General features: G+C 72.3%; 59 protein-coding genes, 1 pseudogene and 1 riboswitch (2 of these 61 cut by a window edge). Of the genes and pseudogenes, 42 read left to right on the top strand and 18 right to left on the bottom strand.

Translation table 11 applies throughout. The annotated features are described in order from the left end of the window. The 5 genes from hemB to ASD11_RS18200 all read left to right on the top strand — a co-directional run. A protein-coding gene (gene hemB / locus ASD11_RS13205) for a porphobilinogen synthase (protein WP_082554355.1) crosses the window boundary here: on the top strand, positions 1–255 show its end. 717 nt of this gene lie to the left of the window's left edge; 255 of the gene's 972 nt are visible here — the last part of the coding sequence; its start codon lies off the left edge, out of view; its stop codon occupies positions 253–255. A 132-nt stretch (positions 256–387) separates the two neighbouring features. Then, positions 388–975: a PadR family transcriptional regulator gene (locus tag ASD11_RS13200; protein ID WP_056287830.1), complete on the top strand. Its 588-nt coding sequence runs from the start codon at positions 388–390 to the stop codon at positions 973–975. After that, positions 972–1,721, top strand: a complete 750-nt coding sequence (locus ASD11_RS13195; RefSeq protein ID WP_056287827.1) for an ABC transporter ATP-binding protein — start codon at positions 972–974, stop codon at positions 1,719–1,721. Before ASD11_RS13200 ends, ASD11_RS13195 begins: the two co-directional genes overlap by 4 nt. Continuing rightward, positions 1,718–4,309, top strand: a complete 2,592-nt coding sequence (locus ASD11_RS13190; protein ID WP_056287825.1) for an FtsX-like permease family protein — start codon at positions 1,718–1,720, stop codon at positions 4,307–4,309. Before ASD11_RS13195 ends, ASD11_RS13190 begins: the two co-directional genes overlap by 4 nt. Next, positions 4,306–4,464 carry a hypothetical protein gene (locus ASD11_RS18200; protein ID WP_156464719.1) on the top strand — a complete coding sequence of 53 codons (159 nt, stop codon included), beginning with the start codon at positions 4,306–4,308 and terminating at the stop codon, positions 4,462–4,464. Before ASD11_RS13190 ends, ASD11_RS18200 begins: the two co-directional genes overlap by 4 nt. Positions 4,465–5,203: 739 nt before the next feature. Here the strand turns inward: ASD11_RS18200 and ASD11_RS18695 are convergent. Continuing rightward, positions 5,204–5,827 (bottom strand): annotated as a pseudogene (locus tag ASD11_RS18695) (lytic transglycosylase domain-containing protein); the annotation flags it as partial. Between the two features lie 188 nt (positions 5,828–6,015). Between ASD11_RS18695 and hemL the strand changes: the two are divergent. Genes hemL through ASD11_RS13140 form a run of 7 tightly spaced genes read left to right on the top strand, consistent with a single transcriptional unit; the run spans position 6,016 to position 13,561 of the window. Continuing rightward, a complete protein-coding gene (gene hemL / locus ASD11_RS13170; protein ID WP_056287817.1) occupies positions 6,016–7,341 on the top strand; it encodes a glutamate-1-semialdehyde 2,1-aminomutase in 1,326 nt (441 codons plus the stop codon). Then, a complete protein-coding gene (locus ASD11_RS13165; protein WP_056287815.1) occupies positions 7,338–7,988 on the top strand; it encodes a histidine phosphatase family protein in 651 nt (216 codons plus the stop codon). Before hemL ends, ASD11_RS13165 begins: the two co-directional genes overlap by 4 nt. A gap of 2 nt (positions 7,989–7,990) precedes the next feature. Beyond that, the gene (locus ASD11_RS13160; RefSeq protein ID WP_162246488.1) at positions 7,991–8,554 is read left to right on the top strand and encodes a TlpA family protein disulfide reductase; all 564 of its coding nucleotides are present in this window, start codon (positions 7,991–7,993) and stop codon (positions 8,552–8,554) included. Beyond that, positions 8,551–9,297: a cytochrome c biogenesis CcdA family protein gene (locus tag ASD11_RS13155; RefSeq protein ID WP_056287811.1), complete on the top strand. Its 747-nt coding sequence runs from the start codon at positions 8,551–8,553 to the stop codon at positions 9,295–9,297. The genes ASD11_RS13160 and ASD11_RS13155 overlap by 4 nt, the downstream gene beginning before the upstream one ends. Then, positions 9,294–10,868, top strand: a complete 1,575-nt coding sequence (gene resB, locus ASD11_RS13150; RefSeq protein WP_056287810.1) for a cytochrome c biogenesis protein ResB — start codon at positions 9,294–9,296, stop codon at positions 10,866–10,868. The genes ASD11_RS13155 and resB overlap by 4 nt, the downstream gene beginning before the upstream one ends. Continuing rightward, positions 10,865–11,821 carry a c-type cytochrome biogenesis protein CcsB gene (gene ccsB / locus ASD11_RS13145; protein WP_056287808.1) on the top strand — a complete coding sequence of 319 codons (957 nt, stop codon included), beginning with the start codon at positions 10,865–10,867 and terminating at the stop codon, positions 11,819–11,821. The genes resB and ccsB overlap by 4 nt, the downstream gene beginning before the upstream one ends. A 9-nt stretch (positions 11,822–11,830) precedes the next feature. Further along, positions 11,831–13,561 carry an NAD(P)/FAD-dependent oxidoreductase gene (locus ASD11_RS13140; RefSeq protein WP_056287805.1) on the top strand — a complete coding sequence of 577 codons (1,731 nt, stop codon included), beginning with the start codon at positions 11,831–11,833 and terminating at the stop codon, positions 13,559–13,561. Between the two features lies 1 nt (position 13,562). On the opposite strand, the gene ASD11_RS13135 is transcribed toward ASD11_RS13140, so the two are convergent. The 7 genes from ASD11_RS13135 to ASD11_RS13105 form a co-directional block, all read right to left on the bottom strand. Then, on the bottom strand, positions 13,563–14,495 hold the full coding sequence (locus ASD11_RS13135) for a glucosyl-3-phosphoglycerate synthase (protein ID WP_082554354.1): 933 nt from the start codon (positions 14,493–14,495) through the stop codon (positions 13,563–13,565). Then, positions 14,482–15,351, bottom strand: a complete 870-nt coding sequence (gene folP / locus ASD11_RS13130; RefSeq protein ID WP_056287801.1) for a dihydropteroate synthase — start codon at positions 15,349–15,351, stop codon at positions 14,482–14,484. The genes ASD11_RS13135 and folP overlap by 14 nt, the downstream gene beginning before the upstream one ends. Positions 15,352–15,373: 22 nt before the next feature. Further along, the gene (locus ASD11_RS13125) at positions 15,374–16,282 is read right to left on the bottom strand and encodes a MerR family transcriptional regulator (RefSeq protein ID WP_156464717.1); all 909 of its coding nucleotides are present in this window, start codon (positions 16,280–16,282) and stop codon (positions 15,374–15,376) included. A gap of 67 nt (positions 16,283–16,349) precedes the next feature. Then, positions 16,350–16,472: a type B 50S ribosomal protein L36 gene (ykgO, locus tag ASD11_RS13120; RefSeq protein WP_056287797.1), complete on the bottom strand. Its 123-nt coding sequence runs from the start codon at positions 16,470–16,472 to the stop codon at positions 16,350–16,352. Then, positions 16,469–16,690 (bottom strand): 50S ribosomal protein L32, encoded by a 222-nt coding sequence (rpmF, locus tag ASD11_RS13115; RefSeq protein WP_056287796.1) that lies wholly within the window; start codon positions 16,688–16,690, stop codon positions 16,469–16,471. Before rpmF ends, ykgO begins: the two co-directional genes overlap by 4 nt. Positions 16,691–16,716: 26 nt before the next feature. Next, on the bottom strand, positions 16,717–17,811 hold the full coding sequence (locus ASD11_RS13110; RefSeq protein ID WP_056287794.1) for a GTP-binding protein: 1,095 nt from the start codon (positions 17,809–17,811) through the stop codon (positions 16,717–16,719). Next, positions 17,811–18,068 (bottom strand): type B 50S ribosomal protein L31, encoded by a 258-nt coding sequence (locus ASD11_RS13105; RefSeq protein ID WP_056287791.1) that lies wholly within the window; start codon positions 18,066–18,068, stop codon positions 17,811–17,813. Before ASD11_RS13105 ends, ASD11_RS13110 begins: the two co-directional genes overlap by 1 nt. 99 nt (positions 18,069–18,167) lie before the next feature. Between ASD11_RS13105 and rpmB the strand changes: the two genes are divergently transcribed. Genes rpmB through rpsN form a run of 3 tightly spaced genes read left to right on the top strand, consistent with a single transcriptional unit; the run spans position 18,168 to position 18,873 of the window. After that, complete coding sequence (gene rpmB, locus ASD11_RS13100; protein ID WP_056287789.1) at positions 18,168–18,404, top strand: 50S ribosomal protein L28; 237 nt, start codon at positions 18,168–18,170, stop codon at positions 18,402–18,404. Then, positions 18,404–18,574 (top strand): 50S ribosomal protein L33, encoded by a 171-nt coding sequence (gene rpmG / locus ASD11_RS13095; protein WP_056287786.1) that lies wholly within the window; start codon positions 18,404–18,406, stop codon positions 18,572–18,574. The genes rpmB and rpmG overlap by 1 nt, the downstream gene beginning before the upstream one ends. Continuing rightward, entirely contained in the window at positions 18,574–18,873 is a 300-nt protein-coding gene (rpsN, locus tag ASD11_RS13090) for a 30S ribosomal protein S14 (RefSeq protein WP_056287784.1), read from the top strand. The genes rpmG and rpsN overlap by 1 nt, the downstream gene beginning before the upstream one ends. Here rpsN and ASD11_RS13085 read toward each other — a convergent pair. Genes ASD11_RS13085 through ASD11_RS13075 form a run of 3 tightly spaced genes read right to left on the bottom strand, consistent with a single transcriptional unit; the run spans position 18,854 to position 21,867 of the window. Continuing rightward, positions 18,854–20,020, bottom strand: coding sequence for an AI-2E family transporter (locus ASD11_RS13085; RefSeq protein ID WP_056287783.1), 1,167 nt, complete (start codon positions 20,018–20,020; stop codon positions 18,854–18,856). The genes rpsN and ASD11_RS13085 overlap by 20 nt on opposite strands. Positions 20,021–20,044: 24 nt before the next feature. Continuing rightward, positions 20,045–20,719: a uracil-DNA glycosylase gene (locus ASD11_RS13080; protein ID WP_056287781.1), complete on the bottom strand. Its 675-nt coding sequence runs from the start codon at positions 20,717–20,719 to the stop codon at positions 20,045–20,047. Further along, positions 20,716–21,867, bottom strand: a complete 1,152-nt coding sequence (locus ASD11_RS13075; protein WP_056287779.1) for an MFS transporter — start codon at positions 21,865–21,867, stop codon at positions 20,716–20,718. Before ASD11_RS13075 ends, ASD11_RS13080 begins: the two co-directional genes overlap by 4 nt. A gap of 47 nt (positions 21,868–21,914) precedes the next feature. Between ASD11_RS13075 and ASD11_RS13070 the strand changes: the two genes are divergently transcribed. Both ASD11_RS13070 and ASD11_RS13065 read left to right on the top strand, forming a co-directional pair. Beyond that, a complete protein-coding gene (locus tag ASD11_RS13070; protein ID WP_056287777.1) occupies positions 21,915–23,108 on the top strand; it encodes an MFS transporter in 1,194 nt (397 codons plus the stop codon). A 113-nt stretch (positions 23,109–23,221) separates the two neighbouring features. Then, entirely contained in the window at positions 23,222–23,812 is a 591-nt protein-coding gene (locus ASD11_RS13065; RefSeq protein ID WP_235503320.1) for a GNAT family N-acetyltransferase, read from the top strand. Between the two features lie 61 nt (positions 23,813–23,873). Here the strand turns inward: ASD11_RS13065 and ASD11_RS13060 are convergent, their stop codons facing one another. From ASD11_RS13060 to ASD11_RS13045, 4 genes are read right to left on the bottom strand one after another with little or no spacing between them, the layout of a single operon-like run. After that, positions 23,874–25,304: a pyridoxal phosphate-dependent decarboxylase family protein gene (locus tag ASD11_RS13060; protein WP_056287773.1), complete on the bottom strand. Its 1,431-nt coding sequence runs from the start codon at positions 25,302–25,304 to the stop codon at positions 23,874–23,876. Then, positions 25,294–26,637, bottom strand: coding sequence for an MFS transporter (locus ASD11_RS13055; protein WP_056287772.1), 1,344 nt, complete (start codon positions 26,635–26,637; stop codon positions 25,294–25,296). Before ASD11_RS13055 ends, ASD11_RS13060 begins: the two co-directional genes overlap by 11 nt. A gap of 42 nt (positions 26,638–26,679) precedes the next feature. Continuing rightward, positions 26,680–28,128 carry an alpha,alpha-trehalose-phosphate synthase (UDP-forming) gene (locus ASD11_RS13050; protein ID WP_056287770.1) on the bottom strand — a complete coding sequence of 483 codons (1,449 nt, stop codon included), beginning with the start codon at positions 28,126–28,128 and terminating at the stop codon, positions 26,680–26,682. A 9-nt stretch (positions 28,129–28,137) separates the two neighbouring features. Next, the gene (locus tag ASD11_RS13045; protein ID WP_056287768.1) at positions 28,138–29,115 is read right to left on the bottom strand and encodes a Gfo/Idh/MocA family protein; all 978 of its coding nucleotides are present in this window, start codon (positions 29,113–29,115) and stop codon (positions 28,138–28,140) included. Positions 29,116–29,170: 55 nt separating this feature from the next. Here ASD11_RS13045 and ASD11_RS13040 point away from each other — a divergent pair, with 55 nt between their 5' ends. Genes ASD11_RS13040 through ASD11_RS13025 form a run of 4 tightly spaced genes read left to right on the top strand, consistent with a single transcriptional unit; the run spans position 29,171 to position 31,272 of the window. Then, entirely contained in the window at positions 29,171–29,467 is a 297-nt protein-coding gene (locus ASD11_RS13040) for a DUF3263 domain-containing protein (RefSeq protein WP_056287766.1), read from the top strand. 11 nt (positions 29,468–29,478) lie between these two features. Then, complete coding sequence (locus ASD11_RS13035; protein ID WP_056287764.1) at positions 29,479–30,039, top strand: LytR C-terminal domain-containing protein; 561 nt, start codon at positions 29,479–29,481, stop codon at positions 30,037–30,039. Next, on the top strand, positions 30,036–30,830 hold the full coding sequence (otsB, locus tag ASD11_RS13030) for a trehalose-phosphatase (RefSeq protein WP_056287762.1): 795 nt from the start codon (positions 30,036–30,038) through the stop codon (positions 30,828–30,830). Before ASD11_RS13035 ends, otsB begins: the two co-directional genes overlap by 4 nt. A gap of 4 nt (positions 30,831–30,834) precedes the next feature. Next, positions 30,835–31,272: a hypothetical protein gene (locus tag ASD11_RS13025; RefSeq protein ID WP_082554353.1), complete on the top strand. Its 438-nt coding sequence runs from the start codon at positions 30,835–30,837 to the stop codon at positions 31,270–31,272. Here the strand turns inward: ASD11_RS13025 and ASD11_RS13020 are convergent. Continuing rightward, entirely contained in the window at positions 31,269–32,711 is a 1,443-nt protein-coding gene (locus ASD11_RS13020) for a DHA2 family efflux MFS transporter permease subunit (protein ID WP_056287760.1), read from the bottom strand. The two genes, ASD11_RS13025 and ASD11_RS13020, sit on opposite strands and share 4 nt — an antisense overlap. Positions 32,712–32,799: 88 nt before the next feature. Between ASD11_RS13020 and ASD11_RS13015 the strand changes: the two genes are divergently transcribed. The 13 genes from ASD11_RS13015 (at position 32,800) to ASD11_RS12955 (ending at position 43,999) form a co-directional block, all read left to right on the top strand. Next, positions 32,800–33,396, top strand: a complete 597-nt coding sequence (locus tag ASD11_RS13015; RefSeq protein WP_056287757.1) for a TetR/AcrR family transcriptional regulator — start codon at positions 32,800–32,802, stop codon at positions 33,394–33,396. Positions 33,397–33,510: 114 nt separating this feature from the next. After that, positions 33,511–33,643, top strand: a riboswitch (SAM riboswitch). 9 nt (positions 33,644–33,652) lie between these two features. Then, positions 33,653–34,915 (top strand): threonine synthase, encoded by a 1,263-nt coding sequence (gene thrC, locus ASD11_RS13010; RefSeq protein ID WP_056287755.1) that lies wholly within the window; start codon positions 33,653–33,655, stop codon positions 34,913–34,915. A 35-nt stretch (positions 34,916–34,950) separates the two neighbouring features. After that, the gene (locus tag ASD11_RS13005) at positions 34,951–35,226 is read left to right on the top strand and encodes a ubiquitin-like small modifier protein 1 (protein ID WP_056287754.1); all 276 of its coding nucleotides are present in this window, start codon (positions 34,951–34,953) and stop codon (positions 35,224–35,226) included. Positions 35,227–35,388: 162 nt separating this feature from the next. Further along, positions 35,389–35,589, top strand: a complete 201-nt coding sequence (locus tag ASD11_RS13000; protein ID WP_056287752.1) for a cold-shock protein — start codon at positions 35,389–35,391, stop codon at positions 35,587–35,589. Positions 35,590–35,714: 125 nt separating this feature from the next. Next, the gene (locus ASD11_RS12995) at positions 35,715–37,580 is read left to right on the top strand and encodes a hypothetical protein (protein WP_082554351.1); all 1,866 of its coding nucleotides are present in this window, start codon (positions 35,715–35,717) and stop codon (positions 37,578–37,580) included. Continuing rightward, positions 37,577–37,771, top strand: a complete 195-nt coding sequence (locus ASD11_RS12990; protein WP_056287750.1) for a hypothetical protein — start codon at positions 37,577–37,579, stop codon at positions 37,769–37,771. Before ASD11_RS12995 ends, ASD11_RS12990 begins: the two co-directional genes overlap by 4 nt. Then, on the top strand, positions 37,768–38,190 hold the full coding sequence (locus ASD11_RS12985; RefSeq protein ID WP_056287748.1) for a hypothetical protein: 423 nt from the start codon (positions 37,768–37,770) through the stop codon (positions 38,188–38,190). The genes ASD11_RS12990 and ASD11_RS12985 overlap by 4 nt, the downstream gene beginning before the upstream one ends. Before the next feature lie 2 nt (positions 38,191–38,192). Then, positions 38,193–39,449 (top strand): hypothetical protein, encoded by a 1,257-nt coding sequence (locus ASD11_RS12980; protein ID WP_056287746.1) that lies wholly within the window; start codon positions 38,193–38,195, stop codon positions 39,447–39,449. A gap of 6 nt (positions 39,450–39,455) precedes the next feature. Then, on the top strand, positions 39,456–39,707 hold the full coding sequence (locus ASD11_RS12975) for a hypothetical protein (protein WP_056287744.1): 252 nt from the start codon (positions 39,456–39,458) through the stop codon (positions 39,705–39,707). Between the two features lie 35 nt (positions 39,708–39,742). After that, a complete protein-coding gene (locus tag ASD11_RS12970) occupies positions 39,743–40,309 on the top strand; it encodes a dihydrofolate reductase family protein (protein WP_056287742.1) in 567 nt (188 codons plus the stop codon). Between the two features lie 192 nt (positions 40,310–40,501). Continuing rightward, entirely contained in the window at positions 40,502–42,133 is a 1,632-nt protein-coding gene (groL, locus tag ASD11_RS12965; protein ID WP_056287740.1) for a chaperonin GroEL, read from the top strand. A gap of 235 nt (positions 42,134–42,368) precedes the next feature. Then, positions 42,369–43,067 carry an acyltransferase gene (locus ASD11_RS12960; protein WP_056287738.1) on the top strand — a complete coding sequence of 233 codons (699 nt, stop codon included), beginning with the start codon at positions 42,369–42,371 and terminating at the stop codon, positions 43,065–43,067. Positions 43,068–43,108: 41 nt separating this feature from the next. Then, the gene (locus ASD11_RS12955) at positions 43,109–43,999 is read left to right on the top strand and encodes an aldose epimerase family protein (RefSeq protein WP_056287736.1); all 891 of its coding nucleotides are present in this window, start codon (positions 43,109–43,111) and stop codon (positions 43,997–43,999) included. Here ASD11_RS12955 and xylB read toward each other — a convergent pair. Together xylB and xylA are read right to left on the bottom strand one after the other, a co-directional pair. Then, a complete protein-coding gene (gene xylB, locus ASD11_RS12950; RefSeq protein WP_056287734.1) occupies positions 43,951–45,360 on the bottom strand; it encodes a xylulokinase in 1,410 nt (469 codons plus the stop codon). The two genes, ASD11_RS12955 and xylB, sit on opposite strands and share 49 nt — an antisense overlap. Before the next feature lie 2 nt (positions 45,361–45,362). Then, positions 45,363–46,544, bottom strand: a complete 1,182-nt coding sequence (gene xylA, locus ASD11_RS12945) for a xylose isomerase (protein ID WP_056287732.1) — start codon at positions 46,542–46,544, stop codon at positions 45,363–45,365. A gap of 63 nt (positions 46,545–46,607) precedes the next feature. Between xylA and ASD11_RS12940 the strand changes: the two genes are divergently transcribed. The 8 genes from ASD11_RS12940 to ASD11_RS12905 all read left to right on the top strand — a co-directional run. After that, positions 46,608–47,837: an ROK family transcriptional regulator gene (locus tag ASD11_RS12940; RefSeq protein ID WP_082554350.1), complete on the top strand. Its 1,230-nt coding sequence runs from the start codon at positions 46,608–46,610 to the stop codon at positions 47,835–47,837. A gap of 51 nt (positions 47,838–47,888) precedes the next feature. Beyond that, positions 47,889–48,815 (top strand): ATP-binding cassette domain-containing protein, encoded by a 927-nt coding sequence (locus tag ASD11_RS12935; RefSeq protein ID WP_056287730.1) that lies wholly within the window; start codon positions 47,889–47,891, stop codon positions 48,813–48,815. After that, positions 48,812–49,630, top strand: coding sequence for an ABC transporter permease (locus ASD11_RS12930; RefSeq protein WP_056287727.1), 819 nt, complete (start codon positions 48,812–48,814; stop codon positions 49,628–49,630). The genes ASD11_RS12935 and ASD11_RS12930 overlap by 4 nt, the downstream gene beginning before the upstream one ends. Positions 49,631–49,697: 67 nt before the next feature. Continuing rightward, positions 49,698–50,996, top strand: coding sequence for a GAF domain-containing protein (locus ASD11_RS12925; protein WP_056288898.1), 1,299 nt, complete (start codon positions 49,698–49,700; stop codon positions 50,994–50,996). Between the two features lie 110 nt (positions 50,997–51,106). Beyond that, complete coding sequence (gene exaC / locus ASD11_RS12920; RefSeq protein WP_056287726.1) at positions 51,107–52,630, top strand: acetaldehyde dehydrogenase ExaC; 1,524 nt, start codon at positions 51,107–51,109, stop codon at positions 52,628–52,630. 12 nt (positions 52,631–52,642) lie between these two features. Further along, on the top strand, positions 52,643–53,062 hold the full coding sequence (locus ASD11_RS12915; protein WP_056287724.1) for a DUF779 domain-containing protein: 420 nt from the start codon (positions 52,643–52,645) through the stop codon (positions 53,060–53,062). Positions 53,063–53,173: 111 nt separating this feature from the next. Beyond that, the gene (locus tag ASD11_RS12910; protein ID WP_056287721.1) at positions 53,174–55,507 is read left to right on the top strand and encodes a fibrinogen-like YCDxxxxGGGW domain-containing protein; all 2,334 of its coding nucleotides are present in this window, start codon (positions 53,174–53,176) and stop codon (positions 55,505–55,507) included. Further along, positions 55,504–55,822: the 5' portion of a CDP-alcohol phosphatidyltransferase family protein gene (locus ASD11_RS12905; protein WP_056287719.1), read on the top strand. The gene runs 404 nt beyond the window's last position; 319 of the gene's 723 nt are visible here — the first part of the coding sequence; the start codon lies at positions 55,504–55,506; its stop codon lies beyond the right edge, outside the window. The genes ASD11_RS12910 and ASD11_RS12905 overlap by 4 nt, the downstream gene beginning before the upstream one ends.

The raw sequence follows: 55,822 nt of genomic DNA, 5'->3' as shown, positions 1-55,822 counted from the left end.
GCCGAGGGCGCCGACATCGTCATGGTCAAGCCGGCCATGGGCTACCTCGACCTCATCGCGCTCGTGCGCGAGCACGTCACCATCCCCGTCGCCGCGTACAACGTGTCGGGGGAGTACTCGATGGTCGAGGCCGCCGCCGCTCAGGGCTGGATCGATCGTGAGCGCGCGATCGACGAGACCGTCACCTCGATCCGCCGCGCCGGCGCCGACATCGTGCTCACCTACTGGGCCGCCGAGGTCGCCCGCCGCGCCTGACGCGTCGGGACCGTCTGCTCGCCGGGCGGTGGATCTGCCACCGTATGAGCGCTCATACGGTGGAGGATCCACCGCTCGGGCGGGTGGGTCGAGGCTTGCCAGGCGGGTGCATACCAGGTATACATACTCAGTATGTCCATCAAGCACAGCCTCCTGGCGCTGCTCGCGCCGGGTCCGCGGCACGGGTACCAGCTGCGCGCCGAGTTCGAGGCGCGTACCGGCGGCACCTGGCCGCTCAACATCGGCCAGGTCTACTCGACCCTCCAGCGCCTCCAGCGCGACGGCCTCGTCGAGGCGGCTGACGACGAGCCCGCCGACGCCGGCTCGGAGAGCCGCATCGCCTACCGACTCACCGCCACCGGACGTACCGAGGTCGACGACTGGTTCCGCACCCCCGTCGACGCCGGTTCGGACCCGCGCGACGAGCTGGCCATCAAGCTCGCCCTGGGCGTGGGCCTCGACGAGGTGGACCTGGGCCTGCTCATCCACGCCCAGCGCAGCGCCGGCCTGCGCCGGCTCCAGGAGTACACCCGCCTCAAGCGCGACGCCGACGAGACCGACCTCGCCTGGGAGCTCGTGCTGGACCGCCTCATCTTCAACGCCGAGGCCCAGCTGCGCTGGCTCGACCACGTCGAGGGCCGGATCGGCCGCTCGCGGGCCCAGCGTCCCTCGGCCGCCGCCGACTCCACCCTTCCCCAGACCCAGGAGGTCGTCCGATGACCACTCCCACCGCCTCCCCCCACGAGGTCCTGCTCGAGCTGCGTGGCGTCTCGCGTGTCCACGGCCATGGACCCGCCCGGGTCACGGCCCTCGACGCCGTCGACCTCACGCTCCGCCCGGGCGAGCTCGTCGCCATCATGGGTCCGTCCGGCTCCGGCAAGTCCACCCTCCTGACCCTGGCAGGCGGCCTCGACACCCCGACGTCGGGCGACGTCCTCGTCGAGGGTCAGAGTCTCGTGGGCTCCTCGGCCACCGCGCTCGCCAAGATCCGCCGACGCAGCGTCGGCTACGTCTTCCAGGACCTCAACCTCATCCCCACGCTCACGGCAGCCGAGAACGTGGCGCTGCCGCTCGAGCTCGACGGTGCCTCACGTCGCGCCGCCCTGCGGAACGCCCGCAAGTCCATCGAGGACCTCGGCCTCACCGACCTCGGCGACCGCTTCCCCGACGAGATGTCCGGCGGCCAGCAGCAGCGCATCGCCATCGCCCGTGCCCTCGTGGGCCCGCGCCGCGTCCTCCTGGCCGACGAGCCCACGGGCGCTCTCGACTCCCAGACCGGAGAGGCCGTGCTGCGGCTCCTGCGCAAGCGCATCGACCACGGCGCCGGTGGCCTCCTCGTCACCCACGACGCGCGGCACGCCGCCTGGGCCGACCGCATCGTCCACCTCCGCGACGGCCGTGTGCTCGACGAGTCGCAGCCGTTGCCTCCGGCGGACTCGCTGCTCGGCACCGGTGCCCACCGGTGAACGGCTGGAAGGCGTCCTGGCGCATCGCCCTGCGTCACGGCCGGCGCGACATCGCGAAGGCGCGGGGGCGCAGCGCGCTCGTCGTCCTCATGATCGGCACCCCCGTGCTCCTGACCTCGTTGCTCATCGTGCTGGTCGCCTCGGGCGACCTCAGCCAGGCCGAGCGGCTCGACTCGCAGATCGGTCGGGCCCAGGCGTCCCTCGCCCGGGTCGACGGGGTCAAGGTCGTGCAGGAGCCCGACGGGGTCGGCTTCACCAGCTCCGGTCGATCGCTGCCCGAGGACGTGGCCCGGGCCCGGGCGGAGAAGATCCTCGGGACGAGGCTCGGTCCGAAGGTCGTGGAGGACTACGGCACGCTGCGGATCGGCGAGCGAGGCCTCAGCACCGAGCTGCGCGGCATCGACACGACGTCGGAACTCACCCGAGGGATGTACGCCGTGGAGCAGGGCCGGGCGCCCCGGAGCCCCCAGGAGATCCTGGTGAACCCGGTCCTCGCCGACGACGGAGCGACGATCGGCACCCGCGTGGTGCTCGACGACCGGCCGTTCACCGTCGTGGGGATCGGCCGCCCGAGCGCGGCCGAGCACGGTGGTCGCGACGGCGCGGCGGTCGTGCTGCCGCAGGACCTCGACGTCGAGTCGTCCACCACGCTCGTCGGCGGGCGCGCCGTCACGTGGCCCGTCGTGAGGAAGCTCAACGCGCTCGGGTACGTCGTCACCTCGCGTCACGTCTACGAGAACGGGGTGACGGACGCCCAGCAGCGCGAGGTGGACCAGGCCCTGGGTGACCAGGGCAGCGGCGACTCGGCCGACCGCGCCGTCCTCGTCATCGCGGCCAGCTCGGTCATGATCGAGGTCGTCCTGCTGGCCTGTCCCGCGTTCGCCGTGGGTGTCCGACGACAGCGCAGGGAGCTCGCCCTCCTGGCGGCGAGCGGCGCGTCCCCGCGTCAGCTGCGCCGTCTCGTCCTGGGCCAGGCGGCCGTGCTGGGCGTGGTCGCGAGCGTCGTGGCCGCCGTGGCCGGGGTGGCGCTCGCAGCGTTGGTCGTCCGGTTCGGGCCGGGCCTGCTGACCCCCCTGGCCTTCGGGCCGTTCGACGTGCGCTGGGCCGCGATCGGGCTCGTCGTCGTGCTGGGCACGGTCTCGGCGGTGGCCGCCGCGTACGTGCCTGCGGTCCAGGCCTCGCGGCAGGACGTGGCGACGGTGCTCGCAGGACGCCGGGGCCAGGTCCGCACCCGTCCGGGCTGGCCGATCCTCGGTGCCCTCGTGGCTGCGGCCGGTGTCGGCCTGTGCTTCACCCGCGGGACGCGGGTGGGTGGCGAGATCGTCGTGGCGGGCTCGACGCTCGCGATCGTCATCGGCTTCGTGCTCATGACCCCGGCGCTCGTGGGGCTCGTCGGACGCATCGGGACGCGCCTGCCGCTCCCGCTGCGCCTCGCCGCGCGCGACACCGCGCGGCAGCGGAGCCGCAGCGCCCCGGCGGTCGCCGCCATCATGGCCTCGGTCGCCGGCATCACGGCCGTCGCGATCGGCTCGTCGAGCGACTTCCAGCAGTCCCGCGAGGAGTACCAGTACGCCGTCGCACCCGGGCGCGCTGTGCTGTCGGCCGACGTCCAGGACTTCGACCGCGCCCTGGCGTTCGTCGAGAGCCGCACGGGGGAGACCTGGGTCCCGATGGCCCGCGCGCAGGACGACGAGTCCAGCGCGAGCGTCACCGGCCGAGGGCCGGCGGGGCGTGACACCTCGATCGGCGACCTCCACGTGGCCGACGCGGCGACGCTGCGCGCCTGGGGGATCAGGCTCTCCGACGAGGACGCGAGGCTGCTCGCGTCGGGCGGGGCGCTGTCCTCGAGCGACGGCCCGGTCTCCCGGGCCGGCGAGGCGACGCTCTCGGTGTCCGACGCGGACGGCGAGAACGTGCGCGAGACCGTGCTGCGGGCCCGGCCCGCCGACCTGCGGTACTCGTCGATGAAGGGTCCGCAGGCGCCCATGCTGCACGGCGCGGTCATCGCCCCGTCCACGGCGTCGAGGCTCGACGTGCCCGTCTCGACCTCGGAGGCCATCTCGCCGTCGGGCGCGCCGGTGCTGGGCGACGACGAGGAGTCCGAGCTCTCCGAGCAGGTCGCCGGCCTCTCCCCGTACGGCGGCGTGGCGGTGGAGCGCGGCTTCCAGGAGTCGTGGACCGTCATCCTGCTCGTCCTCTTCGCCGTCGGCGGCCTCGCGGTGCTGCTCGGGACGCTCACGGCGACGGCGCTCGCGCTCAATGACGCCCGGCCGGACTTCGCGACGCTCGCGGCCGTGGGGGCCTCGCCCCGGACGCGGCGGTGGGCGGCTGGGTCGCAGGCCCTCGTGCTGGCGCTGCTCGGGACGGTGCTCGGGGTCGTCGTCGGGTTCGCGCCGGGTCTGGCGGTCACGTGGCCGCTCACGGCGCAGTCCTACGTCTCCGGGGTCTCGTCCGTGAGCGGCCCGACGATCGACGTCCCGTGGACGATGCTGCTCGGCCTCGTGCTGGTGGTACCGCTGGGCGCCGCCGCGGTGGCCACGGTCTTCACGCGCTCGCGGCTGTCGATGGTGCGGCGGGTGGCGCAGTGACGGCCGCGGTGGGTCGGCGTGAGCGCCACCTGGAGCGCCGCCGGCACGCCCGCGCCGTGGCCCAGCTGCTGCTCGAGCGCCGGCTGACGGTCGCGCTGGCAGGACGAACGACGAGGGATCCGGGTCGCTCCGGCGACCGCACCCCCTCGTCCTAGCCCCGTCGGGGACGAAGGACGAGGGACAGGGGTCGTCCCGGCGACCGCACCCCCTCGTCGTTCGTCCAGCCGACGGCACCACACGACGAAGGGCCGGGATCATCGATCCCGGCCCTTCGTGTGTGGTTCAGCTCAGTGCGTGAGGTCGTACACGCACTTCTGGAACTTGTCCTGCGGGATGCCCAGCGGAAAGGTGATGAGGCAGCGGAGGTTGGCCTCGGTGGCCGACAGCAGGTCGGTGACGGGCTTGGTGACCGTGCCGAGCGGCGTCTGGTCGAGGCCGCTCTGCAGGCCGCCGCCCACGGTCTTGGGAGGCGTGCTGCCGCCCGTGGAGCCGTCGCCGCCCGTGGAGCCACCGGATCCGTCGCTGCCGCCCGTGGAGCCGCCCGTTCCGCCGGTGCCACCGGTGCCGGGACCGGAGCCGCCGGTGCCGGAGCCCCCGGAGCCGTCCGAGGAGCCGCCGCCACCCTTGTTGGGCTTGGCTGCCGCCTTCTCGTCCTTGGCCTTCTTGGTGCGCTCCTTGACGGTGAGCGTCTGGTCGAGCGAGCCGTTGGTGAGGACCGACGGGGCGCCGATGCCGTTGGGCGACTGCGTGAAGTCGCCGTCGGCGTAGGCCTTGGAGATCTTCAGCACGGTGTCGACGTAGGAGTCGGAGTGGTTGTAGCGCTTGACCGCCCTGGCCGCACCGGCGTCGCCGGAGAGGTCGCCGTCGCCGGAGCACAGGTAGACACCCGCGGANGGTGGCCGCGTCGTCGATGTCCTGGGGGTTCTTCTTGCCGTCGCCGTCGGCGTCGACGCCGACCGCCTTCCAGGTGCCGGGGATGAACTGCATGGGGCCGACAGCGCGGTCGAAGACCTGGTCCTTGTCGAGACCGCCGTTGTCGGTGTCGTTGATCTTGGCGGTGTTGTTCTTGCCGTTGAGCGGCAGGCCGAAGATGCCGGGGGTGGCGACGCCGTCGCCGTCGAGCGAGTTGCCGCCCGTGCGCCCGTGGTTGGACTCGACCCGCCCGATGGCCGCGACGAGGTTCCACGGAAGCTTGCAGGCCTCGTCGGCCTGGCCCAGCAGCGTCTCTGCGCGGCGGTAGGCGTACAGCGCGGCGGAGGGGATGCCGTTGGTGGAGAGCGTGGAGATGGCGCCGGCGGTGCCGGCCTTGTCGTCGATGCCGGCCGGCGCCTGCTGGATGCTGGCGGGGGCGTCGAAGGCGGTGGTGGGGACCTGCGGGACGCTCTGGTCGGAGGCCGCGCGGTCGTCAGCGGTGGCGAGTCCGGAGTTGCTCAGTGCGGCGCCCCAGGCGACCACGAGCACCGTCATGGGCGCGAGGGCGCCGGCCTTCTGCCAACGGCTCAACGTGCGTGCTGCCATGAGTCAGTCGCCCTCCTCCGTGGAGAGTCCCTCTCACCACGGTCCTGCGCATGTTACCGCGCTGTTGCGGGTCCTGCTCCTGTGGCCCACGTCACTACAACGATAGCTGTCACGCGAAGTTACGCTTCTCGGTCGTGCGCGCTCAACCCGGCGGGCGGCCGGCGAGGGCGTACGGCGACAATGGACGGATGACTGAGACGCCCGCGTCCGACGCCTGGTTCGACCGTGCCAAGGCGGTCTCGCCCGGCGGCGTGAACTCGCCGGTGCGAGCGTTCCGCGCTGTCGGCGGCACGCCGCGCTTCATGGCCTCGGGCCAGGGCGCCTGGATCACCGACGCCGACGGCAACCGGTTCCTCGACCTCGTCGGGTCCTGGGGCCCCATGCTGCTGGGCCACGCCCACCCGGAGGTGCTCGACGCCGTCCGCTCCGCCGTGGGCCACGGCACGTCGTTCGGCACGCCGAGCGGGCCCGAGGTCGAGCTCGCCGAGGAGATCGTCGCCCGTACCCCGGTGGAGCTCGTGCGGCTCGTCTCCTCCGGCACCGAGGCCACCATGTCGGCCATCCGGCTGGCTCGCGGGTTCACCGGCCGCGACCGTGTGGTCAAGTTCGCGGGCTGCTACCACGGCCACGTCGACGCCCTGCTGGCCGAGGCCGGCTCCGGCGTCGTGACCCTCGGCATCCCCGGCACGCCCGGCGTCCCGGCCCACGTCACCGCCGACACCATCGTGCTCCCCTACAACGACCGGGAGGCCGTGCGGGCCGCCTTCACCGAGTGGGGCGCGGAGATCGCGTGCATCATCACCGAGGCCGCCGCCGGCAACATGGGCGTCGTCCCGCCCGAGCCCGGCTTCAACGCGTTCCTCGCCGAGATCAGCGCCGAGCACGGCGCCCTGTTCATCAGCGACGAGGTCATGACCGGCTTCCGCCTCACGCGCTCGGGCCACTGGGGCCTCGACGGCGCTCACGAGGGCTGGAGTCCCGACCTCCTCACGTTCGGCAAGGTCATGGGCGGCGGCTTCCCGGCAGCCGCGTTCGGCGGTCGGGCCGACGTCATGTCCCGGCTCGCTCCGAGCGGCCCGGTCTACCAGGCGGGCACGCTGAGCGGGAACCCAGTCGCCACGACGGCCGGTCTCACCACGCTTCGCCTGGCCGACGACGCGGCCTACGAGCGGATCAACGGGTGGTCGGCCCAGGCCCGCACCCTCGTGTCCGAGGCCCTCGCCGCCGAGGGCGTGCCGCACGTCGTCCAGAACGCCGGAAGCATGTTCAGCGTCTTCTGGGGCCTCACCGAGGCACCGCGCGACTTCGCCGCCGTCCAGCAGCAGGAGGCCTGGCGCTACCGGGCCTTCTTCCACGCCATGCTCGACGCCGGCGTGTACCTCCCGCCGAGCGCCTTCGAGTCCTGGTTCGTCTCGGCGGCTCACGACGACCGGGCACTCGCTACGATGGCGGAGGCGTTGCCCGCCGCGGCCCGGGCCGCGGCCTCCGCACGAGAAGAGGACAGCAGCTCATGAGTGAACGGACCATCGTCCACCTGATGCGCCACGGCGAGGTGCACAACCCCGACGGCGTCCTCTACGGACGCCTCCCGGAGTTCATGCTCTCCCGCCTCGGCGAGGAGATGGCCGTGGCTGCGGCCGAGTTCCTCTCCAAGAACGAGATCGTCCACCTCGTGGCGTCACCGCTGGAGCGCGCGCAGCAGACCGTGGCGCCCCTCGCGAAGATCCTCGAGGCGCCCGTCACCACCGACGACCGCGTCATCGAGGCCGACAACCTCTTCGAGGGCAAGACCGTCGGCGTGGGTGCGGGGGCGTTCAGCAACCCCAAGAACTGGTGGATGCTGCGCAACCCGTTCCGTCCGTCGTGGGGCGAGCCCTACAAGGACATCGCGGCCCGCATGCAGGCCGCCGTGGCCGACGCCCGCGAGGCCGCCCGCGGCCACGAGGCCGTCATCGTCTCCCACCAGCTGCCCGTGTGGATCGCGCGCCAGGCCTATGAGAAGGAGAGCTTCGTGCACGACCCGCGCAAGCGGCAGTGCACGCTCGCGAGCATCACGAGCCTCACCTTCGACGGCGACGAGTACGTGGGCTTCACGTACGCGGAGCCCGCCGGCCACCTGCTGCCCGAGAACCTCGACGGCAAGTTCGTCGGCGGCGCGTGAGCGTGCGCAGCAGGACCGCGGTCGCGGCAGTCGTCGCCCTCGTCGCCCTGGCGGGGTGCAGCGGGGTCGGCACCCGTGGATCCACGGGCGGCTACGTGAGCGCCGACGGCACCGTCACCACGGTCGACCCGCAGGACCGGGAGAAGGGCCCTCTGCTGGAGGGCAAGGACCTCGACGGCAACGACGTCACGTCGGCCGACTACGCCGGCAAGGTCGTGGTCGTCAACGCCTGGGGCTCGTGGTGCCCGCCGTGCCGCAAGGAGGCGCCCGTCCTCAAGCAGGTCTCCGACGAGCAGACCGACGTCCAGTTCGTGGGGCTGCTGCAGCGCGACAAGCCGGCGTCGGCCAAGGCCTTCAACGAGTCCAAGGGCATCACCTACCCCACGATCGTCGACAACGGCGGCAAGCTCGTGGCCCGCTTCGGCACGTCGCTCCCCGTGGGCGCCATCCCCACCACGTGGGTCATCGACGCGCAGGGCATGGTCGCCGCGCGCATCGCCACCGACACCCTCACCGTGAAGACGCTCGAGGGCCTCATCGACTACGCGGGCAAGACCACCTCGTGATCCTGTCCGCACCGGAGACGGTCGTCTCCGGCTCGTTGCTGCTCGCCGCCCCCATCGCGGTGCTGGCCGGGCTGCTGTCGTTCTTCTCCCCGTGCGTCGTCCCGCTCCTGCCGGGCTATCTCTCCTACGTCACCGGCGTGGGCGTGCAGGACCTCGAGGCCACCCGTCGCGGCCGGCTCGTGCTGGGCGCAGCGCTGTTCGTGCTCGGCTTCACCGTGGTGTTCGTCGCCGGCGGCACCCTCTTCGGTGCGCTCAGCGGACAGCTGCGCGAGCACCAGCGAACCATCTCGGTCGTGGTCGGGGTCGTCGTCATCGTCATGGGCCTGGTCTTCTCCGGGCTCCTGCCCTGGTTCCAGCGCGACCTGCGTGTGCACGCCGTGCCTGCCGTCGGCCTCTCCGTGGCGCCGCTGCTCGGTGCCCTCTTCGGGCTCGGCTGGGTCCCGTGCCTCAGCCCCACGCTCGCCGCCGTCCTGGGACTGGCGGGCACGCAGGGCACGGCCGGACGCGGGGCCCTGCTCTCGGTCTTCTACTGCCTCGGCCTGGGCGTCCCGTTCCTCCTCGCAGCCTTCGCGCTGGGCCGGTTCCTCCCCGCCCTGCGGTGGGTGCGGTCGCACCAGGTGGCGCTCATGCGGGTCGGCGGCGGGATGCTCGTCGTCGTCGGTGTCCTGCTCGTGACCGGCTGGTGGGACTCCCTCGTCATCGAGCTGCAGAGCCGCGTCGGGTCCGGGGAGATCGCCCTGTGAGCCGCAAGGAGAAGCGCGAGAAGACCTCGGCGGAGCTGGCACCGGCCCTCGGCGCGCGCGAGACGCTGCGCTGGACGTGGCGTCAGCTCACCTCCATGCGCACGGCGCTCTTCCTGCTCATGCTCCTGGCCATCACGGCCGTGCCCGGCTCCATCGTGCCGCAGCGCGGCGTCGACGCCCGACGCGTGGAGACCTACCTCCTCGACCACCCCGACCTCGGTCCGTGGCTCGACCGCCTGGGCTTCTTCAGCGTCTACACCTCGCCGTGGTTCAGCGCCGTGTACCTGCTGCTCATGATCTCGCTCGTGGGCTGCATCATCCCGCGATGCCTCGTGTACGCCCGTGCGCTCAAGGCGCGCCCGCCCCGGGCGCCGCGCAACTTCTCCCGGCTCCCGGCCTCGGCCGTCTTCGAGGTCGACGCGGAGCCCGAGGCCGTGCTCGAGGCGGGCCGCAAGGCCCTCGGCCGCTCACGCACCGACGTCGACACCGATCTCCTGGAGGTCCGGTCCGAGAAGGGCTACCTGCGCGAGCTCGGCAACCTGATCTTCCACGTCAGCATCGTCGTGGTGCTCGTGAGCGTCGCCATCGGTGCGCTCTACAGCTATCGCGGGGCCGCCGTGGTGGTGCAGGGCGACAGCTTCGCCAACACGCTCACGCAGTACGACGAGTTCTCCTCCGGCGCCCTCTTCGACACCGACAAGCTCCCGTACTTCTCGCTCGACCTCAAGAAGATGCAGGCCCAGTTCCTGGAGACCGGTGCGCAGCGCGGCTCGCCCAAGCTCTTCCGGGCGACCGTGGACTACCAGACCTCGCAGGACGGTGCGTCCAAGCCGTACCGGATCGAGGTCAACCACCCGCTCATCGTCGACGGCACCGGCGTCTTCCTCGTCGGGCAGGGCTACGCGCCGGTCCTCAAGGTCACCGACGCCCAGGGCAAGGTCGTCTTCGACGACGCCGTGCCCTTCCTGCCCAGCGACCCCTCCTACACGTCCTCGGGCGTCCTGAAGGTGCCCGACGCCCAGCCCGACCAGCTGGGCTTCCAGGGCTTCTTCCTGCCCACCGCGCTCGTGCAGGGCGACAAGGTCCCGTCCACCTCGATCTTCCCCGCGGCGCAGTTCCCGCTGCTGGGGCTGTTCGCCTACCGCGGCGACCTGGGGCTCGACGAGGGCATCCCGCAGTCGGTCTACGTGCTGGACAAGAAGAACCTCAAGCAGTTCACCAAGAACGGCAAGGCCCTGCGCATCAGCCTGCAGCCGGGCCAGCGGGCGAAGCTGCCCGACGGCAGCACGATCGAGTTCAGGGACCTGCTCCTGTTCGCCCGCTTCCAGGTGGCCGACACCCCGCTCGTGAAGGTGCCGCTCGTCGGGACGAGCCTCGGGGTCCTGGGACTGCTGCTCTCCCTGTTCATCCAGCCCCGGCGCACCTGGATTCGTGCGCGCCGCGAGGGCTCACGTACCGTGGTGGAGGTGGCGGCGCTCGATCGTGCGCCCCGTGACGACCTCCCCGACGACCTCGACCACCTCGTCGAACGCATCCGGCATCAGCTGGGGGAGCCGAAGGAGACCACATGAGCCTCGAGCAGTACGCCCAGCTCTCGAACTACGCCATCGCGGCGGGCACCGTCGTCGTCGCGCTCGCGTTCCTCGCGCACCTGGCCGAGTGGGGCTTCGCCCTGCGCTCGGAGCCGGCCAAGGAGCTCGTCGCCGCTGACGGCTCGGTCCCCGTCGAGGGGGCGACCACCGGCTCGGCGGGCGTCGTCGACGACGAGGACCCCGACCGCAGCACCGTCTTCTCCTCGGTAGGCGTCTCGGTGGCCTGGCTCGCCACGCTCGTGCTGCTCGTCGGCGTCGTGACCCGTGGCCTCGCGGCGCAGCGCGTCCCGTGGGGCAACATGTACGAGTTCGCCTGCACGGGCACGCTCATCGCGCTCGCGGTCTACCTCGTGCTGGTGCGGGTGTGGGACATCGAGTGGCTGGGTGTCGTCGTCACCGGCTTCTCCCTCGTGCTGCTCGGCATCGGCTTCTCGGTCTACGTGCCCGCCGGACCGCTCGTCCCGGCCCTGCACTCGTACTGGCTCGTGATCCACGTGGCCGCCGTCATGACGGCCGGCGCGCTGTTCCTGCTCTCCGCCGGCGCCTCCGCGCTGTACCTCGTGGTCGACCGCGCCGAGCGCCGCGGGACCGTGGGCAAGGTCCTGGGCCGCCTGCCCACGTCGGCCAACATGGACCGCCTCGCCTTCCGCCTCGTGGCGGTCGGCTTCCCGCTGTGGACCTTCGGTGCCCTCATCGCCGGCCCCATCTGGGCCTACTACGCCTGGGCGCGCTTCTGGGGCTGGGACCCCAAGGAGGTCTGGGCCCTCATCACGTGGATCGCCTACGCCGTCTACCTGCACGCGCGCGTCACGGCCGGCTGGAAGGGTCGCCGGGCCGCGGTCATCGGGCTCATCGGCTTCGCGACGTTCCTGTTCAGCTTCTACGGCGTGAACCTCATCTTCGGCGGAAGCATGCACACCTACGCCAAGTAGCCTGACGGGGTGCCAGAGCCCCTGAAGCGCCTCCCCACGATCGTCGTCGTCTCGCCCGAGCACGCCGACCTGCTGGTCGACCAGCTGTCGCGGTACGTCCACGACTACGACCTCGAGGTCGCCCGCTCGGCCCGCGAGGGCCTGCACCTCCTGATGGCCCTGCGCGACGGCGGGACGCCGGTGCCGCTCGTGGTCATCGACTCCTCGCTCGACGACGTCGACGTCGTCGACGCCGTCGCGGCGCTCCGGATCAAGTCGCCGCAGTCGCGTCGGCTCGTCGTGTCGCACTACGAGGTCTTCCGGTCCGAGTCCAAGCGCCTCGTCACGGCCATGGCCCGCGGCGCGTTCGACGGCTACCACCTCATGCCACGGGGCGTCCGCGACGAGGAGTTCCACCACTCCGTCACGGACCTGCTGGCCGACTGGGGCTCCACGGCCGACCCGGAGGTCGCCTCGATCCACCTCGTGGTCGACGGCACCGATGCCGCTCGGCCTGCCGTCGTCGAGATCAAGGACTTCCTGGCCCGCATGGGCATGCCGACCCGCAAGCACCTCGCGGAGTCCGACGAGGGCCGCCGCATCGTCGCGCGCCACGCCGAGGCCGGCGGCACACCGGGCTTCCCGCTCGTGGAGGCCATGGGACGAGAGCCCTTCGTGGCCGCGTCGGCGCACGACGTCGCGGTGGCCATCTACGGACGTCCCGACCAGGTCGACGTCAACACGGTGATCGACCTCGCTGTCGTCGGCGCCGGTCCGGCAGGCCTCGCGGCGGCGGTCTATGGAGCGTCGGAGGGCCTCAGCACGGTGGTGCTCGAGGCCGAGGCCACCGGCGGCCAGGCCGGCACGAGCTCCAAGATCCGCAACTACCTCGGCTTCCCCCACGGCATCTCCGGCCAGCGGCTCGCGCAGCGGGCGCGCGTGCAGGCGGTGCGGTTCGGGGCCGAGTTCTACACGGGCTGGCCCGTCACGTCGCTCGACCTGCCGACGGCCCACGGCGACCCCTTCGTCGTGAACACCGACGGCGGTGCTGTGCGCGCGCGAGCCGTCGTGGTGGCGTCGGGCGTCTCGTACCGCAAGCTCGGCGTCGAGGAGCTCGAGTCGTACCTGGGACGCGGCCTGCACTACGGCGCCGTCATGTCCATGGCCCGCGCCATGGAGGGGCGCCCCGCGGTGGTTGTGGGCGGCGGCAACTCGGCCGGCCAGGCGGCCATCCACCTCGCCCGGTTCGCGAGCGAGGTCACGATCGTCGTGCGCCGGGGCAGCCTCACGGCGACGATGTCGCGCTACCTCATCGACGACGTCGAGTCGCACCCGCGGATCCGCATCGTGACGTCCACCGAGGTGGTGGGCGGCGGCGGCCAGGTCGACCTCGAGTGGATCACCCTGCGCAACGTCGAGACGGGCGAGGAGCAGCGCCACGAGACCCGCGGGCTGTTCCTTCTCCTGGGCGGCGAGCCGCACTGCGAGTGGCTGCCGACCGGCGTGGCCCTCGGCCCGAGGGGCTACGTGCTCACGGGGCGCGACGTGCCGCGCGAGGCATGGGGCAGCGACGTGCCCCCCGGCGACCTCGAGACGTCGGTGCCGGGCCTCTTCGCCGTCGGTGACGTGCGGTCGGGCTCCATGAAACGTGTCGCGACGGCCAGCGGTGAGGGTGCGTCGGCCATCGCCCTCGTCCACCCGTGGCTCGAGCAGCTCCCCACCGTCGGCTTCCACACCGCCGAGGGCGAGCTGGTCCCCTGAGTCAGCGCCCGGGGGGCGGGAGGAGCCGGGTGGTGACCGACTCGGTCTCCAGCACGACCTGGCCGTCGGCGCCGCGCCCGGTGCGGGTGCGCTCGTCCACCACGACGTCGGGGCCGTCCGGGGCGACGAGCTCGAACGCGGCGCGGACCTGCAGGGCCATGCGGCCGAGGGCGTCGAGGTCCTGGTGGTGGTGCAGGCGCCGGCCGAGGTCGGCCTGGGCCAGGGCGTCGAGGCCGTGGCGGCGTGCCGTCTGCAGCAGCATGGCGATGTCGACGCCGTAGCCGGAGACCACCGGGAGGTCCAGGACGGCGGCGCGCACGAACGCGACCTCGCCGGCGAGGGGCTGGACGAAACCGGCCAGCTCGGGCGCGTGGCGCGCGATGAGGGGCCGGGCCACGAGCTCGGTCACGCGCCCGCCACCTGCAGGGCGACTGCGGGCCTCGTCGCCGGGGACGTCCCACGGCCGGTCGTAGAAGCCCTTCACGAGCACGAGGTCCGGGTCGGTGAGCAGCGGGGCGAGGAGGCCGAGGACGAAGGCCACGCCGAACTCGCGGACGTCGGCGTCGAGGAAGACGCCCAGGTCGCCGTCCATCTCCTCGATCCCGGTGCGCAGCGCAGCGCCCTTGCCGCCGTCGAGACCCGGCACGACGTCGGCCGAGGGGACGACGCGGGCCCCGGCGGCGCGGGCCACGCGGGCCGTGTCGTCGGTGGAGCGCGAGTCGACCACGATGACCTCGTCGACGAGGCCGTGCTGGTCGACCAGCCCTGACCGCACGGCAGAGACGATGGTGCCCACGGTCGCGGCCTCGTCGCGGGCCGGGAGCACCACGCTGACCCGTCGGCCGGCCTTGGCCGCGGCGAGGGCGGCCGGGTCGGGGGAGCCCGCGCCGAGGGTGCGGCGCTCGAACCACGCGCCCACGTCAGGCAAGTCCACGCACCACCCGGCTGGGGACCCGGTGGCCCTGGATGCTGGCGACCATCTCGAGGACCCGGCGGGTGGCGGTAACGTCGTGGGTGCGGAACATCGCCGAGCCGGCCGCGGCGGCCAGCGCGGTGGCGGCCAGGGTGCCCTCGAGCCGATCGTCGGGCGGGAGGTCGAGCGTCTCGCCGACGAAGTCCTTGCGGGAGAGGGCCATCAGCACGGGCCACCCCGTGCCCACGAGCTCGTCCACGCGGCGCAGCAGCTCGAGCCCGTGCCACGTGTTCTTGCCGAAGTCGTGCGTGGGGTCCACGAGGATGCCCTCGCGCGGCACGCCGATCGAGACGAGGTGCTCGGCCTTGGCGGTCACGGTGGCCACGACGTCGGCCACGACGTCGTCGTACTGCACCCGGTGGGGGCGCGTGCGGGGCACGGCCCCTCCCGTGTGGGAGCAGACCATGCCGCAGCCCGTGGCGGCCGCGACGTCGGCCAGGGCGGGGTCGGCGCCGGCCCACGTGTCGTTGAGCAGGTCGGCCCCGGCCAGGACGGCCCGCTCGGCCACGCCGGCCCGCCACGTGTCGATGCTGATGACGACGTCGGGCAGGGCCGCGCGGACGGCCTCGACGAACGGGACGGTGCGCTCGATCTCCTCGGCCTCGTCGACGACGTCGCCGGGTCCCGCCTTCACGCCGCCCACGTCGATCACGTCGGCGCCCTCGTCGACGGCGCGACGGGCCGCGGCCAGGGCGACGCGGGGGTCGAACGTGGCGCCGCGGTCGTAGAACGAGTCGGGCGTGCGGTTCACGATGGCCATCACGAGGGGCCGGTCACGCTGGATCCGGCGCCCGCGGAAGGTCAGGTCGACGGTCATCGGACCAAGCGTGCCACAGGGGTCAGTACGCGATCTCCGCCGCCAGCGCGGCGAGCGCCGAGGAGAGGTCTCGAGCGTGCCGCGCCTGCGGGATGGTGGTGTGCTCCCAGCCGGGGCCGCCGAGCACGATGCGGGCCTGGGCGGACAGGGCGGTCAGGACGCGGTGCAGCCGGTCGCCCGTGGGCCGGGGCATCGACGCCCACACGAAGACGGCCTGGGGCTGGGTCCGCGCCACCACCGTGGCGAGCGCGGCCGCGGGGAGGCGCTGGCCGAAGACGTGCGCCTCGATCCCTCTTTCGGCCAGGGCGGCCTGCAGCGCCACGACCGGCAGGGAGTGCTGGTCGTCCTCGGCGCTCGCCATCATGATCGAGGGTGGCGCGTCGCCGGGGACCAGCGTCTCCACACGGGTGCGGAGCATCGTGAGCAGGACGTCGCTCACGAGGTGCTCGGACTCCACGCCGAGCGAGCCGCAGGCCCAGTCCTCGCCGAGGCGCCGCAGCATCGGGACGAGGTACTCGTCCCAGGACCCGCCCACCCCTCTGGCGTCCACGAGCTCATGGAGCATGGCGCGGATGCGGCGGGCGTCGAGCACGCGCCCGGCCCGGACCACGTCGACGGCCCACTGCTCGGGTCCCTCGAGCCGGAGGACGGCCGCCGCGGGCTGGAGGAGGTCGTCGCGCAGGACGGTGCGCGCGGCCTCCGCCGGGGCGACCCCCTGGCCGACGAGCCGCTGCATGAGACGCATGCGCTCGACGTCGGCGGTGTCGTAGCGGCGGTGGCCGCCCGGCGTCCGCACCGAGGGGGCGAGGCCGTAGCGACGCTCCCAGGTGCGGACGGTGGAGGCCGGCAGGTCGAGCGCGCTCGCGACGTCGCCGACCGACCACACGACGCCGGGCGGCATCGCGGAGGGGTCGGCGGCGGGTCGAGGCACCGCATGATTCTAGGACGACTGTCCCGAACCGGCGGGCGACATCCTCAGATCGTGGTCCGCGTCACGATCATCCTTGGCGCGCCTTGAGGCGCGGATTCATACGGTTGATGACGTACGTACGCCCTCGGCGCCGGACGACCTGCGAGCCGGGCTTGTCCTTGAGCGAGCGGAGCGAGTTGCGGACCTTCATGGGTTCCTCCTGGGTGGGGTGGTCGATCGGTCGGCGTCGGGAGCGGGGACGAGGCCGCGCTGGACGGCGCGGACGAGCCGGCGGGGCACGTGGACGGTCCGTCCGGCGTCGGGTCCCGAGCCGAGCCGTACGGGGACGAGGTCAGGCGCAGAGGCCTTCCACTGCGACCGCCGGTGACGGGTGTTGCTGCGTGAGGTCTTGCGCTTCGGGACGGCCACGGGGATCTCCTGGGTCGGGTGATGGGTCAGGCGACGTGTCGGACGGGGCCGAGCCACGGCTCGAAGCCGTCCTCGCCGACGTCCCAGAAGCGGCCGCGGCGCGACTGCTCCCGCTCGCTCACGAGGCACTCCTGGAAGGTCTCGCGCACCGCGTCGGCGCCGTCGCCGTCGGCGGTGAGTCCGTGCACGACGAGGCGGGTGAGCGGGCGACGGCCCGGTCCCCACGCGCCGTGGACCCCGACGCTGAGCTGGCCCCCCGCGCCGTCCCAGGCGTTCACCGAGGTGGGCCTGGTCGGCAGCCAGAAGCAGCCACGGGAGCGACGCGGGCCGCCGCCGATGCTCTCGATGCTGCCGAGCAGGCGGTCGGGGTGCAGGGCCCTCTCGCTGCGCAGGTCGAGCATCCACACGTGCTCCGACCTCGGCACGGGCACCGATCCGCGGCGCACCGCGTCGATCCAGCGCTCCGTGCGGTCGTGGTCGTGCAGGGGGCCGGAGAAGCGTGGCCCGTCGAGCCGGCTCGGGTCGGGCACCAGGAGGCTGTCGGGTCGCATGAGGGCCCGGAGCAGGTCGTGCTCCGGCTCGTCGAGCGCACCGCTCACCACGACGGCGTCGGCGTGCTCGACCATCGAGCACAGCACCTCGCCGACGCCGCGTGCGTCGCCCTCGCTCGTGTGGGCACCGCGCTCGCGCAGGAGCTCGTCGCCGAGCAGGTCGGCGCGCACGTCCGCAGCGTCGACGGCCGTGAGGACCGCCGTGATGCGGGCGTGCGGCGCTGCGTGCGGGTCGAGCGCCGTCACCCGGCACACCTGGTGGGCCTCCGCGGCGGTGGGCAGGTGCACGATCACCGCGCCCCACCGCCGAGACGCCGCCAGACGCTCGATGGTGGGGACGATGTCCTCGCGCAGCGCGCAGCTCACGCACGCGTGGTCGAGGTCGTGGTGCACGTGCTCCACGACGCCGGTCATGTCGCTCACGAGTCGGGTCAGCCGTTGCGTGCCGACGTCGAGGGTGTGTCGCAGGACGACGGCGTGCGGCAGGTCCCACTGGAGCGACAGCGTGGTCGACGCCATGGCGTCGTCGCTGAGACCGGTGACCAGGACGACCGGGGTGGTCTCGACCATCAGCGCTTGCCGTACCGGCGACGGAAGGCCTCGACCTGGCCCTCGCTGTCCACGACGCGGCCGCGGCCGGTCCAGAACGGGTGGCTGGCCGACGTCACGTCGACGTCGAGGACGGGCAGCGCCTCGCCGTCGACCTCGACGGTGGCTGACCCCTCACGCAGGCGGTCGACGAGGGTCGAGCGCGTCACGGTCATGGTCCCGGTGGAGCGGTCGCGGAAGACGACACGCCCGTAGGCGGGGTGGATCTGGTTCTTCATGGTGGTGCCTCCTTGTCCTTCCTGCTATCTTAATGAAGATGATTCCCATTATCAAGTCGGGATGACTCCCATGAACCGTTGAGACCTTCAGGAGGATCCATGGCCGGCCGTTGTCAGGTCACCGGGGCGACCCCCGGGTTCGGGCACCACGTGTCGCACTCCCACCGCCGCACCAAGCGACGCTTCGACGTCAACGTGCAGCGCAAGCGGTACTGGGCCCCGAGCCTGGGCCGCCACGTCTCGCTCGCCGTGAGCGCGCGAGGCATCAAGACGATCGACCAGCGCGGGATCGACGCCGTCGTCGCCGACCTGCTCAACCGAGGAGAGAAGATCTGATGGCACGCAAGGGCAACGACGTCCGACCGATCGTGAAGCTCCGCTCCACCGCGGGTACGGGCACGACCTACGTCACGCGCAAGAACCGTCGCAACGATCCCGACCGGCTCGTGCTGCGCAAGTACGACCCGCGCGTGCGCGAGCACGTCGAGTTCAAGGAGGAGCGCTGATGGCCCGGCGCGGCAAGGTCGTGAAGAACGACCAGCGCGCTGTCGTGGTCGCGCGTCACTCCGCCCGGCGCGCCGAGCTCAAGGAGCTCGTGCGCACCGGGAGCGAGGACGAGCGGCGCGAGGCCCAGCGACTCCTGCAGCGGCTGCCGCGGGACGCCTCTCCGGTCCGGCTGCGGAACCGTGACCAGGTGGACGGGCGACCGCGCGGGTTCGTCCGCAAGGCCGGGCTCTCGCGGATCCGCTTCCGTCAGGCAGCCCACGCAGGTGAGCTGCCGGGCATCACGAAGTCGAGCTGGTAGGCGGCTGCTCCACCCGGGAGGGGCCCTCGGCCAGGATCTGGGCGCCGTGGCCGTCGACGGCGGGTGCGTCGTCGCCGACCTTGCGGTCGATCTGCTCGTTCACGTAGCGCAGCAGCTCGGCCACCGACGCCGCCACGGGGACGGCAAGGAAGGCTCCTGTGACGCCGAAGAGGCTGCCGCCGGCGGTGACCGAGAGCAGCACCACGCCGGCGTGCAGGTTCATGTTCTTGCCCTGGAGCCAGGGCGAGAGCACGTTGCCCTCGAGCTGCTGGACGGCCACCACGATGACGGCGACGATGAGGGCGTCCTTGGGGCTGTTGGTCACGAGCGTGACGAGCACCGCGAGGACGCCGCTCACGAACGCGCCGATGATGGGGATGTAGCCGCCGAAGAACGTGATGACGGCGAGCGGGATAGCCAGCGGGACCCCGATGATGGCCAGGCCGATGCCGATGATGAGGGCGTCGATGAACGCCACGAGGGTCTGCGTGCGGATGAACCCGCCGAGGGTGGCCCAGACGCGGCTCAGGACCTCGGTGAGGTGCTGGCCGGCGCGCTGTCCGCTGAGCGCCCGCACCCAGGGGAGGAATTTGTGGCCGTCCTTGATGAAGAAGAACGTGAGCATCAGGACGAGGACGAGGTTGATGACCACGTTGGTGGCCGCGCTCACGGTGGACAGGGCGCCGGAGCTGATGGCCGAGGCGCTCTCCTGGAGCTTGTCCTGCAGCGCCGACACGGCCTTGGTGATCTGCCCGTCCGTGAGGTTGAGCGGGCCGTCGACGAGCCAGTCGCGCACCTTGAGCAGGCCGCTCGAGGCCTGGTCGGCGATCTGCGGCAGCTGACCCGCCACCTGCGGCGTGAGCACGGCGACCAGGATCGCCACACCGCCGATGAAGCTGATCATGACGGCCGCGGCCGACAGGGATGCCGGGAACCCGCGTCCGCGCAAGAACGCGACGGGCGGTGCCAGGACGGTGGAGACGATCAGGGCCATGGCGAGCGGGTAGAGGACCATCCACACGTGCCCCACGGCCCAGCCCAGCACGAAGGCGGCTGCGGCGATGGAGATGATCCGCAGGCTCCACTTCTGCAGGCCTGCGACGCCGGCGTCGATGACGTCGGCTCGGTCGCGGGTGGGATCAGTCACCGGTCCAGCCTAGGGGCCCCGGGCTCAGGACGGGAGGCGCCAGTCGACCGGCTCGGCTCCCTGGGCGGCCAGGGCCTCGTTGGTCCGGCTGAACGGGCGGCTGCCGAAGAACCCACGGTAGGCCGAGAGCGGGCTCGGGTGAGGGCTCTCGACGACCGGGGTGGCAGCCAGGAGGGGCCGCAGCCCCTGGGCTTCGCTGCCCCACAGGATCGCCACGAGCGGACGGTCCCGCGCCACGAGGGCGCGGATGGCCTGGTCGGTGACCCGTTCCCAGCCTCGCCCCCGATGGCTCTTGGGTGCACCCACCTGCACGGTGAGCGCCCGATTCAGGAGCAGGACGCCCTGGGCCGCCCACGCCGACAGGTCGCCGTGGGCCGGGGACTCGAGGCCCAGGTCGTCCCGGAGCTCGCGGTAGATGTTCCTCAGGCTGGCGGGGACGTCGACCTCGCGGCGCACGGAGAAGGACAGGCCCATCGCGTTGCCGGGCGTGGGGTAGGGGTCCTGGCCCACGACGAGCACCTTGACGTCGGACAGCGGCTCGGCGAAGGCCCGCAGGACGGCGTCGCCCTCGGGGAGGTAGGGCCGTCCCTGGGCCAGCTCGGCGCGCAGGAAGTCCCCCATGGCCGCGACGTCGTCGGCCACGGGCTCCAGCGCCTCGGCCCAGTCGGGGGACACGAGATCGCGCAGCGGACGCCTCACGAGGAGGCCCGCTCGACCGGTCGCAGGGCGCGGGGCGCGAGCGCCGAGGCCAGGACGCAACCCACGAGCGGCACGACGAAGGCCGTCGTGAGCGGGACCCAGCCGGTGAGCAGGCCGATGACCGACGGCCCGGCGAGGAGCCCGAGGTAGCCGCAGCCCGTGACACGCGCCATCGTGACGCCGGCCGTGCGCGGGTCCACCGCGGCGGCCGCCGTGAAGAACTGCGGGACGCACCCCGCGAGCCCGATGCCGAAGAGCGCCCAGGCCGCGATGCCCAGGGGCACGGTGGGTGCGAGCGCCGCCCCGGCCAGGCCCAGCGCCCCGAGGAGGGCTGCCCACCGCACGTAGGCGCCGGGTCCGATGGCGGCCACCACGCGGTCGGCCACGAGCCGCACGATCGTCATGGTGACCGAGAAGGCGCCGAACGCGTAGGCCGCGACGGCCTTGGAGGCGTCGAGGGTCTCGTGCAGGTGCACGGTGCTCCAGTCGTACGCCACGCCCTCGGCCAGCAGCAGCACGAACGCCAGCAGGCCGAGCAGTGCCACGTGCCGGCTCCACGGGGGACGGCCGACCGGCGTCTCGTCGTGCTGGACGGGCTCGGGCGGCAGCATGCCCCGCACGACCCAGAGCACCACCAGGACACCCACGACGGCCACGGCGGAGGCCGAGACCGGCAGGTCGACGTCGGCCGCGATGAGGAGGCCTCCGACGACCGAGACCAAGAGCCCGCCGGCGGAGTAGAAGGCGTGGAACGAGGTCATGATGGGGCGTCCGTAGTGACGCTCGACGTCGGCGGCGTGCGCGTTCTGGGCCACGTCGACGGCTCCGTTGGCCAGGCCGAGGAGCACGAGGGTCACGGCGAGGGCCGCGGTGCTGGTGCTGGCGGCGGGGCCCACGACGAGCAGGCTCATCGCGCCCGCAGCCACCCCGAGGACGCGCCGCGAGCCGACGCGGTCGATGAGGGCGCCGGCGGCCTGCATCCCCACGAGGGCGGAGCCGCCGAGCAGGAGCAGGAGCACGCCGAGCTGGGCCTTGGACGTGTCGGTGCGGTCGAGGATGCCCGGGATGTTGACGATCCAGAAGCCCAGCACGAAGCCGTTGTGCGCGAAGGCGACGGTGCCGGCCAGGCGTGCTCGGGTGAGGTCCACCTGTCGATCCTAGGTGCGGGGACCGCGACCCGTAGGATGGCCGGGCCTTGTCCGCCATCGCCGCGTACCGCACGCTCCTGCGGATCGTCGGGCCCGCCTACGTCGCCGTAGCCTTCCTCGGGCGAGTTCCGCTTGCCATGAGCCAGATGGGCACCCTCCTGCTCGTGAGCGAGAGCACGGGCCGGTACGCCCTGGGCGGCGCGGCCGCCGGCGCCCTCGCCGTCGCCAACGCGCTGGGTGCGCCCTTCTTCGGTGCGCTCGCCGACCGCGTGGGGCAGCGCCCGGTGGTCCTCGTGCAGTCGCTCGCGGGCGCGGTGGGCCTCGTGGGGGTCGTGCTGGTGACCCGCTCCGACGCCTCCGCGGGCCTCGTCATCGCGATGTCGGCCGTGGCCGGGCTCGCCATCCCGCAGATCGGTCCGCTCGCCCGCGTCCGGTGGGCGCCCGTCACCGAGAAGGCTCCCGACAAGGCCAAGCTCGTCGACGCCGCCTTCTCCTACGAGGGCGCCGCCGACGAGGTCTCCTTCGTCCTCGGGCCCGCCTCGGTCGGGCTGCTCGCCGTCCTCGTCGACGAGGGCGAGGCGCTCATCGTGGCCGCCGGGCTCCTGGCCGTGTTCGGCTCCTGGTTCGCCCTGCACCCCACGGCGGCGCTGACCCGTCCGGAGCGACGCCGCGAGGGCCCGGCCGTGCCGGTCCTCACCGTGATGCTCGTGGTGCTCGGGTTCGCCCAGCTCTTCATCGGCATGGTGTTCGGCGGCACGCAGACGGGCTCCACGGCGCTGGCCACCGAGGAGGGTCGGGCCGGGGTCGCGGGCCTCATCCATGCGACGCTCGGCGTCGGCAGTGCCATCGCCGGGCTCACGGTCGCCGCCCTCCCCGAGCGCGTCACGTACGAGCTGCGCATGCTCGTGTCGGCCGTGGCGCTGCTCGTGCTGTCGGCTCCGCTGCTCCTCGTGGACTCCGTCGGCTCGCTGGTGGCGGTCATCGCGCTCCTGGGCTTCGCCGTGGCCCCGTACATGATCGGGAACTTCGCGATGGCCGGCCGCGTTGTCGATCCGTCCCGCGTCGGGACGGCCATGACGCTGCTCGCGGGCATGACCGGCATCGGCTATGCGCTGGGCTCCTCCGTGGCAGGGCGCCTGGCCGACTCGCACGGGTACACGTCGGCCTTCGGCGTCACCGTCACGGCGGCGGCCCTGGCCACCGTGCTGTCCGCCGTCGTCCTGGCCCGCTCCCGACGCTGACCGCGGGGACGAAGGAATCGACCTTCGGCCCGTCGGACGGAGGAATCGACATCCCACCGGGACGGGGGTCAGGAATGCAGATTCCTTCGTCGGGGCTGGGTAGGTTGAGCGGCGTGACGCAGGACTGGACAGCCACCCCCGACCTCGACGGCTCGCTCGTGCGGCTCACCGCCGTCCGTGCCGAGCACGCGCCTGGCCTGCTCGCGGCGGCCGACTCCGACGACGTCTTCTCGTGGATGCCGGTGGTCCGACCCGCCTCCCTCGCCGAGGCCGAGGCGTTGGTCCAGCGCTACGTCGACTGGCCCGGCGTCCACGTCTGGACCCAGCTCGACGCCCGCACGGGCGAGCCCGTGGGCGTCACCTCCTTCTACGAGGTGAGCGCAGACCTGCAGACCGTCGCCATCGGCCACACGTGGCTCGCGTCGCGCGCCTGGCGCACGGGCATCAACACCGAGTCCAAGCTGCTGCTCCTGACCCACGCCTTCGAGACGCTCGGTGCGGTCCGCGTGGTCTGGCACACGGACGACCGGAACCAGCGCTCGCAGGCCGCCATCCTGAGGCTCGGGGCCACCCACGAGGGCGTGCTGCGCAAGCACAGGCGCCGGACCGACGGCTCGTGGCGCGACACCTGGACGTTCTCGATGCTCGACACCGAGTGGCCCGACGCGAAGTACGCCCTCCAGGCCCGGCTGGCCCGCGCTTGACCACGGAGGAATCGACACTCCTGACCCCCGTCCGGGCCGGATGTCGATTCCTCCGTCCCTGCTAGCGGGTGAGGCGGTCGAGAAAGGCGACGAGGAGGGCCTCGCGCAGGCGTGGCGGCGCGACGTCGAGGAGGGCGTTGACCGGGGCCATGTGCTCGGGCAGCCCGATGGTGCCGCCCTCGCCGGCCAGCCCGGCCACCTGCAGGAGGCCGTCGAACGCGTCGTCGTCGAGGGTCGCGGGGTCGATGGCCTCGGCGGCGGCCCGGAGCTCCGCGTCGACGACGACGGGGCCGCGCCGCACAGCCTCCTCCACGCACTCGCCCAGCGCTGTCAGGAAGTCAGGCACCGAGGCGGCCGTGGCGGCGGACAGGCTCACGTGGAGGGTGGCCGGGGCGCCCTCGAAGCCCATCTGGGGCTGCACGAACCAGCCGCGCTCGAGCATGAGGTCGCTCAGGGTGAACACGTCGCACGAGCCGTCCGTCCCGATGGCCACGAGGGTGGAGTCCGGCGGCACCACGACGTGCAGGTGCTCCTGCGTCTCGATGCCCGCCACCACCGCCCGCGTCCCCTCGAGCGACGTCCGGACGAGCCGTGCGTAGCCGGAGTCGCCGAAGTACCGGACCACGGCCCACGCCGCTGCGAGTGGTCCGCCGGACTTGGTGGACTGCACCGTCGAGTTGAGCATCGTGTAGCCGGGCCAGTCGGCGCTGGCGAAGAGCTGCGGACGGCGCAGGGCTGCGTCGGCGTGGAGCAGGAGGGAGACGCCCTTCGGCGCGTAGGCGTACTTGTGGAGGTCGGCGGAGAGGCTCGTGACGCCCTCGACCGCGAAGTCCCACGGGTCGGCCACGTCGGCCCACGGCAGCACCCAGCCGCCGATGCATGCATCGACGTGCAGCCGCAGCCCCCGCTCGCGGGTGGCCGCCGCGACCTCCTCCACGGGGTCGATCACGCCGTGCGCGTACGACGGCGTGGACACGGCCACGAGCACCACGCGGCCGGCATGCTCGTCCATCGCCGCTGCCATCGCGGTGGGGTCGGCCCGGAAGGTCCCGGGGTCCACCGGCACGCTCACGCGCTCGAGCCCGAAGTAGTGGCACGCCTTGTGGAACGCGGCGTGGATCGTGGTGGGGACCACGAGGACGGGGTCGGTGATCTCGGGGTGCGCGTCACGGGCGGCCTGCACCGCCAGCAGGATCGACTCGGTGCCGCCGGAGGTGACGGTCCCCACGACGTCGGGTCCGCCGTGGAACATCTCCCGCGCTACACCGACGAGCTCGGTCTCCATGCGCAGCAGGCTCGGGAAGGCGGTGGGGTCGAGGCCGTTCGTGCCGCCGTACATGGCGAGCGCCTGACGGCCCAGCTCGTCGGCCTCGGCCACGCCGGAGTCGTAGACGTAGGCCAGCGTGCGGCCACCGTGGGTGGGCAGGTCGTCGGCGCGCAGCTGCTCCAGCTGTGCGAGCACGGCGGCCGCGGGCGTGGGCTCAGGACCCATGACGGATCTCCTCGTCGAGACGGTAGTGGCGCAGCGCGAGCAGGCTCAGCGCGGCGAGGACGGCCGGCACGAGGGCGAACCCGAGCCGGATGGCGGTGAGGGCCGAGTCCGACTGCGCGACGGACTCGTCGGCAGTCGACGACACGTACCCGCCGAGCGCGAGCGCGAGCGCGAAGACGGCCGGTCCCAGGGCCAGGCCCAGGGTCTCCCCGGCCGTCCACACGCCGGTGTAGACACCCACACGGTTCTCCCCGGTCCGGGCGGCGTCGTGGGCGGCGGCGTCGGGGAGCATCGCCATGGGGAACACCTGCGCCCCGGCGTACCCCACGCCGACGAGAGCGGCCCCCACGTACCCGACGACGGGCGCGTGAGGAAGGGCGAGCAGCAGCACGACCATGCCCGCCACCATGGAGACCGTGGACCACGTGTAGCCCGACCGCTTGGTCCGTGTGCGCGCGTAGCGCTCCCACAGCGGCGTCACGAGGAGCGCGGGACCGACGAACGCGGCGAACAGGATCGTCGCGGCACCGGGACGCTCGAGGAGGTCGTCGGCCACGTAGGCCACGCCGGCGAGCATCGTGCCCACCGCGAGCGCCTGCACCACGAAGGTGAGCAGCAGGGCGCGGAAGTCGGGTGCGGCCGCGACCACGCGGAGCTGGTCGCGCAGGGACCCGGTCGGCGTGGGCACGCGGTGCTCCGGTGCGTCGCGCGTGCCCCACCAGGCGCCCACGACACCCACCACGAGGACGACGGCCACGTAGACGCCCATGGCGCGGTAGCCCGAAGGGGAGTCCTCACCACCCACGGCGTCGACCACGAGCGGTGCGGTGGCGCCGGACAGCAGGATCGCCACCGCGAGCACCGCCACGCGCCACGTCATCAGTCGCGTGCGCTCGGCGTAGTCGAGGGTCATCTCGGCCGGCATGGCGACGTAGGGGACCTGGAAGAAGGCGTAGGCGCTGGCGCACAGCAGGAACGTCACGACGACCCACCCGGCGGCGAGGGCCGTCGGCTCCGTGGGGCCGGCGAACATGAGCGCGAAGGCGAGGGCGAGGGCGAGCCCACCCCGCAGGAGGAACGGGCGGCGGCGCCCGCCCGGGTGCTCGGAGTGGTCGCTGATGCGTCCTGCCACGGGGTTGAGCACCACGTCCCAGGCCTTGGGCAGGAAGACGATGGCTCCGGCCACGCCCGCGGCCACACCCAGCGTGTCGGTCAGGTAGGGCAGCAGCAGGAGGCCCGGCACGGTGCCGAACGTGCCGGTGGCCACGCTGCCCAGCGCGTAGCCGCGGCGCACCCGGCCCGGGAGGGCCGGCGAGGGGACGGACGACGTCATGGCGGTCAGGCTAGGCCCCGGAAGGGCCTCTCCGGCGCGGTCTCAGGAGACGACCGAGGGCCGCGGATGCTTGTCGTGCGGTCCGCGGGGCTCGGTGAGCTCCTCGAGGAAGGCCGAGGCCCACGCATCGATGTCGTTGTCCATCACGGTGCGGCGCAGGGCCTTCATGCGCCGGGACGACTCCCGAGGGCTGGCCTTCATGGCGTCGACCATGGCCTGCTTCATGCCGTTGATGTCGTACGGGTTGACCCGGTAGGCCTGGCGCAGCTCCGCCGCCGCCCCCGCGAACTCCGACAGCACGAGCGCACCGTCGTTGTCGTAGCGCGTGGCGACGTACTCCTTGGCCACGAGGTTCATGCCGTCGCGCAGGGGGGTGACCACCATGACGTCGGCGGCGCGGTACAGCGCCGCCATCTCCTCGCGGGGGTACGACGCGTGCAGGTAGGTGAGGGGCTGCTGGCCGATGCGCCCGATGTCGCCGTTGATGCGACCGACGAGACGGTCGATGTCGTCGCGCAGGATCCGGTACTGGTCGACCCGCTCGCGCGACGGCGTGGCCACCTGCACGAAGACGACGTCGTCGGGGTGGACGGTGCCGTCGGCCACGAGCTCGCCGAACGCGCGCATCCGCTGGCGCAGGCCCTTCGTGTAGTCGAGCCGGTCGATGCCGAGCAGCACCTTGCGCGGGTTGCCGAGGCTCTCGCGGATCTCGGCGGCGCGGGCCAGCACGGAGGGCGTGCGGGCGAGGGCCTCGAAGCCGGCGGCGTCGATGGAGATGGGGAAGGCCTTGGCGATGACGGTGCGGCCGTCGGGGAGGTACACGGCGTCGCGATGGGTCTTGTGCCCGACGCGCTGACGGACGAGCCGGACGAAGTTGGAGGCGGCACCCGGCAGCTGGAAGCCCACGAGGTCGGCGCCGAGCAGTCCCTCGAGCATCTCGCGACGCCACGGAAGCTGCTGGAAGAGCTCGGTGGGAGGGAACGGGATGTGCAGGAAGAAGCCGATGCGCAGGTCGGGGCGGAGCTCGCGCAGCATCTGAGGCACGAGCTGCAGCTGGTAGTCCTGCACCCAGACGACGGCGCCCTCGGCCGCGATCTCGGCCGCGCGCTCGGCGAAGCGCTTGTTCACGGTGACGTAGGAGTCGTACCACTCGCGGTGGAACTCCGGAGGGGCCACGACGTCGTGGTAGAGCGGCCACAGGGTCGCGTTGGAGAAGCCCTCGTAGTACTCCTCCACCTCCTGGGAGGAGAGCTGCACGGGCACGAGCTGCAGGCCGTCGTGCTTGAAGGGCTTGACCTTCTCGTCGGGCGCGCCGTGCCAGCCGATCCAGGCGCCGCCCTGGCGACGCATGACGGGCTCGAGCGCCGTGACCAGGCCGCCGGGCGACGTGCGCCACGAGATGGCGCCGTCGGGAGCGGTCACGCGATCCACCGGCAGCCGGTTGGCGATCACCACGAACGTCGAGCCTGAACCGCGCTTGGGACCTGCCATGCGTCGAGCCTAGTGGGGCGCGGAGGTCGCTGCGATCTGGCGACGGATCTCATCCATCTGCGCCATGACCGAGACGGTCTCGTCGAGGGGGAGCACGTCGGACTCGGTGCGCCCCTCCCGCAGGCAGGTGCCGACCTCCTCGATCTCGTGGGCGTAGCCCTTGCCGGTCCGGGGTCGGCTCAGGGTCTCGGTGGTGCCGCCCAGGGTGAGGTGGAGCTCCTCGGGGTGGTGGAACCGCGCGGGCAGCTGGATGTTGCCGCGCTCACCGGCCACCGAGGCGCGGTTGTCGGTGTAGGCCACCTGCGTCCAGGCGATGCTCGCCACGGCACCCGACGGGTACGTGAGCGTGGCGCCGCCGGAGAGGTCGATGCCCTGGTCGGAGAGGGTCCCGGCGGCCGCGACGACCCGGGGCTCCCCGAGCAGCAGGTGCGCGAAGGTGAGCGGGTAGATCCCGACGTCGAGCAGGGCGCTCGCCCCCAGGGCCGGGTCCCAGAGCCGGGCGACGTCCGGGGGACCCACGAAGCCGAGCTCGGCCCTGACCTGGGCCACCTCGCCGAGGCGGCCCTCGTCGACGAGCTCCTTGACGAGACGGATGGTGGGGTTGGCCCGCATCCACATGGCCTCGGCGAGGAAGAGGCCACGCTCCCTGGCCTCCGCCACGAGCTGTGCCGACGACTCGGCGTCGAGCGTCAGCGCCTTCTCGCACAGGACGGCCTTGCCGGCCGCGAGGCAGAGCCGGACGTCGTCGAGGTGGCGGCCGTGCGGCGACGCGACGTAGACGACGTCGACGGCAGGGTCGGCCACCAGCTCCTCGTACGTGGCGTGGGCGCGGGTGCTCGGGTCGCCGTGCTCGTCGACGAAGGCCTGCGCGGAGGCCGCCGACCGCGAGCCGACGGCCGCGAGCCGGTGGCCCGGGACCAGGGCGAGGTCGCGGGCGAAGGAGTGGGCGATGCGCCCGGTGGCCAGGATTCCCCACGACACGGTCATGCCCTCCACGCTAACCGAATGACACGGCTGTCATTCGTGTCGTAGGATCAGGCGCATGAGCGCAGTGGAGCAGCCGACCTCGAGCACCGCGGCCGCCTCCGAGACCCTCAGCGAGCGCGATCGCGAGATCCTCTCCCTCGAGCGGCTCTGGTGGCAGTACGCCGGCGCCAAGGAGCAGGCCATCCGCGACAAGTTCGACATGTCGGCCACGCGCTACTACCAGGTCCTCAACGCCCTCATCGACCGTGAGGACGCTCTCGCCTTCGATCCGCTGCTCGTGAAGCGGCTCCGTCGCATGCGGGCCGAGCGCCAGCGCAGCCGTTCGGCACGGCGCCTCGGCTTCGACGTCTGAGGGGTCGTCCGGTGGTCGCACACCGCAAGACGCCCAGCAAGCGGGCCTACGTCCTGCCCGGGTGGTTCTTCGTGCTGAGCGCCGCCGTCATGGTCGCTGCCGCTGGCTGGCTCGCGTGGGTCGCCCTCAACGCGCCCGGCGAGACGCAGACCGACGGTCCCGACCCGAGCGCCGCCTCGCCGTCGGCGTCGGCCTCCCCGAGCCGCAGTCCCGAGAAGTCGGCCACACCCAGCCCGTCACCCACGGCCGAGAAGACCACCGCGCCGCCGTCGCCGTCACCCAGCCCCTCTGCCCAGCGCACCACGGTCGGGGTCTCGGTGCTCAACGGCTCGCGCACGCCGGGGCTCGCCCGCTCGGCCGGCGCCCGCGTCCAGCAGCTGGGCTGGACCGTCGGAACGGTCGGCAACTGGCGCGCCGGCGGCGTCGCGCAGACGTCGGTCTTCTACCCCGCCGGGCGTGAGGCCGAGGCGCGGCTGCTCGCGGACGACCTCGGCGTCGGCTCCGTGGCTCCCGCGCTGGCCGGCATGAGCACCGAGCGCCTGACGCTCGTGCTGCTCGGTCCCGTCGCATGACGCGCTGGCCCGCCGCCGTCCTCGACGACCCGTCCGGGGTGCTGCTCGGGCTCGACTTCGACGGCACGCTGTCGCCCATCGTCGACGACCCCACCCAGGCCTACGTCCACCCCCGCTCGGTGGCGGCTCTCGACCGCCTCGGCCCCCGGCTGGGCCTCGTCGCCATCGTCACCGGACGCCCCGTCGACCAGGTCCTCGAGCTGGGAGGCTTCCAGCAGCACACCGGGCTCTCCGGGCTCGTCGTGTGCGGCCAGTACGGCGTGGAGCGCTGGGACGCCGCCACGGGCGAGGTCGTCCGGCCGGAGCGCTCGGCCGCCGTCGCGCAGCTCGTGGAGGAGCTGCCTGCGTGGCTCGACGAGCACGGCGCCCAGCACGTGCGCATCGAGGACAAGGGACTGGCCGTCGCGCTGCACACCCGGGGCATCGATCCCGACCTGCTGCAGCGGCTCGACGCCCCGCTGCGTGACTGGGCGCACCGGCTGGGTCTCGCCCTGGAGCCCGGGCGCCAGGTCATGGAGCTCCGCTCGCCGGGCAGCGACAAGGGCGACGCCATGCGCCACCTCGTGGAGCGCACCGGGGCGCGCACCGTCGTGTACGCGGGCGACGACCTGGGCGACCTCCCGGCCTTCGACGCGGTCGACGCGTTCCGCGCCGAGGGGCTCGCCGGTCTCCTGGCCTGCTCCGTCTCGCCCGAGCAGGACGCTCTCGTCCCCCGCTCCGACGTCGTGCTGCAGGGCCCCGACGACGTCGCCGACTGGCTCACCGAGCTGGCCGACGCGCTCGAGGCCTGACGCCGTGGACCTCCTGCCGCACACGCGGTGGACGCGGGTCCGGACCGTCGTCAACTGGGTGAACCTGTCCACGCCGCTCGGCCTGGCGCTCGCTCGGGCCGGGGGAGCCACCGTCGTGCGGCGGGGCCGTGGCACCTGGGTGGCCGGCGGCTACCGCTGGGGCTTCCCGAGGGCCGGGGCGTTCACGGTCGGCAGCGTCTTCGTGAGCGGCCGCGACGTCGACGACCTGCTCGGACGCCCGGCCCTGCTGCGGCACGAGGACCGGCACTGCACTCAGTACGCCTGGTGCATCGGCCCCGCCATGCTCGTGCCCTACCTGCTCGGCGTGCTCGTCTCGTGGACGGTGGCGGGCGACCACCACTCGTACAACCCGTTCGAGCGCCTCGCGAACCTGGCCGACGGCGACTACCCGCCACCGTCGACCCGGTTCCGTCGGCGCTAGGACGCGGCGGCCGCGCGGCGCGGTGCGAAGAGGGCGGCCACGACCGCCACCCCCACGACGGCTGCTCCGGTGAGGAGTGCCGGGCCGATGGCGCCGTCGTAGCCCGTGGGCGTGATCTCGCCGCCCTGACCCTGGAACACGGCCACGAGTCCGGCGATGCCGAGTGCGACGCCGAACTCACGCACGGTCGAGTTGGCGGAGCTGGCGATGGCGAAGTCGTCGTCGGGCAGCCCGTCGAGGACGGCCGTCGACATGGGCGCGAACGTCATGCCCATGCCCACGCCGGCCACGAGGAGCGGCGCCACGAACGAGGAGTAGTCGGCCGAGGCCTCCGTGATGATCGCGAACCACACGAGCGAGACGGTCTGCATCACGAGGCCCACCACGAGCAGTGGTCGGAGTCCGACCCGCTCGGCGAGCGCGCCCGCGAGCGGGGCGACGACCATCGGCGCGGCGGTCCAGGGCAGCGTCCGGAGCCCGGCCTCGAAGGGGGAGTAGCCCTGGACCACCTGCAGGTACTGCGACAGCAGGAAGACCGTGCCGAACATCCCGATGGTGAAGGTCAGGGCGATGACGTTGGCCACCGTGAAGCTGCGCGAGCGGAAGAGCCGCAGGGGCAGCACCGCGTCCGGGCGTCGGGTCGCCCAGGCGACGTAGCCGACGAGCAGGACCACCGACAGGACGAGCGTGCCGATGACGCCGGCGGACGACCAGCCGTCGTCGTTGCCGTGCACGATGCCCCAGATGCCGGCGAGCACCGCACCGCCGAGGGCGAGCGTGCCGACGGGGTCCAGACGGCTCGGCGCGCTGCTGCGCGACTCGCCGAGGCCCCGCAGGAGCAGGGGCACGGCGACGACGGCCACCGGGACGTTGATCCAAAAGATGGCCTGCCAGCTGATGCCCTCCACGACCGCGCCGCCGATGACCGGGCCGAGCGCCACGCCGAGTCCCGAGACGCCGCCCCAGACGCCGATCGCGACGGCACGCCGGGACGCGGGGACCGCCGAGGCGAGAAGCGTGAGCGAGAGGGGCATGATCGCCGCGCCGCCGAGGCCCTGCAGCGCCCGGGCCGCGATGAGCGCCTCCGACGAGGTGCTCAGCGCAGCGGCGATGGAGCCGATCGTGAAGACGCCGATGCCCGCGAGCATCACGCGGCGGCGTCCGAGCCGGTCGCCGAGCGTCGCGGCCGCGAGCATGAACGTCGCGAAGACGAGCGAGTAGGCGTTCATGAACCACGACAGCTGGCTCACGCTCGAGCCGAGGTCGGCCTGGACGACGGGCAGGGCGCTCGTCATGACGAGGTTGTCGAGCGTGGCCATGAACATCGGGAGCGACGCGGCCAGGATCGCCACCCACACGGGAACCCGGGGGCGGGTGGCTGTGCCGTGGTCGGGGTGGGCGAGCGCCTGGGGATCAGGCGCGAGGGTGGTGGTGGACATGGTCCCTCCGGAGGGCTGGAAGTCTGGAAGGCATCGAATGATTACCAACAGCCTCGACGATAAGTAATCAAGTGATAACCTGTCAAGCGTGACCCCAGCACCTCGCACCCGCCTCTCCGCCGAGGACCGCCGTACCCTCGTCGTGGCCGCCGCGACCCGCGCCTTCTCGCGCTCGGGCTACGCCGCCACCAGCACCGACGTCGTGGCCAAGGAGGCCGGCGTCTCCCAGCCGTACGTCGTGCGCATCTTCGGCACGAAGCTGGAGCTGTTCCTCGAGGTGTTCGACCAGGCCACGGCGCGGGTCCTCGACTCGTTCACCGAGATCGTCGCGAGCGGTGTGGTGCGCCCCGACGTCGAGGGCGGCATGGAGCCGCTCGGCCAGGCCTACACCGACCTCGTGCTGTCCGACCGCGACGTCATGCAGGTCATGCTCCACGGCTTCGTGGCGGCGTCGGAGCCGGCCATCGGCGAGCTCGCGCGGCGGCGCATGGGCGAGATCTTCGACGTCATCACCTCCACCGGCTGCGACGAGGACCAGGCGCGTGACTTCGTGGCCCACGGGATGCTGATCAACGTGATGCTCGCCCTGGGGGTGCCCGAGCACCTCGACGAGTCCCCGTCACTCACGAGTCTCGCGTCCTGCGCGTTCGGCCCCGCCTTCGAGGACGTGCGCGCCGTCGGCTGAGCCGCGCGCGCGGGGCCGCTCGCAGCCCCCGCCCGGCCGGTCCATCCACCGGACGTCGTCGTCTCAGCATGCGAACGGATTGGACGCATCGTGAGACGCTGCCTAGGATTGAGGTGCTCATCCAGAGGGGCAGAGGGAACGGCCCTGCGAAGCCCCAGCAACCAGCCCACACCGCCACGCGTACGTGCGTGACCGGCGGGCCAGGTGCTAAATCCGTCCCGGACAGGTCGTCCGGGAGAGATGACGAGGAGGCCTCGTGAGCATCACCACCGAAGTCCGGACCGTGCGCGAAGGCGCCTTCGGCCCGGCCACCCAGCTCGTCTGTCGCGAGTGCGGCACCACCCGGGAGCTCGGCCCCCACTACGCCTGTCACGAGTGCTTCGGGCCGCTCGAGATCGGCTACGAGTTCGGGCAGGTCACGCGGGAGCAGATCGAGGCCGGTCCGGCCAACATCTGGCGCTACAAGGCCCTGCTGCCCGTCCCCGACGACATCGAGTCGAGCCCCAACCTCGAGCCCGGGTTCACGCGCCTCCTGAAGGCCAGGAACCTCGGTGCCCAGCTGGGCATCGACCGGCTCTGGGTCAAGGACGACAGCACCAACCCCACCAACTCCTTCAAGGACCGCGTCGTCGCGATCGCCCTCTCGGCGGCCCGCGAGCTCGACGCCAAGGTCTTCGCCTGCCCCTCCACGGGCAACCTGGCCAACGCCGTGGCCGCCGCCGGTGCGCGCGCCGGCATCCGCACGGTCGTGTTCATCCCCAGCAACCTCGAGACGCCCAAGCAGGTCAACTCGGCGGTCTTCACCGAGAACCTCGTGGCCGTCGACGGCAACTACGACGACGTCAACAAGCTGGCCAGCGAGATCGCGGGCGAGGAGGACGGCTGGGCGTTCGTCAACGTCAACGTCCGTCCGTACTACGCCGAGGGCTCCAAGACGCTCGGGTACGAGATCGCCGAGCAGCTCGGCTGGCGCCTCCCCGACCAGATCGTCATCCCCGTCGCGTCCGGCTCGCAGCTCACCAAGGTCCACAAGGCGTTCCAGGAGCTCGTGACCCTGGGCCTCGTCGAGGACAAGCCCTACAAGGTCTTCGGTGCCCAGGCCGAGGGCTGCAACCCGGTGGCCACCGCCTTCAAGGACGGCGTCGACGCCATCCGTCCGGTCAAGCCCGACACGATCGCCAAGTCGCTCGCGATCGGCAACCCCGCCGACGGCATCTACGTCCTCGACATCACCCGCGGCACAGGTGGAGCCGTCGAGCAGGTGAGTGACGACGAGATCCGTGACGCCATCGTGCTGCTCGCCCGCACCGAGGGCATCTTCACCGAGACTGCAGGCGGCACCACGGTGGGCGTCCTCAAGAAGCTCGTCGAGACGGGTCAGCTGGACCCCGACCTCGAGACCGTCATCATCAACACGGGCCACGGGCTCAAGACCCTCGACGCCGTGTCCGGGGCCGTGGGTCCCGTCGCCACCATCGCCCCCACGTACGACGCCTTCGCCGCCTCCGGCATCGCCTGAGCGCCTCCGCCCCTCACCTGAACCGGGAGACCCCTGTGTCCGTTTCCGTCCGCATCCCCACCATCCTGCGCACCTACACCGACGACTCGTCGCAGGTGAGCGCCGAGGGCGCCACCCTCGCCGACGTCCTGGACTCGCTCGAGAGCCAGTACCCCGGCATCAAGGCGCGCGTCGTCGACGAGAACGGCAAGCTGCGTCGCTTCGTCAACATCTATGTCGCCGAGGAGGACGTGCGCTTCACCGACGGCCTGGCCACGACCACTCCCGAGGGCACGCAGATCTCGATCATCCCCGCCGTCGCCGGCGGCTGAACCCGCGCGGGCCGCTCCCTGGGCCGCTCGAAGGACCCTTCGAGGTTTCCCGCACATGAACCTCACGTGGACCGCTGTGGTCCTGCGGGTGACGGCGTATAGGCTCCCCCCTGAAGGATCCGCTCGGGCCGAGGGCGATCCAGCATCAGGTGGGAGTGAGCGATGGCTCAGGGCATCGTCAAGTGGTTCAACGCCGACAAGGGCTTCGGCTTCATCGAGGTGGAGGGCCAGGACGACGTCTTCGTCCACTGGTCCAAGATCAAGTCCGACGGCTACAAGACCCTCGAGGACGGCCAGCCCGTCGAGTTCGAGGTCGTCGACGGGCCCAAGGGTCGCGAGGCCCACGAAGTCGAAGGACGCTGAGCGTCGAAGGTCGCTGAGCGTCGAGGCTCGCTGAGCCGTTCCGCGCGGTGACGCTCGCGACACGTGGGTAGGGTCACCTTCATCTGACACTTGCGGTGTCTCATAGCCGCTGACATACTCCCGGTATGTTCCCCGCAGCCACGTCGGACCCCGCACCCGTCGGCGGTGCCGCGCTGGACCAGGTCTTCGGACTGTCCATCGCCGCCGGCATCGTCACGGCGATCCTCCTGTGGATCGCCTGGGCCCACCGCACGCACCGCATCCACTGGTTCCACAAGCTGGGCCAGGCCGTCGGCAGCCGCACGGGCGAGCCCGGCTGGCTGGCCATCCCGCAGCTCTTCGTCGCCAGCTCGCTCGTCGTCGCGCTGCTCGGCTTCCTCTGGGACGTGAGCCTGCACGCCGGTCGTGGCCGCGACGAGGGACCGCTGGCCAACCCGGCCCACTACCTGATCCTGTACGGGCTCTTCGCGCTGTTCATCGCGGGCATGTCGGCCATCGTCTGGCCCCGTGACGGCCAGAAGCCCGGCATCGCGTCGGTCCGCATCACGCGCAACTGGTACGCCCCGGTCGCCGGCATCTTCATCGCCGCGTGCGGCCTCTACGCCCTCATCGGCTTCCCGCTCGACGACGTCTGGCACCGGCTCTTCGGCCAGGACGTCACCCTGTGGGGTCCCACGCACATCATGCTCATCGGCGGCGCCGGGCTCTCCACGGCGGGCATCATCCTGCTCCACCGCGAGGCCGAGTTCTCCGACGAGTTCGAGCACGGCAAGGACGTCGTGAGCTCGCAGGTGCTGCACAAGCTCACGCTCGCCATGGCGTTCGGCGGCCTCGTCATCGGCCTCTCGGTCTTCCAGGCCGAGTTCGACTTCGGCGTCGCCCAGTTCCGGATGGTCTTCGCGCCGCTCATGATCAGCGCCGCGGCAGCGCTCGCGTTCGTCGCCGCCCGCCTGTACGGCGGCCCGGGCGTCGCGATCTTCGCGGCGGGCTTCTTCCTCGTGGTGCGCGGCATCGTCTCGTTCGTGGTCACCGACGTCTTCGGCGCGGCCCACCACGTCTTCCCGCTCTACATCGGCAGCGCGATCCTGATCGAGCTGCTCGCCTTCACCAAGCTCAAGGACAAGCCGCTCGTCTTCGGCGCCGTCGGCGGGTTCCTGATCGCCACGGTCGGCCTGGTCATCGAGAAGGCCTGGAACGACCTGGTCTACCCGTTCCCGTGGCCCCGTGACATCTGGGTCGAGTCGCTCGCCATGAGCATCCCCGTCGCGGTCGGCACCGGCCTCTGCGGAGCGCTCTTCGCCATGGGCCTGCGCGGTCAGCTGCCCAAGGGCCAGACGGTGGGCCGTGTCATCGTGGCCGCGACCATCCTGGTCACGGCGGTCGCGGTGGGCAACGGCCTCCACGCCACCGTGCCCAAGGACGCGTCGGCGCGCATCGAGACCACCCAGGTGGGCACGGCCGACGACCCCGAGATCACCACCAAGGTCACGGTCGAGCCCAAGAACCTCATCGACGACCACCCCACGTGGGTGCAGATCCTCTCGTGGCAGGGCGGCGGGAGCGACGGCATCCGTGCCGACCGGCTGCGTCGTACCGGCGAGAACACCTGGGAGTCCACCAAGGCCATGCCCGTGGGCGGCAACTGGAAGACGCTGCTGCGGGTCCAGGACGGCCGCATGCTCACGGCGGTCCCCATCTTCCTGCCGGCCGACGAGGCCATCGGTGCGAAGGAGGTCCCCGCGAGCGCGACGATCGACCGGCCGTTCCAGCCCGAGATCGAGATCCTTCAGCGGGAGCGCAACTTCGATGCGCCCAGCTGGCTCTGGGGCCTCGCCAACCTGATCGTGCTGATCTGCAGCCTGGCCATCCTGATCGGTATCTCGGTGGCCGTCGCCCGCGTCGGTCGCGCGATCGAGCGGGAGGCCGAGCGCCGCCGTGACCTCGAGCCCGACCCCGCGGACGACGCGGGGAAGGTACCGTCGGCCCCGTGACCCCGGCCGGCGAGCAGCTCCTCGCCCACCACGCCGCCCTGCTGGCCATCCCGGCCCTCGTCCCCGCGGTCGTGGTGGTCGCAGTGGTGCTCTACATCGCTCGCAAGGACCGGCGCGACGAGCGCCAGGAGGACGACGTCCTGCGGCGCGCCCTCGAGCCCGAAGAAGAAGCACCGGAGGACCCCGCATGAAGATGATCGCCACTGCTGCCGCCGCCGTGCTGGTGCTGAGCCTCGCGGCCTGCGGCAACGACGACGACACCGACGGAGCCGACGCGAGTCGGTCCTCGGCCTCGCCCGGCGCGAGCGCGACCAGCGCCCCGAGCGAGCCGGCCGCCGAGGGCGTGACCGTCGACATCGAGATCGCCGCCGACGGCAAGGTCACCCCGCAGGGGAAGCGCGTCGACGTGAAGGTCGGCCAGGAGGTCACGCTGAACATCACTGCGGCGGCCGACGAGGAGATCCACGTCCACTCCGACCCCGAGCACGAGTACGAGGTCGCCGCGGGCGACGAGGTCTCCGAGTCGTTCACGCTCGAGACCCCGGGTCAGGTGGCGGTCGAGGCCCACCACGCCGACGCCGTCATCGCCCAGCTCGTCGTGCGTCCCTGACCGTGCACGTCCTCGTCGGCCCGCTCGCCGGGCACGGGGTCGGCGGGTCCACCGACCTTCCCATCCCGTTCCTCTACGCCATGGTGGGCGCGTCGTGGGCCCTCACGATCTCCTTCGCGGTCCTGGCGCTGGCCTGGCGCGAGCCCCGCCTGGTGGGTGAGTCGGAGGGCGACGTCCCCGCGCGTCGCCCCTGGCTGGCCGGGGTGGGCCTCCTGCTCACGGCCTGGGTCCTCGGGACGCTGTACCTCGGGCCCGACGAGCCCGGCAACGGCGGCCTGGGCGCCGTCTACGTCCTGGTGTGGGTCGGCCTCGTGCCGCTCGCGCTCCTCGCGGGGCACGTCTGGCGCGACCTCTCGCCCTGGCGCACGCTGCAGTCCGTCGTGGGTCGGCTCACGGGGCGTCCCGACGGCTTCGCGACCTACCCCGAGCGGCTCGGGTACTGGCCGGCCGTGGCGGGACTGTTCGCGTTCGTGTGGCTCGAGCTCGCCTCGCCCGACCCCGGCAGCATCGACGCGTTGCGCCTCTGGGTCGCCCTCTACGCGCTGGTCGCGGTGGTCGCCGGGCTCGCGTTCGGTCCGCGCTGGTTCGAGCGCGGCGACCCCTTCGACGTGTACTCCGCGATCGTGGCCCGGCTCTCGCCCTTCGTGCGCGACGGCCGCTGGGTCCTGCACAACCCGCTGCGCACGCTGCCGACCCTCCCGGTGGCTCCCGGGCTCGTGGCCCTGCTCGCCACGCTGCTGGGCTCCACCGCGTACGACAGCTTCTCGGCCTCGGAGTTCTGGCAGAGCAGGACGGTCGACGGTGCCCAGCGCACGCTGACGCTGCTCGCCTTCTGCGTCGTGGTGGCGCTCCTCTTCCAGCTCGCCTCCCGGGCCACCGGCGGCGTCTCAGGACGGGAGCGTGCGGCGCTGCCCGGCGCGCTCGCTCACTCGCTCGTCCCCATCGTGGTCGGCTACGTCTTCGCGCACTACCTGACCTACCTCGTCGAGAAGGGGCAGGTGGTGCTCTTCGCGCTCCTCGAGCCGACGGGCTGGCCGGCGGACCCCTCCGTCTCGTACGTCCTGTCCACGCACACGTCGACCCTGGCCGGGCTCAAGGTCGCCTTCGTCGTGGCCGGCCACGTGCTCGCCGTCGTCGCTGCGCACGACCGCGCCCTGGTGCTCCTGCCCAAGGCGCACCGCCTGTCCGGCCAGCTGGCCATGCTCGTCCTGATGGTGGCCTACACCTTCACCGGGCTCTTCCTCCTCTTCTCCGTCTGAGGCCTCATGGATCTCTTCGCGCTCACCACCACCTCCACCGCCGACGTCCCCCCGGAGGTGCTGCTGGCGCACCCCGTGGCGCTGCTCGCCATCCCTGCGCTCGCGCCGGCCGTCGTGCTGATCGGGGTGGTGCTGTGGATCGCGCGGCGCGACCGGCTCGTCGAGCGGGCCGAGGGTGCCGACGAGTCCGCGGAGGGCGCCGACGGGACCGCTCCGGAGAGCAGGCCCCGCCGTCGATCACGACTCGAGATCGGTTGACCGCCCCTGTCGGAGCCCGCGGCTAGCCTCGGGCCATGGCGACCGTGTACTACACCGCGAGCACCCTCGACGGCTTCCTGGCCACGCCCGAGCACTCCCTCGACTGGCTGTTCGCCGTCGAGCACGAGCCCGGCCTCGAGGCCGACATGGCCGCGTTCACCGACAGCGTCGGCGCCCTCGTCATGGGCTCGTCCACGTACCGCTGGGTGTACGAGCACGACGACCTCGCGGCCAGGCCGGAGCAGTGGCGGGAGTGGTACGGCGAGCGTCCCGCCTGGGTCCTCACCCACCGCGAGCAGCCGGTCGTGGAGGGTGCGGACATCCGGTTCACGCAGGCGCCCGTGGCGCGGGTCCACGCCGAGGCCACGGCGGCCGCGGGGGAGCGCGACGTCTGGGTCCTGGGCGGAGGAGAGGTGGTCGGACAGCTCGCCGACGAGGGGCTCCTCGACCGCCTCGTCGTCACCATCGCGCCTGTCACGCTGGGCGCCGGAGCGCCGCTGCTGCCCCGCGTGCTGGAGTCCGACCGGCTCACCCTCACCCACGTGCAGCGCGCCGGACAGCTCGTCAGCCTCACCTACGACGTGGGGCCGCTGCCGCGCTGAGAGCGGCACCGGCTGGCACTCGGGGGACCCGATTGCCAGGCGTTGTCTGGCACTCCTATAGTGAGAGTGCTAATTGGATCGGACCGGTGAGGTCCGTCGTCCGGCGAGAAGGGTTCGCCGGTTCGCACGAGGCCGTCCGTCGCGGGCACCCCCGATCCGCCCCACATCGACGCACACGCGGAGACAGCATCCATGGCCAAGTCCATTGCATTCAACGAGGAAGCCCGGCGCGGCCTCGAGCGCGGTATGAACCAGCTCGCCGACGCCGTCAAGGTCACGCTCGGCCCCAAGGGCCGCAACGTCGTCCTGGAGAAGAAGTGGGGCGCCCCCACGATCACCAACGACGGTGTCAGCATCGCCAAGGAGATCGAGCTCGAGGATCCCTATGAGCGCATCGGCGCCGAGCTCGTCAAGGAGGTCGCCAAGAAGACGGACGACGTCGCTGGCGACGGCACCACCACCGCCACCGTCCTGGCCCAGGCCCTCGTGCGCGAGGGTCTGCGCAACGTCGCGGCCGGCGCCAACCCGATGGGCCTGAAGAAGGGCATCGAGGCCGCCGTCGAGGCCATCAGCGAGCAGCTGCTGTCGCTGGCCAAGGACGTCGAGACCAAGGAGCAGATCGCCTCCACCGCCTCCATCTCGGCCGCTGACACCACGGTCGGCGAGATCATCGCCGAGGCCATGGACAAGGTCGGCAAGGAAGGCGTCATCACGGTCGAGGAGTCGAACACGTTCGGCATCGACCTGGAGCTCACCGAGGGCATGCGCTTCGACAAGGGTCACCTGTCGGGCTACTTCGTCACCGATCCCGAGCGCCAGGAGACGGTCCTCGAGGACCCGTACCTGCTCATCGTGAACAGCAAGATCAGCTCGGTGAAGGACCTCGTCCCGGTCCTCGAGAAGGTCATGCAGTCGGGCAAGCCGCTCGTCATCATCGCCGAGGACGTCGAGGGCGAGGCCCTCGCGACGCTCATCGTCAACAAGATGCGCGGCACCTTCAAGTCGGTCGCCGTCAAGGCTCCCGGCTTCGGCGACCGCCGCAAGGCCATGCTGGCCGACATCGCCATCCTGACCGGTGGTGAGGTCATCAGCGAGGAGGTCGGTCTCAAGCTCGAGAACGCCGACATCTCGCTCCTCGGCACGGCCCGCAAGGTCGTCACCACCAAGGACGAGACCACCATCGTCGAGGGCGGCGGCTCGCAGGACCAGATCGCCGGACGGGTCAACCAGATCCGTGCGGAGATCGAGAACTCCGACTCCGACTACGACCGTGAGAAGCTCCAGGAGCGTCTCGCCAAGCTGGCCGGCGGCGTGGCCGTCATCAAGGTCGGCGCGGCCACGGAGGTCGAGCTCAAGGAGCGCAAGCACCGCATCGAGGACGCCGTGCGCAACGCCAAGGCGGCCGTCGAGGAGGGCATCGTCGCCGGAGGCGGCGTCGCTCTCGTGCAGGCGACGAAGCTCGCGTTCGAGAAGCTCGACCTCGTCGGCGACGAGGCCACGGGCGCCAACATCGTGCGCTTCGCAGCCTCGGCCCCGCTCAAGCAGATCGCGATCAACGCCGGCCTCGAGGGTGGCGTCGTCGCGGAGAAGGTCGCCGGCCTCGAGCCGGGCCACGGCCTGAACGCTGCCACGGGCGAGTACGTCGACCTCATCGCGGCCGGCATCCTCGACCCCGCCAAGGTCACCCGCTCCGCCCTGCAGAACGCGGCCAGCATCGCGGCCCTGTTCCTGTCGACGGAGGCCGTCGTGGCCGACAAGCCGGAGCCCGCGGGCGCCGGCGGCGGCGCGCCCGACATGGGCGACATGGGCGGCATGGGCTTCTGAGCCCCTGCTCCACCTGCTGAATCCGGGAGGGCCCGGCCCCGCGCAAGCGGAGCCGGGCCCTTCCGCGTCCCCACCCGCCCCGGGACGAACGATGAGGGCTTGTGGTCGTCCTGGCGACCCGGTTCCCTCGTCGTTGGTCGTGGGCGGACGAACGATGAGGGCTTGTGGTCGTCCTGGCGGCCCCGTTCCCTCATCCTTCGTCGACGGCCGGGAGCCGGTGCGGAAGGATGAGGGGATGGACGTGGAGCACCGGGAACGGTTGTCGCAGGCGGGGGTCGACGTCGAGGTGCTCGACGACCTCGACCTCGTCCGCGCCGACGACGCCTGGGACCCGTGGTGGCACGAGCACGAGAACGTGCTCTACGCCGTCCGCGGCGCCGAGCTCCCGCGCGGTGCCCTCGAGCGCATGACGGGCTACCCGTTCAGCCGCGCGCTGGTCGTCCTGGCCTCACCGCTCGAGCACCTCGTCTCCCTCCTCGTGGGCGACGACGCGACCGTCTTCATCGGTGCCGGCTGCGTCCTCACCGCAGCCGAGATCTACTGCGGTCCGCAGTCGCAGGTCGTCCTGCACGGACCCCTCACGGCCACCCGCTGCGCCGTGGTCGACGCCCGCAACGGCGGCACCGTGGTCGTGGGACCGGACGGGTTGTGGGCCGCCGACGTCTACGTCGCCACCGACGACATGCACCGGCTCGGTGACCGCTCCACCGGCGAGCGTCTCAACCCCTTCGGCGCGCACGTCCGCATCGGACGCCACGTCTGGCTCTGCAAGGACGCCGTGGTCACGGGGCACACCCGCGTGGGCGACGGTGCCGTCGTGGGGATGCGCAGCGTCGTCCGCAACCAGGACGTCCCGCCTCACACCGCCGTGGCGGGCGTGCCGGCGCGGGTCGTGCGCAAGGACGTGGAGTGGGACGAGCAGGACCGGCCCTGACGCGCCCGGCCCGCCGAGCCGACGGCGGGTAGGTTCGTCCCGTGGAGCGCATCCAGCTGGTCTCGTCGGCCGGAGCCCGTCTCGAGGTCCTCTCGCTCGGCGCCGCGGTCGACGCGTGGCACCCCGCCCCCGGAACCGGTCCGAGCATCGTCGCGAGCTGGCCCGTGAAACGGCGTCTCGAGCGGGCCCAGCCCTACGCCGGTGCCGTGGTGGGCCGCTACGCCAACCGCATCGCCGACGCCCGGTTCGTGCTCGACGGCACCGAGCACCGTCTGGTGCCGAGCGAGGGCGCGCACACGCTGCACGGCGGCCCCGACGGGTTCGACCGACGGGAGTGGGACGTCGCCGAGCTCGGGGCGGACCGCGCGGTCCTTCGTCTCGTGAGTCCCGACGGCGACCAGGGCTTCCCCGGGACGCTGACCGCCACGGCCTCGTACACGCTGCTCGACGACGCCGTGGAGGTCGTGCTCGAGGCCACGACCGACGCCCCCACCGTGGTGGGGCTCGCGAGCCACCCGTACCTCGAGCTCGGGCCGGACCCGGTGCTCACCGTGCCCGCGGCCCGCTACCTCCCCGTCGACGGGACGGGGGTCCCGCTGCCGGGCTCGGCGGCGGTCGACGGCTCACCCTTCGACCTGCGCCACGGCCGGGCGGTGGGTCCGTCGAGCGGGCTCGACCATGCGTTCGTGGTCGACGGCTCAGGCCCCCGGACGGTCGCGGTCCTCGCCTCGGCGGACGGTCGGCGCAGCGTCACGGTGACGAGCGACCAGCCGACGCTGCAGGTGTACACGGGGGGCCCGTCCGGCGTGGCGCTGGAGGCCCAGCGCGAGCCGGACGGACCGAACCGCGTCCTCGACGAGGTCGTGCTGAGGCCGGGTGACCTCTACCGCTCCACGACGCGCTGGACGTACGCCGACGCGGCAGCGCGGTAGGCCCCCAGGACCTCCGGACGGTGCTCGGCCTCGTAGGTGGTCGTCTCGGCGGCCTGCCAGGACGGCGGCTCGCTCGTGCCCGACACCACCCAGGCGGCCTGGCGCGCGGCTCCGAGCGCGACGTACTCGGCGGGCTCGGGGACGTCGACCGGAAGGCCCAGCACGACCGGCGCGAGCTCGCGCACCGCCCGCGACCTGGCGGCGCCGCCGACGAGTGACGCACGCACCACCTCGACGCCCTGCGCACGCACCGCGGCGAGGGCGTCGGCGAGCCCGCACCAGAGCCCCTCCACGGCGGCCCGGGCGAGGTTCTCCCGCGTCCACGACGCGAGCGTCATGCCGACGAGCGATCCGGTGGCGTCCGGCAGGTTGGGCGTTCGCTCGCCCTCCAGGTAGGGCACGTGCACGAGCCCACCGGCTCCGGCGGGAGCGGCCAGCACGAGCTCGGTGAGCCCGTCGTGGTCGACGCCGAGGACGCGCGCGACGGCGTCGAGGCCCCGTGCCCCGTTGAGCGTCGCGACGAGCGGGAGGTGGTTCCCGGTGGCGTCGGCGAAGCCGGCCACCAGGCCGGACGCGTCATGGGTGGGCGTGGTCGAGACGGCGCACACGACGCCGGACGTGCCGACCGAGATGCTCGTCCCGCCCGGCGCCAGCCCCAGTCCGAGGGCCGCGCCCGCGTTGTCTCCCGTCCCCGGGCCGAGGACGAGGCCCGACCCGGTCTCGACGCCCTCGGAGGGGGCCAGGACGCGGGGGAGCGTGATGCCGTCGGCGTCGCGGCCGAGGGCCAGGGCGACCAGGTCGCGCAGGTACTGCCCGGAGGCCGGGTCGAAGTAGCCCGTGCCGGAGGCGTCGGACCGGTCGGTGACGAGGTCCTCGAGGCGGCCCGTGCCTCGCAGGCGCCACGTCAGCCAGTCGTGGGGGAGCGCGACGGCCGCCACGCGCGCGGCGTTCTCGGGCTCGTGCTGGGCGAGCCAGCGCAGCTTGGTGACCGTGATCGACGCGACCGGGACCGTGCCGGTGCGTTGCGCCCAGGTCTCGGCCCCCAGCTCCTCGACGAGGTCGTGGGCCGCCACCCCGGAACGGTTGTCGTTCCACAGCAGCGCCGGACGGACGACCTCGCCGTCGGCGTCCAGCGCCACCATGCCGTGCTGCTGGCCGGACACCGAGAGGGCGGCGACGTCGTCGAGCCCGCCGGCCTCCTCGACGGCCACGCTCATGGCCGCCCACCAGTGGCGGGGGTCGACCTCGGTGCCGTCAGGGTGCTTGGCCTGGCCGGACCGCACCACGCGGCCGTCCTCGGCATCGACGACGACGACCTTGCACGACTGCGTCGAGGAGTCGACCCCTGCCACGAGCGTCATGGTCAGCCGAGGAGGTGCTCGACGGCGAGCTGCTGCAGCTTCACGAAGCCGAAGTCGCGCTTGGCGGCCTCGTCGGGGTCGAAGCCCTCGTCGTCCGCGAGCAGGCTGGCCGCGGTCTCGCCGGGGGCGAGCGTGGGCTGGGCCAGGTCGAGGACGCCGGCGTACTCGACGGCCTCCTGCACGCGCGGGTCGGCGCGGAAGGCCGTGGCCTTCTCGGCGAGCGCGATGTAGGTGGACATGTTGGCCTTGGCCGACTCCCAGACACCGTCCATGTACTCGGTCCGCGACGGCTTGTAGTCGAAGTGGCGCGGGCCGGTGTACTTGGGCGCGTCGGGGTGGCCCGGGAAGCCGTTCTCGATGAGGTCGACGGTGAAGAACGCCGAGATCAGGTCGCCGTGACCGAAGACGAGGTCCTGGTCGTACTTGAGGCCGCGCTGGCCGTTGAGGTCGATGTGGAAGAGCTTGTCGTGCCACAGGGCCTGGCCGAGCGTGTGCGTGTAGTTGAGGTTGGCCATCTGCTCGTGGCCGGTCTCGGGGTTGAGGCCGACGATGTCGCCGTGCTCCAGCTCGGAGATGAGGGCCAGGGCGTGCCCGGCGGTGGGCAGGAAGATGTCGCCGCGGGGCTCGTTGGGCTTGGGCTCCAGGCCGATGCGCAGTCCGTAGCCGCGCTCCTTGATGTACCCGGCGATCGTGTCGAGGCCCTCCTTGTACCGCTCCATGGCCGAGTACACGTCCTTGGAGCCGTCGTACTCCGAGCCCTCACGGCCGCCCCACATGACGAAGGTCGAGGCGCCCATCTCGGCGGCCAGGTCGACGTTCTGGAGGATCTTGCGCAGGCCGAAGCGGCGGATGCCGCGGTCGTTTGCGGTCAGGCCGCCGTCCTTGAAGACGGGGTGGCTGAACGTGTTGGTGGTGACCATCTCGATCGTGAGGCCGGCCGCGTCGGCGGTCTTCTTGAGCTCGGTGGTGATGCGCTCCTTCGTGGCGTGGTCGGAGCCGAAGGGGAAGACGTCGTCGTCGTGGAACGTGATGCCCCAGGCACCCAGCTCGGCCAGCTTCTCGGTGTACTCGCGCGGGTCGAGCGCCGGGCGCGAGGCCGAGCCGAAGGGGTCGACGCCGGTCCAGCCGACGGTCCAGAGGCCGAAGGAGAAGCGATCCTCGGGGGTGGGCTGACGCACGGGCATGAGAGTCTCCTCAGATAAGTTTGATGGTAGAACTTAAATCGGGTTGTCCGGTACTGTCAACCCATGACGGCCCAGCAGCCCGCCACCGCCGCGGGGCAGACCTCGCCGCGCGGGCGTGCCACCGTGGCGGTGCGCCAGTCGAGCCTGCGCGAGTCCAACCTCGCCGCCCTCGTGGCCGCCGTCTGCGCCAGCGAGGTCCCGCCGTCGCGCGCCGACCTGGCCGCCTCGCTGGGCATCACGCGGGCCACCGCCTCCCGCCTCGCCGACGAGCTGGTGGAGGCCGGACTGCTCGACGAGGTCACGCGGGAGCAGGTAGGTCCCGGACGGCCGGCCCGCCCGCTCGTGCCGGGTGAGCGCGTCGTGGCGCTGGGCCTCTCGGTCGACGTCGACCAGCTCCTCGTGCGGGCCGTCGACCTCCGGGGGCGTCTCGTGGCCGAGCGTGCCGCGCCGCTGCCCGAGGGCGACGCCGGGGCGGTCCTGGCCGGTCTGGCCGAGCTCGCCCGCTCGGTCCGCCAGGGCCTGCGGGGCCGCATCGTCGTGGGCTCCGGGGTCGCCGTGCCGGGTGTCGTGGCCGACCGCCGGCTCCTCGTGCGGGCTCCCAACCTGGGCTGGTCGGAGGTCGACGTCCCGGCGCACCTGCCCACCGTCTCGGGGCGTCGGGCCGTCGTGGGCAACGAGGCCGACCTCGCCGCCGTCGTGGAGGCCGAGCCCGTCCCGGGACGCGCCGGACCCTGGTCGGACTTCGTGCACGTTACGGCCCGCGTCGGCGTCGGCGGCGCCGTCGTGTCGGGCGGGCAGGTCGTGGTGGGGGAGCACGGCGCGGCCGGCGAGCTCGGGCACGTGTGTGTCGACCCCCACGGACCCCGGTGCCCGTGCGGCTCCACCGGTTGTCTCGAGCGCTACGCCGGGCTCGAGGCGCTCGCCGCCGCGTCCGGCCTCGCGCCCGAGCGGGTGGCCACCGACCTGGGCGTCCGTGCGGCCGAGGGCGACCCGCGCTGTGCCGAGGCCCTCGCGATCCTCTCGTGGTCGCTCAGCATCGCGCTCGCCAGCGTGGTGAACGTCGTGGGCATCTCCTCGGTCGTGCTGGGCGGTCACCTCGCGCAGCTGGAGCCGTTCCTGCACGACGACCTCGCCCACCGGCTGCAGCAGCGCGTGCTGGGCTCGCGGTGGGACCCCGTCCGGCTGCGTCCCGCCCTGGCCGACCCCGGCGTCGCGGCCACCGGGGCGGCGTTCCTCGTGCTGGAGGACGTCATCACCTCGCCCGCCACGTGGCTCCCCACCGTGCGGGGGTAGATCCGCCCGGAAGGTCATGCGTCGTACGGGGGTTCGTGACAGGCTGGCCGCATGGCGACCATCGAGGCGACGGGTCTCGGCAAGAGCTACGGCGAGCGCCGTGCCGTCCACGACCTGAGCTTCGTCGTGCGGCCCGGCAGCGTCACCGGGTTCCTCGGCCCCAACGGGTCGGGCAAGTCCACCACGATGCGGCTCATGCTGGGGCTCGACCGCGGTGAGGGCCGCACCACCTTCGACGGCCGGACCTTCGTGGAGCTCGAGCGTCCACTGCTGCACGTGGGGGCGCTGCTCGAGGCCAAGCCGTTCCACCCCACGCGGTCGGCGCGCAACCACCTGCGGATGCTGGCCGCGGCCAACGGCATCCCCGTCTCGCGCGCCGACGAGGTGCTGCGGCTCGTCGGTCTGGAGTCGGTGTCCCGCGGCAAGCCCAAGAAGTTCAGCCTCGGCATGGGTCAGCGCCTGGGGCTCGCCGCCGCCCTGCTCGGAGACCCGCACACCCTCGTGCTCGACGAGCCCAGCAACGGCCTGGATCCGCAAGGCATCACGTGGCTGCGCGAGCTCCTGCGCCACCTCGCCTCCGAGGGGCGCTCGGTGCTGGTCTCGAGCCACCTCCTGCAGGAGATGGCGGTGCTGGCCGACGAGCTGGTCGTCATCGGCCGGGGCCGGCTGCTCGCCAACGGGCGGGTCGAGGACTTCGTGTCGCGCAGCTCGCTCGGAAGCGTCCTGGTCAGCACGCCCGACGCCGCCCTGCTCCTCCCGGCGCTGGAACGCGGCGGAGCCACGGTGGTGCATGCCGACGCGGGCCTCGAGGTGAGAGGCCTCGACGCCGCAGCCATCGGAGACGCTGCCCACGCGGCGGGGGCCCGACTGCACCAGCTCACGACGCAGCACGCCACGCTCGAGGAGGCCTTCCTCGAGGCCACCGGCCTGGACCAGGAGTTCCGCTCGGGCGGTCCCGCGACGGAGGCCCCCGCATGATCGACGCCCTGCGGTACGAGGTCGTCCGCCTCGTCACGATCCGCTCCACGTACTGGCTCATCGGGCTCGCGCTCCTGTTCCAGCTCATCATGTCGATGCTCATCGCCTGGCAGCTGCCGGAGTCCGGTCCGCTGTCCGGTGGCGAGCAGCCGTTCGCCGCGCTCGTCACGATCGGTGCCTCCACGGGCTTCGCGCCGCTGCTGATCGCCTACATCCTCGGCCTGCTCGGGGTCTTCTCCATGGGTCACGAGTACCGGCACGGGATGATCCGGGCCACGCTCACGGCGCTGCCGCGCCGCGGGCACGTGCTCGTGGCCAAGGTCGTCACCACGGCCTTGGTCTCGGCGCTCGCCGCCGTGCTGTGCGTCGTGGCGGGCTGGCTGTCGGCGGTCGTCTTCGCGGTCGGGCTGCCCACCGCCGAGGAGGTCCTGAGCATCACGACGGGGACGGTCGTCTACACCGTCCTCTTCACGCTGTCCGGCCTGGCGTTCGCGCTCGTGCTGCGCAACCAGACGGCGGCGGTGGCGATGCTGCTGCTCGTCCCGACGGTGGGTGAGTCGATCATCAAGGGCGTCGTGGCCGTCATCAAGCTGGCCTCCGACGACCCCGACGGCACCAGCGGCGTGGTCACGATCCTGAAGTTCCTGCCGTACGACGCCGGCGGAAAGATGTACACGAGGCTCAGCCTCAGCAAGGCGCTCGAGTTCCTCGGGTACCGGCCGTTCGACGCCGTGGGCGGCGGGATCGTGCTGGCCGTCTTCGTCGGCCTGCTGCTGGCGCTCGGGTCCTTCCTGTTCCTGCGGCGCGACGCCTGACGTCGAAACTGTTCGGCCGGCCAGGAAGCCACCCTCGGGCGTGAGCCACGTCACGTACACTCGCGCCATGGCTCGTTCCGAGGACCTCGCGGTCCCGCCGGGCGCCGACCCGGCGCTGCTCACGCGCGACCTCCACCGCGCCCACGACGAGTTCGTCGCGTCCGGCCGTGCGCACACGGGTCTGCGCAGCCTGGTCATCGACTCCTGGCAGCGCAGCCTGGCCGGGGGCCTGGATCCCGAGGGCGACCTCCCGCGCATGGGCATCGACCTCGACCTGCTCGACGAGATCCGCAAGGAGCACCCGCTCGCGCTCGGCATGCCCGTCATCCGTCGCCTGCTCGTGGAGTCGGCCACCGACGCCGGCCTGCTCGTCGCGGTGAGCGACGCGGCGGGCCAGCTGCTCTGGGTGGAGGGCTCCTCGGGGCTGCGCTCGCGAGCCGAGGGCATGCACTTCATGGCCGGCGCCGACTGGAGCGAGGCCAGCGCGGGCACCAACGCCCCGGGCACGGCGCTCGCCCTCGACCGGCCCGTGCAGCTGCTCGGTCCCGAGCACCTCGCCCGCCAGGTCACCCCCTGGAGCTGCTCGGCGGCCCCCATCCACGACCCCGACACCGGCGCGGTGCTCGGCGTGCTCGACGTGACCGGCGGGGTGGAGGTCGCCTCGCCCCAGAGCCTCGGTCTCGTGCGGGCCACCGTCGCGGCGGTCGAGGCCGAGCTGCGCATCGCCCGGCTCTCCCCGCCCCAGACCGGCACGGGGAGCAGCATCCACGTCACGAGCGGCTGGTCGGTGCCTCGGCTCGAGGTGCTCGGCACACACGGCGCCACGCTGCACGTCGGAGCGGTCACGTCGCGCCTCAGCCTGCGCCACAGCGAGCTCCTGCTGCTGCTCTCGCGGGCGTCCGACGGGCTCACGTCGGCCGAGCTGGGGCTCGCGCTGAGCGACGACGAGCAGGCTCCCGTCACGATCCGCGCCGAGCTCTCGCGGCTCCGGTCGGCGCTCGGCCCGCTGGAGCTGGAGTCGCGTCCGTACCGCCTGAACCAGGTCGTGCAGTCCGACCTCGAGGTGGTGCGCGAGCACGTCCGGGCCGGCCGCCTGCGCAGCGCCGTCGCCGCCTACCGCGGCCCGGTCCTGCCCGCCTCCACGGCACCGGCGGTCGAGGAGCTGCGCGAGGACCTGCACCTCGAGCTCCGCTCCGCCCTGCTGGCCGGGACCGACGCCGACGCGCTGCTGTCGTTCGCCGACACCCAGCACGGGCGCGAGGACCTGGAGGTCTGGACCCGGGTCCTGCAGATCCTGCCGTTCACCTCGCCGCGGTACGCGCAGGTCGAGGCCCACGTCGCGCGGCTCGACGACCTCTACACCTGAGCCTCGCCGAGGGTCTGCAACGGTGCTGCAGCGCGGTGACAACGTCGTTGCAACGGGGCCGTGACTAGCGTCACAGTCACCCACCGCCCCGACCCCGAGGAGCCTCTCCCATGAGCGTCTTTGCCCAGCCCGGAACCGACGGTTCCGTCGTCTCCTACAAGTCCCGCTACGACCACTGGATCGGCGGCGAGTACGTCGCACCCGTCAAGGGCCAGTACTTCGAGAACATCTCCCCGGTCAACGGCAAGGTCTTCACCGAGATCGCCCGCGGCACGGCCGAGGACATCGAGGCCGCCCTCGACGCCGCCCACGCCGCTGCGCCCGCCTGGGGCAAGACGTCGGTCACCGAACGCTCCACGATCCTGAACCAGATCGCCGACCGCATCGAGCAGAACCTCGAGATGCTCGCCGTCGGCGAGACGTGGGACAACGGCAAGCCGGTCCGCGAGTGCCTCGCCGCCGACCTCCCGCTCGTCGTCGACCACTTCCGCTACTTCGCCGGTGCCATCCGTGCGCAGGAGGGCAGTCTCTCCCAGCTCGACGAGCAGACCGTGGCGTACCACTTCCACGAGCCGCTCGGCGTCGTCGGCCAGATCATCCCGTGGAACTTCCCGCTGCTCATGGCCACCTGGAAGCTCGCCCCGGCGCTCGCCGCGGGCAACTGCGTCGTGCTCAAGCCCGCCGAGCAGACCCCGGCGTCGATCATGCTCCTCATCGAGCTCATCGGTGACCTGCTCCCAGCCGGCGTCGTCAACATCGTCAACGGCTTCGGCGTCGAGGCCGGCGCACCGCTCGCCTCCAGCAGCCGCATCCGCAAGATCGCCTTCACGGGCGAGACCACGACAGGACGTCTGATCGCCCAGTACGCGAGCCAGAACCTGATTCCCGCCACCCTCGAGCTGGGCGGCAAGAGCCCCAACATCTTCTTCGAGGACGTCGCCAGCAAGGACGACGCGTTCTACGACAAGGCGCTCGAGGGCTTCGCGATGTTCGCGCTCAACCAGGGCGAGGTCTGCACCTGCCCGAGCCGCGGACTCATCCAGAACTCGATCCTCGAGCAGTTCCTGCCCGCGGCCACCGAGCGCGTCAAGGCCATCACGCAGGGCAACCCGCTCGACACGGACACCATGATCGGCGCCCAGGCGAGCAACGACCAGCTCGAGAAGATCCTGTCCTACTTCGAGATCGGGGTGCAGGAGGGCGCTCGCATCATCACCGGTGGCGAGCGGGTCGACCTCGGCGGCGACCTGTCGGGCGGCTACTACGTGGCCCCGACGATCTTCCAGGGCCACAACAAGATGCGGATCTTCCAGGAGGAGATCTTCGGTCCGGTCGTCTCGGTCACGGGCTTCGACGACTACGCCGACGCGATCGACATCGCCAACGACACGCTCTACGGCCTCGGCGCCGGCGTGTGGTCGCGCGACTCGAACACGGCGTACAAGGCCGGTCGTGACATCCAGGCCGGGCGCGTGTGGACCAACTGCTACCACCAGTACCCGGCCCACGCGGCCTTCGGTGGCTACAAGTCCTCGGGCATCGGCCGCGAGAACCACAAGATGATGCTCGACCACTACCAGCAGACGAAGAACCTGCTTGTCTCGTACGACGAGAACAAGCTCGGATTCTTCTGAGCCGGTGACCCTGTGACCGAGACGAGCACGACCCCGGCCGGGGACCCGGTCGAGAGGGTGGCGCTGACCCCGGCGGCCGCGGAGCTCCTCCGCGGCCTCCGGGCCTCGCACGACAAGCCGCTCATGTTCCACCAGTCCGGCGGGTGCTGCGACGGCTCGGCCCCCATGTGCTTCACGCAGGGCACGTTCCTCACGGGCCACCAGGACGTGCACCTCGGCGACCTGGAGTACGGGGCACCTGAGGTGGCGCCGGTGTGGATCTCGCGTGAGCAGTTCGGCTACTGGTCGCACACGCACATCACGATCGACGTCGTGCCGGGCCGTGGCGCCGGATTCTCCATCGAGGGACCCACGGGGAACCGTTTCATCATCCGGTCCCGCATCTTCACGGAGGAGGAGACGCAGGCACTGGCCCTCGAGCCCCAGCGCTAGACGGCCGGACAGATCGTCGGTCCGAGCCGCGTCATGAGTGGCCCCTCGGCTCCTCGACATGGGTGAAGGCGCAGCTCCGGCTGCGCACCGCACCCAAGTCGAGGAGCCATCGTGCGCGTCCCCCGCCGCACCGTCACGGCGCTCAGCACCGTCGTCGCCACCCTGGTGGCGACGTTCGCCGTCGCCGTCACAGTCAGCGCGCCTGCCCGCGCAGCCACCGTCACGCCCGACGGCTCGTCGGCCGCGCGCTCCGCAGCGTCGTGCTGGGAGGCCAAGCAGGTGAACCCGGCCGCGGCCAACGGTCAGTACTGGCTCCGGACGCCCACCCTGCAGACCCCCGCCCCGTTCTACTGCGACATGACCACCGACGGCGGTGGATGGGTCCTCGTCGGACGCGGCCGCGACGGGTGGGTCTGGAGCGGCGACGCCCAGGGAACCCCTGCCCAGGTCGCCGGCACCGTCGCCGGCACGGCGGCGTTCGCCCCCCGGCACCTCTCGGACGCCGTGATCGACGGCCTGCTCGACGGCGGACGCGTCGACGCGCTCACCGACGGGATCCGCATCCGCCGCGCCACCGACCCGGCCGGCGACGCGTGGCAGTCCTCGCGCGTCCACACCTCCGCCCGTGACCGCTGGTCGTGGGCGTTCGGCGCGGGCCTGCCGGTGAGCTCGGCCGTCGTCGGCGGCGTCACGGTCCGCGGCACCACCACGCGCGACATCGCAGCGGACTCCGCCTACCGGCGCATCTCCACCTACGAGACGGCCGACAACAGCTGGCTCCGCGGCTTCACCTTCGGTGCCTCGGGCTACGGCACGTCCAGCGCCTCGAGCCACGTCTACTCCACGGTCTCGGGCGGCCGGTACGGCGTCCCGTTCACGCAGGTCTTCATCCGGCCCACGCTGACGACGGCCGGACTCTCCTACCCCGGCATCCCCAGCACGGGCACCACGGCGCAGAAGGCCGTCCCGGTGGCCAGGAGCGGTGCGCTCACCACGTCGTGGGGCGTCACCGGCACCGGTTCCGGCGGGACCGGTGAGCTGGCCACCGAGGTCCAGGCCTTCGCGCAGATCGGCTCCGTCATGTACGTCGGAGGGAACTTCACCACGGTGCAGAAGGGATCCGCCGCCACAGGTGCCGACAAGGTCGCACAGCCCTACCTGGCTGCGTTCGACGTGACCACGGGCGACTGGATCAGCAGCTTCAGACCCAGCGTGAACGGGCAGGTCAAGGCGCTGGCGGCCCTGCCGGACGGACGTCTGGCACTCGGTGGCGAGTTCACCACGGTCGGTGGCCAGGCCCATGCCGGACTCGCGGTCATCAAGCCGGCCACGGCCCAGCCCGACCCCACGTTCGACACACAGGTCGAGAACCGCGTGACGAACGGCAAGGTCTCGGTGCGCGCGCTCGAGGTGTCCAACGGCATGCTCTACGTGGGTGGTGCCTTCACCCACCTGGTGCGTGGCACCTCTGCGGTCTACACCCGCAACGCCGGACGCATCGCCCTGTCCACGCAGCGCGCCGACACCGGCTGGAACCCGTTGCTCAACGGCACGGTCGCCGACCTCGACGTGAGCGACGACGGCACCCGGGCCTACTTCTCGGGCTACTTCACGACGGCCGGAACCATCTCCACCTCACGGGCCGCGGCCATCTCCACCGCGGCGGGTGCCGCGGTGGTGCAGCCGCTGTGGCGCCCCACGTTCAGCACCGCCGGCACGGCCCGCTACCAGCAGGCGGTCCAGCAGGTCGGTCCCTGGGTGTGGCTCGGGGGCTCGCAGCACAGCATGTTCGCCTACGACACCGCGACGTTCGGCCTCAAGGCCGCGCACATCACCAAGTCCGGCGGCGACCTGCAGACCATCACCTCCAACGGCTCCGTCGTCTACGGCGGCTGCCACTGCGGCGACTGGACCTACGAGGGGACGACCGACTACGACTCGCTGACCCCGGGGCAGACCACCGTGAAGTGGAAGCAGGCCGACAAGATCGCGTTCGTCGGAGCCTGGGACGCGGCCACGGGACACGTGCTCCCGCAGTTCGCTCCTCAGTGGAAGGCCCGCAACGGCTACGGCGCGTGGTCCATGACTCTCGCCTCGGACGGCACCCTCTGGACGGGCGGGTCCTTCACGTCGGTCGTGAAGGAGAACGGCTCCAACCAGTGGGTGGGCGGATTCGCCCGCTTCGCGGCCCGGCCCAGCACGCCGCCCGGCGCGCCGTCGGCCGCGTCGGTGCGGCTCACGGGCGCCCAGGCCACCGTGTCCTGGACCGCCGGATCCACGGCGGGCACCACCTACGAGGTGCTGCGGAACGACCGCGTCGTCGCCACCAGCACGGGCACCAGCGTGGCCGTGCCCGACTCGGCGTCCGGCGACCGGTTCTTCGTCCGCGCGAGCGACGGCCAGGGCAACCGCTCGGCCTCCACCCCGGTCGCGACGGCCCCGTGACGTTCACGACCGACGTCCGGAGCGCCTGGGACGACCTCTCGGGCAGCCAGAAGAGCGGAGCGGGTGTGCCGTGGTACATGAGGGTCGTCAACCGTCGCCTGGGCCGTGTGCTCGCGGCCGTCGGTGCTCGGTTGGGACTCGTCCCCGACGCCATGACGGCCCTCAGTGCGCTCGCCTTCGTGGCAGGGGCCGCGCTCTTCGTGGCGCTGCCGCCGTCGTTCGCTGCCGCCGTCGTGGTGGTCCTGCTGCTGCAGCTGGGCTTCGCCCTCGACTCCGCCGACGGCCAGCTCGCCCGTCTGACGGGCCGGGGGTCCG

The organism is Aeromicrobium sp. Root495, from assembly GCF_001426755.1.
Classification (GTDB): Bacteria; Actinomycetota; Actinomycetes; order Propionibacteriales; family Nocardioidaceae; genus Aeromicrobium.
This window is presented reverse-complemented; position numbering and strand designations above follow the sequence as displayed.

Excerpts from the sequence above, each read along its gene's own strand:
- ASD11_RS13200 (WP_056287830.1), top strand. The coding sequence starts at position 388 with ATGTCCATCAAGCACAGCCTCCTGGCGCTGCTCGCGCCGGGTCCGCGG.
- ASD11_RS13195 (WP_056287827.1), top strand. The coding sequence starts at position 972 with ATGACCACTCCCACCGCCTCCCCCCACGAGGTCCTGCTCGAGCTGCGT.
- hemL (WP_056287817.1), top strand. The coding sequence starts at position 6,016 with ATGACTGAGACGCCCGCGTCCGACGCCTGGTTCGACCGTGCCAAGGCG.
- ASD11_RS13165 (WP_056287815.1), top strand. The coding sequence starts at position 7,338 with ATGAGTGAACGGACCATCGTCCACCTGATGCGCCACGGCGAGGTGCAC.
- ccsB (WP_056287808.1), top strand. The coding sequence starts at position 10,865 with ATGAGCCTCGAGCAGTACGCCCAGCTCTCGAACTACGCCATCGCGGCG.
- folP (WP_056287801.1), bottom strand. The coding sequence starts at position 15,351 with ATGACCGTCGACCTGACCTTCCGCGGGCGCCGGATCCAGCGTGACCGG.
- ykgO (WP_056287797.1), bottom strand. The coding sequence starts at position 16,472 with ATGAAGGTCCGCAACTCGCTCCGCTCGCTCAAGGACAAGCCCGGCTCG.
- ASD11_RS13110 (WP_056287794.1), bottom strand. The coding sequence starts at position 17,811 with ATGGTCGAGACCACCCCGGTCGTCCTGGTCACCGGTCTCAGCGACGAC.
- ASD11_RS13105 (WP_056287791.1), bottom strand. The coding sequence starts at position 18,068 with ATGAAGAACCAGATCCACCCCGCCTACGGGCGTGTCGTCTTCCGCGAC.
- rpmB (WP_056287789.1), top strand. The coding sequence starts at position 18,168 with ATGGCCGGCCGTTGTCAGGTCACCGGGGCGACCCCCGGGTTCGGGCAC.
- rpmG (WP_056287786.1), top strand. The coding sequence starts at position 18,404 with ATGGCACGCAAGGGCAACGACGTCCGACCGATCGTGAAGCTCCGCTCC.
- rpsN (WP_056287784.1), top strand. The coding sequence starts at position 18,574 with ATGGCCCGGCGCGGCAAGGTCGTGAAGAACGACCAGCGCGCTGTCGTG.
- ASD11_RS13060 (WP_056287773.1), bottom strand. The coding sequence starts at position 25,304 with ATGGGTCCTGAGCCCACGCCCGCGGCCGCCGTGCTCGCACAGCTGGAG.
- ASD11_RS13055 (WP_056287772.1), bottom strand. The coding sequence starts at position 26,637 with ATGACGTCGTCCGTCCCCTCGCCGGCCCTCCCGGGCCGGGTGCGCCGC.
- ASD11_RS13050 (WP_056287770.1), bottom strand. The coding sequence starts at position 28,128 with ATGGCAGGTCCCAAGCGCGGTTCAGGCTCGACGTTCGTGGTGATCGCC.
- ASD11_RS13045 (WP_056287768.1), bottom strand. The coding sequence starts at position 29,115 with ATGACCGTGTCGTGGGGAATCCTGGCCACCGGGCGCATCGCCCACTCC.
- ASD11_RS13040 (WP_056287766.1), top strand. The coding sequence starts at position 29,171 with ATGAGCGCAGTGGAGCAGCCGACCTCGAGCACCGCGGCCGCCTCCGAG.
- otsB (WP_056287762.1), top strand. The coding sequence starts at position 30,036 with ATGACGCGCTGGCCCGCCGCCGTCCTCGACGACCCGTCCGGGGTGCTG.
- ASD11_RS13020 (WP_056287760.1), bottom strand. The coding sequence starts at position 32,711 with ATGTCCACCACCACCCTCGCGCCTGATCCCCAGGCGCTCGCCCACCCC.
- ASD11_RS13000 (WP_056287752.1), top strand. The coding sequence starts at position 35,389 with ATGGCTCAGGGCATCGTCAAGTGGTTCAACGCCGACAAGGGCTTCGGC.
- ASD11_RS12995 (WP_082554351.1), top strand. The coding sequence starts at position 35,715 with ATGTTCCCCGCAGCCACGTCGGACCCCGCACCCGTCGGCGGTGCCGCG.
- ASD11_RS12985 (WP_056287748.1), top strand. The coding sequence starts at position 37,768 with ATGAAGATGATCGCCACTGCTGCCGCCGCCGTGCTGGTGCTGAGCCTC.
- ASD11_RS12975 (WP_056287744.1), top strand. The coding sequence starts at position 39,456 with ATGGATCTCTTCGCGCTCACCACCACCTCCACCGCCGACGTCCCCCCG.
- ASD11_RS12970 (WP_056287742.1), top strand. The coding sequence starts at position 39,743 with ATGGCGACCGTGTACTACACCGCGAGCACCCTCGACGGCTTCCTGGCC.
- groL (WP_056287740.1), top strand. The coding sequence starts at position 40,502 with ATGGCCAAGTCCATTGCATTCAACGAGGAAGCCCGGCGCGGCCTCGAG.
- ASD11_RS12960 (WP_056287738.1), top strand. The coding sequence starts at position 42,369 with ATGGACGTGGAGCACCGGGAACGGTTGTCGCAGGCGGGGGTCGACGTC.
- xylB (WP_056287734.1), bottom strand. The coding sequence starts at position 45,360 with ATGACGCTCGTGGCAGGGGTCGACTCCTCGACGCAGTCGTGCAAGGTC.
- xylA (WP_056287732.1), bottom strand. The coding sequence starts at position 46,544 with ATGCCCGTGCGTCAGCCCACCCCCGAGGATCGCTTCTCCTTCGGCCTC.
- ASD11_RS12940 (WP_082554350.1), top strand. The coding sequence starts at position 46,608 with ATGACGGCCCAGCAGCCCGCCACCGCCGCGGGGCAGACCTCGCCGCGC.
- ASD11_RS12935 (WP_056287730.1), top strand. The coding sequence starts at position 47,889 with ATGGCGACCATCGAGGCGACGGGTCTCGGCAAGAGCTACGGCGAGCGC.
- ASD11_RS12930 (WP_056287727.1), top strand. The coding sequence starts at position 48,812 with ATGATCGACGCCCTGCGGTACGAGGTCGTCCGCCTCGTCACGATCCGC.
- ASD11_RS12925 (WP_056288898.1), top strand. The coding sequence starts at position 49,698 with ATGGCTCGTTCCGAGGACCTCGCGGTCCCGCCGGGCGCCGACCCGGCG.
- exaC (WP_056287726.1), top strand. The coding sequence starts at position 51,107 with ATGAGCGTCTTTGCCCAGCCCGGAACCGACGGTTCCGTCGTCTCCTAC.